Consider the following 57,671-nt stretch of genomic DNA (forward strand, 5'->3'; position numbering starts at 1 on the left):
GTCGCTAGATTCTTACCTTGATTAATTTACTTGAAATTATTCAAGTGCTGTTGCTTCCAAACTTTCAAAGATCTTTAAATATCGTATGTTATTTTTCCTTTACCTCTATTCCCTCTCACTCATTCGTTATTATCTGCTTCGTATTTTGCTCTCGCATCCTCGCTTTCTTTCTTCCTCTTTTCGCTCTCTTTCTTTCTTCGCTTCCCTTTCTTTTCGATCGGGGTGCAAAGGTAAGTGTTTCTATCATTTCACCAAATCTTTTCTCACTTTTTTCTTTCTTTTTTTCTCTCTCACTTTTCCTTTCTAAGAGCTGATTTTCAGTGACTCATCTCGCTTCGCTTTCTCCTTTTTCACTGCCCCGTTTTCGTTGGGGGTGCAAAGGTAAGCGTTTCTCTCATTCCACCAAATCTTTTCTCACTTTTCTTTTTCTTTCTTCCTTTCTGTTAAGAGCTAATTGCAGTGTATTCTTTCATCCCTTACCTACTCCTCTTTTTCACTGCCCCGTTTTCGTTGGGGGTGCAAATGTAGGGGTATTTTCAATGCAACAAAATCTTTTTTGCATCTATTTTAAATTTGACCTAACAAGGACCTCAACGACCAGGCAGAGACCTCAATGGATCATACTGCGTTGCCCAGGAGGTGGCCATCCCAACGCCTGGTGTAATTCGAGTATAGTATATGTAAATGCCCTTACCTATTCGTTTCTCATCCCAACCATACCCCATCAAAATCTCATCACAATGCCATAGTCTATGGCATTCTTATGGCCTTTCTATGTAATTCTTATGGCATTATTACTGAGGAAGTGGTATGTATGGAGTAAGTAAGACCAGAATAAAACTAGGCCATAGAGTGGATAAGACTGTAATGAACATAAGGAAAATATGGATGCATTAAAACAAGCATTATCCAAACGACTCAGAACCCGGAATTAAAAACCAAGAACCGTCTTCTATTTAAACGACATTCCCTTACCCACAAAAAAATAGCCTCCCGGAGGGGAGGCTGCACTAATCAAATACCATTAACCATTAAACCTTATCCTATGAAAATTCAAATATAGTATGAATATCTCAAAGCATAAGTCGTATCGTGATGAAATTTTATAGGCGACGAATATAATTGACTCAAATCAACGCTAAAATAAATCGATTTATTTTCCTGTTAAAGTGCAATATTACTCTTTGCAATCGGTTACAACAACATATTATTTGTTTATATGTTTTATGCTTTGATTTTCCTACTCACGCCCATCCATACTGCTTTTTCTGAATGTAACACGCCTCTCCCCTACCACTGCGATTTAAAACTCTTTTGATATTCATCAAACGGCACCTTCCCATACTTGCCTTCCCCGAAATATTTAGCGATCAGCTCAAACTCATTAGGCGCCAGGTAACCCGGTATGGCTTGTGGTTCGCCATCAACCGGAATGATCACCGTTGTAGGATAGGATAAATTTCCATTGGTGAGATAAATAGCAAAATCGTGGGTTTTATTCCTTGCATTGAAATTAAAGGTCCTGCCATACCAGGTAATGCTCTTGCGTCCTTCAGCATCGAACTTAACGGGATAAAATTTCTCCTGCACATAAGCCGTTACATCCTTATTATGATACGTTTTTTTATCCATCACCTTACACCAGCCACACCAGTTGGTATACAGATCGATAAGCACGGGGCGTTTTTCTTTCTTCAATCCGGCTGCAGCATCTTCAAGGGTCATCCAATTGAGCTTCTCCGCGGCAGTTTTCTTCCAGTTCTTTTTATCAGCATTCAGGGCAGGCTTTTCAGCACATGAAAAAACAGCTAACCAGCAAAACAAAACCGACAATTTCATTGTTTGCATGTGTATTTTTGTTTAACACATAAATTTAAGTCATTCCATGCACAAAATAGTATTGGCCATTACTGGCGCCAGTGGAAGTATTTACGCCCGCTTACTGATTGAAAAACTGTTGACCATTAAACAACAATGGCAGGATGTTGGTGTAGTAATGACCGATAACGCCAAACAGGTTTGGGAAACCGAACTGGGTAACAACGACTATACCCAATACCCTGTTCGCTTTTATTCGAAGAACGATTTCAACGCACCTTTTGCTTCGGGTTCGGGCCGGTATAATACCATGATCATAGCCCCCTGCTCTATGGGCACCTTAGGCCGTATTGCTTCCGGCGTTTCCAGTGATTTGATTTCCCGCGCAGCCGATGTTGTGTTGAAAGAACGCCGTAAATTGATCTGCCTGGTTCGTGATACGCCTTATAACCTCATTCACATTCGCAATATGGAGACCGTTACGCTGGCCGGTGGTATTATTTGTCCCGCCACCCCATCGTTTTACAGCCGCCCTGCTACCATCGAAGAAGCGGTTGCCACGGTTACCGATCGTGTACTTGACCTGGCAGGATTGGACATTAGTACCTATCGCTGGGGAAATGAAGAGAAATAAAAAAAGGGATTGTGTATCACAATCCCTCTTAATATTTTATTCTGGTTTCTTTTTATCGTAAGTCAACCACTTCTACTCCGGGATATTTGCTTTTATCAAACACAAACAGGTTATCGGGGAGGTTGGCACTTCCATTCAGGCTATTTACAGTATATACCATTACGTTACCTGATTTATCCAGGATCCGGGTGCTGTAAATGGTTTTGGCGTTCTTATCAACCAGCACATATACTTTGTGGAAGGGCTTATTTTTATCAGTGGGGGTCATTTCAATTTCCTGCACCACCTTTTTATTTACCGTTTTATCGCCATTCAGCTTATACAGGAAATCTTTATCGTAAAAGCTGGTAAACAACTTCTGCATGCTGATGCTGCTGGCAGATGGATCGGGTTTGGTGATGGTTACTTCATTGGCCGATTTATCGTATGTCCAAACGTTGGTGCCATCACAGAATATTTCCTGACCGGTTCCGGCAATACTAACGCGATAGCGGGTGCCTTTCAGCGAAGCAGATCCCTTCTTGGTTCCCAGTAAAGTGCCCTTACTATCTTCCTGTCGCAGCGTAAATGCGGCCTGTACAGCTTTAAACGATTTGAACTTGGCAGTAACACCATCCAGCACTTTTTTGGCGGCAGGGTCGTTTTGCTGGCTAAAACTTATGGTGGCTATAAAAAAAGTAGAAAATAATACAATTAGGCTTTTCATTATATGAGTACTTTGTGTAAAGGCCGCAAAGATAATTGGTTAAACTTATTGCGGCAATAATAAGACGTGATTTGTTGCACGGGGTTGTAAATCACGGCCACATTAACAAATTTCTAACCTATGTCGTTCAGCAGCATTTCCAGGTCTGCTTCGGTTTTTACCAGTACGTCGCGGGCCTTACTTCCCTGGCTGGGGCCTACAATCCCCGCTGCTTCCAGCTGGTCCATCAGGCGGCCGGCCCGGTTATAACCCAGCTTCATTCTACGTTGCAATAAGCTGGTAGAACCCATCTGGCTGGTTACGATCATGCGGGCAGCGCTTTCAAACAGGGTGTCCCGGTCTTCGAGGTCCAGTTCCTTCCCTTCAAACTGCTTTTCGTCCACATATTCCGGCAAAAAGAATGCCTGGGGATATCCTTCCTGGGTGCCTATGAAATCGCAGATACTGTCTACTTCAGGGGTATCAACAAAAGCACATTGCAAACGCGTAATTTCCCCATTATAGGATATAAGCATGTCCCCTTTACCGATCAGCTGCTCCGCTCCGCCTGCATCCAGAATGGTACGGGAGTCGATTTTTGAGGATACCTTAAAGGCAATCCGCACGGGGAAATTCGCCTTGATAGTACCGGTAATGATATTAACTGACGGACGCTGGGTGGCAATGATCAGGTGAATACCTACCGCACGGGCCAGCTGCGCCAACCGGGCAATGGGCATTTCCACTTCTTTACCGGCCGTCATGATAAGATCGGCAAACTCATCCACTACCAGCACAATAAATGGCAGGAACTGGTGGCCCTTTTGCGGGTTCAGTTTCCGTTTTATAAACTTCTCGTTGTATTCGCGAATGTTTCGGGCGCCGGCTTCTTTCAACAGATCGTACCGGTTATCCATTTCAATACACAGCGCATTCAGTGTATGGATCACCTTTTTGGTATCGGTGATGATGGCTTCATCCTCACCCGGTAATTTGGCCAGAAAATGCGTTTCAATATGGCGGTACAGGCTCAACTCCACTTTCTTGGGGTCAACCAGTACCAGCTTTATCTGTGATGGATGTTTTTTGTACAACAATGACACCAGAATGGCGTTCAACCCAACCGATTTACCCTGACCGGTAGCACCCGCCATCAACAAGTGCGGCATGGTGGTAAGGTCAACAATAAAATTCTCGTTATCGATCTTCTTCCCAATGGCAATGGGCAGACTGAAACTGTTGTTCTGGAATTTCTCCGACGACAGCATGCTGCGCATACTCACTACCGTCTTTTTTACATTGGGCACTTCAATACCCACGGTACCTTTACCAGGTATGGGTGCAATAATACGGATACCAAGGGCCGCCAGACTAAGCGCAATATCATCTTCCAGGTTCTTGATACGTGAAATACGCACCCCGGCCGCCGGCACAATCTCATACAGGGTTACGGTAGGCCCTACGGTGGCGCTGATCTTCTGTATTTCGATGTCGTAGTTCTTCAGCGTATTGATGATCTGGTTCTTGTTGGTCTCCAGCTCCTGGGGGTCCTGAATGATGCGTTCGCTGCCATGCAGTTCCAGCAATTCCAGACTGGGGAATTTATAATCGCGCAATTCGAGCGACGGGTCGTACGGTTCCTGCGAAATTACCGGCTCCACTTTTGATTCTTCAACCGGTATGGGTGGCTGGTCTACTTCGGGATACGATTTTATTTCCAATTCCAGCTGGGCGGGATCGGGCTTTTTGCGGCCATTTTTCCCGGTTACCAGCGGCGCTTCAACGGGCACTTCTTCCTCCTCTTCCTCCTCTTCTACTTCTTCCATTTCCTCATCCCAGGGTTCTTCCTCTTCTTCGCCGTCTTTTTCTACCAGTTGCAGGTCCATTGGCTCTTCTTCGGGATCTGCGATGGGTGTTTTTTTCAGCACCCCTAATCCATCTTTCAGTTTATTGCCAACCGGTTTTACTACCGGGGTTTCTTTTTCTTCTTTTATTACTACTGCAGGAACAACCTCTTTAACCGGCTCTGGTGTTTTCTTAGCTAATGTCGGAGCTTTGAATACGGGGTTGAACCGCCAGATCACGTAGGCCAGTCCGCCCAGCAACAATAAAGCGGCTGTACCAACGCTGCCAATCATTCGTACCAGCCAGTCGCTGCCCATATTACCAACGGCCCCGCCCCAGGCAAATGCCCCGCCGCGGAACACAAAGGCGAACACTACACTAAAAAACAACAGGCTTACTATTACATAGCGCACATTGCGCCAGAGGTTAAATATTTTCGCTCCCAGTAATGCATTTACACCCATTACAAAAAACAGGCTGCAAAACATGAAGGAGGCGGCGCCAAAGCCTTTATAAAAAAACAGGTGTGACATGTACGCGCCCAGATTGCCGAGCAGATTGGTAGTTTTTACATCTTCTGCGGGCAATAAAATAGCGGCACCCCTGAATACCTTGTCCTGGTCTTCCTTCCAGGTAAACAGGTATGAGGCGAAGGCGATAAATAAGAAAAGGCTGATCAATATTGAGAAAGCACCAGCAATTTTATGGGTACGTTCGTCTTTTACTAATTGCTTAACCGTAACCTGAGCTTCTTTTTCAGGCTTGAAACTATCCGATTTTGCTGGCTTTTTCTTTTCTGCTTTGTCTGCTTTTAAGCGGTTGGCCATGGGGTCAAAGATAAGTAGTTTATAGGATAGGGCGTATAGTTGATAAGTGGGCGGCTGCTATGGAAATTGTTAAGTTTTATGGTGGAGCAGCAAAGGGCAGAAGGCAGAAGGCAGAGGGCAGAGATGAAAGACCCTATAAGTTGTAAGCTTTATACTGTAAGAAATGGCTGCTAATGTGAAAATCCTTATTGCCGAACCCTGACAATTGTCGACATCCTCTCTGCCTTCTGCCCTTTTCCTTCTGCCTTTTTTTCGTACTTTCACCCTAGAAACTAACGCCCCCAGGGGCACTTTATGAGTACTAACAGCCAACCTCGATTTGTATCTGCTAACGCTACTCGCTGCAATCCTTTTCATAAGGCCTTCAAACATACATTTTTTTATATCCTGCTTTTTTGTTTTGCAAACAATAGTTATTCACAGTGGCCCGATTCCATGGTAGTGGAAGCCTCCGATATCCGGTTCCATAAAGTAATAGGCAAACAAACCCTGTTCACTTCAGCGCCCAGAAACCAGGTAATGGATGCCGATATTTACAAACTGCCTTTTAAACTAACTCCGGGTCACTACTTACCACATCAACTGCCGGGCCGGTTGGTTGAGCAGGATTGCTTTTTACAATTCGCAATAAAGAACAGCGCCGATACCGCCATCACCATTTGTTTTATTCCCGGCTCCTATTGCCGCTCTATCTCGCTGTTTAAAGCACAAATGAATAATATTCCGGCTACCTTAACCCGGTTGCCCGATAGCCTGATCAACGACAACCGCAATGCAGGTGTTAAAAGAATCTATTTACAACCGCATGAACAAGCGCTATTCTTTAGCCGGTTCAACTTTGTGCGCACCAATGTAAATGCCCTTATTCCCCGTCTTATTATGGACGATTACGTAAAACAATGGGGCATGTTACAGCGTGAACGCGATGGTATGCTGGATGTGTTTACCTACACCGTATCGGGCGTATTGCTGTTCATGATCTTTTATTCACTGGCCGTTTATATACAAAGCAGGAACAAGGAATTTATCTTTTATGCCATCTACACCTTTCTTACCTGCTCCTTATTATTCCTGAAATCGTACCTCGATACCAGCGCTACCTGGTTCAATTATTTTTATGAAGAGTACCTCGACTTTATGATCATGACGGCCAGTGTGTTCATGTACCAGATCTTCATGCGCAAATTCATCTACAGCAAAGAGGTATACCCCGTGCTCGATAAAATACTTCGGTATTTCAACATCCTGCTTATTTGCGCCAGCATTGTTTTCTCCATTGTTTACTTTTTTACCGACAGGTACATTATGCTGAACATTATGGAGAACGCTATTAAACAACTGTTCTTTGTAACCGGCGTGGTGTTCATTGTATACAGCGTTAAAAAGAAGAACCCGCTGTTGAACTACCTGGCGGCTGGTAATTTTTCACTGATAGTTCTGTCTGTTGTCTCCTATATCATCATCCTAACCGGCTGGAAACTGGTAAAAAACGATCCCACTTCCATTTTTAACCGCGCACTGTTCTACTATGAATTTGGTCTGGTGCTGGAGCTGGGTTTCTTTTTGTCGGGTTTGGCCTTCAAGAACCGGCGCGATATCATTGAACGGGTAAAAGAACGCGAGCGCCTGAAGCTGGAAAATGAACGGAAGGAATTCGATAAACAAATGGCGATACTGGCGGCCAAACAGGAAGAGCGGAACCGCATTTCGGCTGATATGCACGATGAACTGGGTTCTGGTGTTACCGCCATCAGGCTTATGAGCGAGATCATGAAGAGCCGGTTAAAAGGCGATGTAGTACCCGAGCTGGAAAAGATTTCCAACTCTGCCAATGAACTGCTGGGTAAGATGAACACCATCATCTGGACCATGAAAAGCAGTAACGACACCCTGGAAAGCCTTATCGCTTATATCCGGGCGCATGCCATCGAATACTTCGACAGCACCCCTATTGAATGCAGGGTGCAGCTGCCCGTACTGATACCACAGGCTGAAGTAAGCGGCGAAAAAAGAAGAAATATCTTTCTAAGTATAAAGGAGGCATTGAACAATGCCATGAAACACTCCCAGGCTTCGCAGATCCACATCATTATTTCTACTAACGATAATTTGCTGATGATAAAGATCTGCGACAATGGCATAGGCATCGATGCCAATAAATTGCGCCGTTTCGGAAATGGCCTCAGCAATATGCGCCGCCGGATGGAAAGCATCGAAGGTTCTTTTAAGATTGAATCTGAAAAAAACTGTATCCTCACTTTTGAAGCTCCTATTTAGTTTTAAGTTGAAAGTTTAAAGTTGAAAGTTTAAAGTTAGAAGTTTAAAGTTAGAAGTTTAAAGTTGAAAGTTGGAAGATAGGAGCTCTGTGTCCTAAGTTGCAGTTATTGGGTTATTACGTTGAAGTTATTGGGTTCTTAGGTTATTAAGTTTTTAGTTCCAGGTTCGCGGCCTCATCCCGGCCCTCTGCCTACTGCCTTTCATCTCTGCCTTCTGCCCTCTGCCTTCTGCCCTTCTAAGCTTTCCCTCTAAGAACTCCCAAAAACAGAAAAATCCAACCTACTATAAAGAATACCCCACCAATTGGTGTAATGGCGCCGATTCCGCGCAGGCCAACTGTATTGGTTGCCTGTAAGGCGGTTAATGCGTATAAGGAACCGGAGAACAGAATAATACCAATGATGAAGCAAACGCCTGCGTATTGCAGATTTTTGCCGGGAAAACTTCCAAACAGGATAGCTACTGCTAATAAGGCAAATACATGATAGAACTGGTAACGTACCCCCGTTTCAAAGGTGGTAACGGTTTCTGCGGGAACAATTTTCTTCAACCCATGTGCGCCAAAAGCGCCAAGGGCTACGGCCAGTGCGCCTAACATGGCGGCCGTTTGCAAAAATCCTTTATGCATGTAATACGGTTTGAATAAAGTCATTCATAGATATGGCATCTTCCTTATCGATAATTACATCGGCCTGCTCATAATACATGCGGCGTTCGTTCAGTTTACGAATGATGTAATGTTTCAGGTCTTCATCGTCTAAATCTTTCAGTAATGGCCGTTGTACGCGTTCTTTTAAAAGGCGGTGCAGTAATACATCCACCGATGTATTGAGCCATACCACGGTGCCATACTTTTTCATGAATTCGATGTTGTTAAAGAAACAGGGGGTGCCGCCGCCACAGGATAATACCATGTTCAGGTTTTCATCTACTATTTTTTCCAGCACTTCTTTTTCCCTGCTGCGAAAGTATTCTTCGCCCGATTCACCAAAGATATCTGTGATGCTTCGCTTTTCTTCGGCTACGATTACTTCGTCCAGATCATAGAACGGTAAACTTAACTTTTGCGCTACCTGCTTTCCCCAATGTGTTTTTCCGGAACCCATAAAACCGATTAAGAATATCCTCATTACGTCGCAAGTTATTTAAAAGCGTTGAAACCAGTTACATCCATACCAGTGATCAGCAAATGTATGTCATGTGTGCCTTCGTAGGTAATAACACTTTCAATATTCATCATATGGCGCATTACGGAGTATTCACCCGTAATACCGGCACCACCCAGCACCTGCCTTGCTTCACGGGCAATACCGGCTGCAATTTCGCAGGCATTTCGTTTGGCCATACTTACCTGCTGCGGGGAAGCTTTTTCTTCATTCATTAAAATGCCCAGCCGCCAGTTCAGTAACTGAGCCTTGGTGATCTCGGTGATCATTTCGGCCAGCTTTTTCTGTTGCAGCTGGAAGGCGCCGATGGGTTTATCGAACTGCTGGCGCTCTTTTGAATAGCGCAGGGCGGTATCGTAACAATCCATAGCTGCTCCTACCGCGCCCCAGGCAATGCCATAGCGGGCCCTGGTTAAACAGCTTAAGGGTCCCTTTAATCCTTTTACGTTGGGTAGAATATTTTCCCTGGGCACTTTTACATTGTCAAAAACCAGTTCACCGGTTGCAGAAGCCCGCAAGCTCCATTTATTATGGGTGAGGGGTGCAGTAAAACCTTTCATGCCTCTTTCCACGATCAGGCCATGTACTTCCCCGTGCTCGTCCTTGGCCCATACGATGGCCACTTTTGCATAGGGCGCATTGCTGATCCACATTTTAGCGCCATTTAGAATTACGTGGTCGCCGGCATCGGTAAAATGGGTGGTCATGCTGCCGGGATCGCTGCCATGGTCGGGCTCGGTGAGGCCAAAACAACCCAGCCATTCGCCATTCGCCAGCTTGGGCAGGTATTTACGGCGCTGGTCCTCACTACCATATTCATAAATGGGGAACATAACAAGCGAGCCCTGTACAGAAGCGGTAGACCGTACGCCGCTATCGCCCCGCTCCAGTTCCTGCATCATTAACCCATAACTGATATAATCCAACCCGCCGCCACCGTATTCAACGGGGATGGTTGGACCAAAACAACCGAGTTCACCCATCTGCTGAACGATCTGTTCAGGGAACTCTGATTTCTGGGCATACTCTTCAATAATGGGGGAGATCTCTCTTTTTACGTAATTGCGAACAGATTCTCTGACAAGTTTCTGTTCGTCGGTCAATAGCTCATCCAATAAGAAGTAATCCGGGCTGGTGAACAAATCGGTTCTGGTACCCATGACTAAACTGATTTTCTATATTACGCTAAAAGTAAGAAAAAGCGTTCAAGTTTGTGGTTTGTAGTTTGTTGTTTGTGTTTTTTTGCTGGAAAACCGGTGTTCATGCAACATGCGGGCAACCCTTCTGTCTCTTATATAAACAACCTTAAACAATCATTTTGGAGCTGACTGCAAACATCATCCGGGATGAACTGGTAGAACGGTGTAAACAAGGGGATACCCAAAGTTTCCAGACGTTGTACCGGCAATATTCCAAAGCCATGTTTAACACCAGTTTACGTATCGTAAACAATACAGCCGATGCCGAGGATGTGCTGCAGGAGTCGTTCCTGGACGCCTTTCGCTCCCTGCATGACTTTCATTACCGCAGCACCTTTGGGGCCTGGCTTAAAAGGATCGTTATCAATAAATCGATCAACATTCTGCGTAAACGGCGGAATGACCTGGTTGATATGGAAAGCAACGAATTACAGGCGGTCCCCGAGGAGGAACCGGTCAATGAAGAGGAGATAAAATACCGGGTGGAGGAAGTTAAAAAAATGATCACCCGGCTGCCCGATGGCTACCGGACCGTATTGAGCCTGTACCTGCTGGAAGGGTATGACCATGAAGAAATATCACAAATATTGAATATATCACATAACACCGTGCGAACCCAGTACGTACGCGCCAAACAAAAACTGCTGACTTTAATTAAACAAGGAGTGTGAAATATGAGCAAAGGTTTAGAGCAATTTATTAAAGATAACCGCGACCAGTTTGATTCGGATGAACCCAGTGAACGGATTTGGAGAAAACTGGAACAGGAACTAACTGATGAGCATCAAACCAAACAACAACAAAAAAGCAAGGGTCAGAAAACAATTGTACTAACCATTATTCGCTGGAGCGCGGCAGCCGCCATACTAATACTGGCCGGCATAGGCATTTTCTCCCTTTTAAATAACCGTTCATCCGACGGGGGTATTGTAAAAAACCAACCCATTGTCATCGACACACCCGGTGTTAATGACCAGCTGTTGAAAGAGATCAATCCCAGCTACGCACGGGAGGTATCGCAATTCACCCAGCTTATAGAGATGAAACAAAATGAATTGAAAGAGATAGAAAAAGAAAATCCCAACCTGTATAAAAAGTTTGTTACTGGTATCGATAAACTCGACAGCTCATACAACGCGTTGAAAAAAGAACTGCCGGAAAATCCTAACCGTGAACAATTATTAGAGGCTATGATTGAGAACCTAAGGCTGCAGACTGAAATACTCAATCAGCAATTAAGCATCATCAATCAAATCAAAGCATCAAAAAGCGACAAACATGAAAGTAACTTTAAAAAGGTATAGGCTCCCTTTATTTATCTCTCTCCTACTCCTGACGACGCAGGTATTTGCCGGGGAACCCCTGGTTGAAAAAAAGAAAACCTACAACAAATCCTATAGCGTAAGCAACAGTGATAAAATTTCTTTGACCAACCAGTTTGGTGAAATGAAAATAAATACCTGGGACAAGAATGAAGTGAGTGTTTCGGTAACCATTACCGCCGAGGCCAATACCGACGAAAGAGCCCAGGCCATACTCGATGTTATCAGTATTGAAGATGGCAAAAACGCCGATGGCGTTTTCTTCAAAACAAAGATCAATAACAAAAACAACAAAGACCAACAATGGAGTAAGGGTGAAAAGCAGGGTTTTCATATCGACTACGTGGTAAACATGCCTGCCCGTAATCCTTTACAGGCAAAGAATGAATTTGGCCCCATGACCATTGGCGATTATAATGGCGAGGTCACGCTTGAAAGTAAATTCGGCAGCCTTACAACCGGCAAACTGAACAACGTAAAAAAAGTGTCTATTGAATTTGGCAAAGGCACTATTGGCAGCATCAGCAACGGCAGCCTGGTCATCAAATTCTCAAAGGCTGCTATCGACAACCTCGATGGTTCGGTGAATGCCGTTTTTGAATATTGCGATGTAGCCAAGCTGCGGGTCGATAACAGCACCAAAGCCCTTACCGTAAAGAACAGTTTCTCGAACCTCTACCTTGACCTGAACACCAATATCTCGGCCAATTTTGATATCAGCACCAACTTTGGCGACCTGCATAACAAAACCAATTTCGACATAAAGGAAGAAGGCGCCGATGATGATGACCGCCATGGCCCCCGGTTCAATAAACGCTACCAGGGCAAAGCAGGCAGTGGCAATACAGATATGAAGATAAAATCAGAATATGGTCAAATTACACTGGGCCATAACCTGACTATCGATATGAATAAGGAAAAGAATAAAGATAAAAATAAGGATAAGGATAAGAAAGGTACTGTTCGAATATAAGTAGTGAGTAGTGAGTAGTGAGTAGTGAGTGGGCTCGCGATTATTCAGATATCTGAAAAATCGGCAACTAATCTCTGCCTTCTGCCCTCTGCCTTCTGCCCTTTACCTGCCTTCCAACTTGCAGTCAGCAGAGTCTTCGACTCTCTACAACGGGCTCCCCGGTCCCGGCTTAGCCGGGAGGGTCCCGTTTTTAAATAGGAAAGTCCTCCCATTTAACCGGGAGGACTTTCTATTTTGAATGAGTTATTGCGGAGTTACCAGATCCACCACCAGGTTATCCAGGTAGTAGGATCATCTTTACTTACCATGTCGTAGGAAATGGCGCTGGACTGTACAAAGTAGTATCGGCCTGTACCACTAAATAGCTGATTTCGTGTGTCGGCTGCTGGTCCTGATGCGGGCCAGGGAAATTCACTGTACACGGAGTCTTCAGTTATCGTGGTGAGCCCGGCATTGTCTGAGATCCGTTTGGCCCATGAACCATTAATTGCAATCAATCCGGGCGGGTTGCTCGCTGTATCGAGGTATATGTTTAAAAAACCGTCGCTGCCCCGGGAGTTGGGTGAATACAGCAGGTAATAAAATAAAGCCGAATCGTTCCGGAGCGAATTAATATCAAAGGCATCTTCAACGCCATTCTTATGAAATCCATTAAACGAGATCCAGTAATTACCGGTTGACTGGGCCTGTGAACGCCACCGCACCACCGCATTTTTTACATCGGGGTTAATGGGTACAACATTTGACCCTGCTGCGCCTTTAATAGTAGATGGGGTGCCATTCACCGTTACATTCATTAACTGGTTGGCCGCCAAAACATCGTTTGTAAAACCGGTGATACTGAAGCCGGGTATGCTTACAGAACCATTGACAATGGGATCAAGGAAATATACGCCATTGGCCCAGAAATAATATTCCCGGGTAGCGGATTGAGCCTGGTTGCCAGTTCCCCAGGATACAGTTACTTTTTTAACGGAAGAGTCAAACTGCAGTTCATAATCGACGTTGCGGTAATTCAGTCTTTTCCAGTAAGAGAGGAATTTCCAGTAGTTTTTAAAATTCACCACGCCATTGCCCACCTGTTTGCTGGTCCATATGGCTCTGTCGGCCTGTGTGGCTTTTTTCATTGTAAGCCTGCTGCCATTGAACCGGCCGGTAAGGCTGATGCTGTCTGCAGAAACGGAATCGATGGCAAATTCAAAATCAGCTTTCAGCCCTACTCCATCCGGACCTCCGTTTACAGAACCATCGGGGTCGCTCAATTGGTGGAGATAAGAATAAGTATCGAAGATAAGACTGGGTTGTTGCAATGCTTTTAAGCGGTAACTGCTTTCCGCCAACAGGCTGCCGGAGGTGCTGTCGAAATCTCCGAGCATTTGTACCCTGTTGCTATCGTTGAAGCTGAAATAAAACCGGTACAGGGTACCATCTGCTGTATGCAGGTTACCATTCCAACCGTATTGCGAACTGGTCATGGCAGTCTGATAGGTCTTCAGCGTTTCGTTAAGGCGATCATCGGGCGATTTATCGAACACATGGTCCTCTTCCCGCTTACAGGAAGCCACCAGCGAGAGTGCGAGTATATAGTATAATAATTTCTTGTTCATACCTGTTTTTTGTTGGGTGAGTGCCTATTTGATCAATAGCTCGATGGAATTTCGGGTGCGTTGTTGTAAACTGGCGAAGTCGATGCCCCATACATCTTTAAAATAACTTACCACCATTGTTTCCTTCTGACGCAACTTGCTTTTACCGGTTGTGCTGGTGATGGTACTTAAAATACCTTCATAACCAGCCTTCCCTTCCGTGAGCATCATAGAGATCATTTCAACAAAATCATCATCGGGGTTCGACTGGGCATACATAGTAATAAACCCTTTTTCATGTGCCGATGAATCGGTTGTATTGTTCCAGTCTGAGGTATAATCTCCGGTTGAGATGCTTTTCCATTCCTGGGGATACAACACGGTCTGGTGCAGGATATGGCCAAACTCGTGTTCTATGGTATGGAACATCTGTTTAATATTGAATGAATCACTGGGCACATAACCCGGCATTCCCTTTATTCTGAAATCATTCAATACGTACAGGAGCACGCGACGGCCGCCTTCCGCTGTTCCCAGGGTAATGGTACCATCAATATTCCAGCTGGCGCTGCCTACCAGCACAAACCATTTGGGAATATATTTCATCATAAAAGGCTTACCCGCTTCTTTCACGTAGTTGTCTATCCATACACTTTTTATGGAACTCATCACCGGGATGATCTTTTCCTCTTTGGGTGGGGTAAGCGTTTTGTCAAACTCCAGTTCGCCCTGGTCCCATTTATATTTGGCGGATACATTAAAAGGAGTAGTAAGAGAATCCAGGATCCATTTATCAATCGGTCCTGTAGCCCAGGTATCACCTCCCAAACCAGGGATCTGGCTCACATCGCCCAGGTCATCTTCCTTTTTACACGACGCAAAGATTGCCAGCGCCAGCACAACAAGGTATATTTTATGTTTGAGCATATATCTAATTCTGTTTATTATTGATCGTTTTTATTATCTGGGATTCAATGGCAGGCCTGATAATTTTACGGTACCAGGCAATTGAAACTGCCGCATTTTAGCGCCACGGGCAAGCGTAAGTGTTTGGCCGTCGAATGTTGTATGCGTAACAGGCAGGTCATAGCGCAACAGATCGAACCAACGCATCCCTTCCTCCAGGTATTCAGCCTGTTTAAAATCCAGGATACAATTCAACGCTAAGTTCAGGCTTGAAGAGGCTCCATAATAGTCTGTCAACTTCTGCATCGTGAGCTCATGTGCTACCGGATCGTACAGTTTAGTATCCTTGTCGATTATACGGGTGCTTGCGTAGTAATTCATATCCTGCAGAAATTCGGTAAACTTGTTCAAATAGGCATACGCTTCTGCCCGGTTGAACAATGCTTCTTCTGCGGTGAATAACGGTACCATCACGTAGGGAATCCCTATATTGGCGTTTACTGAATTACGCACGAAATACTCATTGATCTTTGGGATCAAATAATCTGTATTGCTTACCGTATAAATGTGGAATTTGAATTCCCAGTCTCCGCCAGTAGCATTTGAGCCCAGCACCTGATCTCGGATATCGGTGTTGAAAGCATAACGAACAGAATAAAAATCACGTCCCCAGTCTGAAGGGGTTTCCACCAGCAACAGGTTAGCCGGTTCTGTTGCCTTCTGATAATTGGCAAAGAAGTCGGCCGGGGTCCATTTCTGATATTTAGTATTCCAGGGCCGTAACAGGGTAGTAACATTCCCGGCAGGGAATACATTACTGGCATAGGTAACTACTTTGGCATAATCCTGTTTGTACAGGTAGAACCGGGCTGCAAAAGCGTTTGCGGCTGCCCGGTTAAAGTGGTAGCTTTTTACGGCATACTTAGTTTCGTCTATCAATGGTAAACCGGCTACCAGGTCACGCTCTATCATCTGGTAATCGTAATCCACCGTTTTACGATCGTATTGTTGAAACACAATTTTCTCGGGGGTGGTTACATATGGGATACCCAAATCGGTTTTAGAGGTGCTGTTTGACCGGGCGCTGTATGGTTTTGAAAAGATGGTAACCAGCATAAAGTGTGCATAGGCACGGCAAAGCAGCGCTTCACCCTTTTGTGCTTTGTACAGGTTTGAATCGGGGGCATTCCTGATGGTTTCCAACGCCTGGTTGGCTGCGGCAATAGCGGTGTAACAGCCATCCCAATAATACTCGGGAGAATCCTGGTCCTTGTAATCTACATCCTGAAAGAAGAATGGATCGATGTTGGTCCTGTTCTGTACGCCCTTACCCTTATCGGCCACGTTGTCTGAAATGGATTCGCAAAAGGTCATGTAATTCGCCTGTGGGTAGGCGGTGCCCAGCAATTGCGATACCTGCTCGGGCGTATTCAGGGATGCCCTGTTATCAGGATTTTTATCGAGAAACTTTTTACAACCTGTGGTTGTAAAAAGCAGTGCTATGATTGTATATGATAGTATGTTTCGCATTGTAATTACCTTTTTTCGTTTCACACCTGATTATATCCCCAGTTTCAAAGAGAACGTAAACTGTTTTTGAATGGGTTGTGCAATACCACCGGTATTGAAGAATTCAGGATCCTGTCCATTTAATTTTTTATCTGAATAAATGAGCCAGGGGTTGTTCGATACGGCCTGCAGATTCAGGCTGCTTAAACCCATTCTTCTGATTATCCGTTGGGGCACCTGCCAGCCAAGGGAGATGTTCTTCAACCTTACCATATCGCCACTGGCTACGCGGGCCGTTGAATAATTGTAGTTATTATACGGAGTGGCACCTTGCAGTTGCGATTGTTCAAAAGCTCCCAGGATGGAAGGAACGGTCGTGTATTTCTCATCTCCGGGCATTGACCAGCGGTCATAAAACTCTTTAGGCATAGCATCCAGATCGGTATAGGAATTCTTGAATGCGGGGTACAACCTGATCTTGTTGCCTGCCTGGTAAGTAATGAAGACGCTCAGGGTAAAATCTTTGTAGCTGAAGCTGTTCAACAAACCACCGGTTAACCGGGGATCAACAGGGCCTTCATATACCAGGTAACTGGTATTTTGGTCCTGCAGGTACACATTGTTCGCAGTTTTACCTGTTTCATCGGTAAACTGTGGTGTACCGGTAAAAGGTTCCAGCCCTTTAAAATTAAGCGAGAACAAACTGCGTACGGGGTACCCTTCTTTATTGCCACCTTCTGCCTGTACCAGGTCAAAAATGTTTGGTTCGTTTTTAGCGTTGGTTATTTTGTTGGTATTATAACCGGCAGTAAGGTTGGTGCGCCATTTAAAGTTCTTATTGTTTACGATCACATAGCCTACCAGCAATTCAATACCCTGTGATTCCAGATCGGCATAGTTGGCTGCTTTATAAGGTTCGCCACCAACACCCGATGTTTTAACCAGGCTTATGAGGTCGAAGCTATTGCGGTGGTAAACATCCACACTGAAATTGAGGCGTCTGTTCAACAGGGTGGCATCGATACCGGCGTTGGCGGTATACAATTTCTCCCAGGTAAGTTCTGAATTTTCCAGGTTAGCCAGTTGTATCACCGACTCCCTTTCGTTTAAATAGGTTCTGTTGGTAATGAGGTTCTTCAATACAATCTGTGAATTGGTAGCAGGTCCCATGCTGGCTGTTAACCCGTAGCTGCCGCGTACGGTAACCGCATCCACCCAGGTTACGTTCTCCATGAATTTTTCCTGCTCCATATTCCATGAACCGGCCACACTCCAGGTTGGCAGCCAGCGGGCGGTTGTTGATTTACCCAGTCTGTTCGATCCGTCATAGCGCACGGTTCCGGTTAAGTTATAACGGGAGTTATACGTATAGGTGCCTGATCCGTAAAAAGCCACAAACCGGTCATAATCCTTCGACATACCATAGTATGGGAAGTTGTTTTCGATGGTTTGTTTCAGAATGCGGTAGTCAATAAAAGGAACGCCGCCGTTCTCGTACTGGTAACCGTAACCGGTACTGTTGAAGTTCTGCCTGTCGGCATACTTCACCTGCTGACCAACCAGCAGGCTCACGGAATGAATATCGTTGAACGTTTTAGTGTAGTTAAGGCTGTTGCGGAAATCGTAGTTGATCAGCTGGTCTTCTACGCGGTTATAAAATCCACCATAAGGCAACACCACCACCGGTTCTGCATTGGGATCTTCAGGATCTTTGTACAGGAACTTATTGTTTTGTTTAATGGTCGATGTTCCGGCTGCCCGGTAAGCATTGGCCATATTGGAGCTTTCGGTGATCTGGTGTTCACGGCTCGATTTTACATACCGCAGGGCGCCTACAAATTCATACCGCAAATCGGGTGTGATCTTGTAGTTCAAACTTCCCTGTAAACGCAGGTCAATCACGCGCAGGTCCATATAGTTGTTCTCCAGTTCGGTAAGAATGTTGAACGGAGCGAAGTTGCGACGGAAATATTCCCGGTTGCCATTTTGATCAAAGGCCGTTAGGGTGCGGCTGGTGTTAAGGGCATAGCTGAAGGGGTTGATGTCGAAGTCGCGATCATAACTGCCTTCAACCGGGTTGCTTTGACGGCTTAGGGCGCCGGGTGCTTTTTGTTCGCGTACGGAACCTACTGTGGTGAAATCTGCCGATACTTTATCGCTGAACTTATAGTTGTTACGGAAGTTAAGGGTGTAGCGGCTTACTTTATCGGCCGTAGTCCAGCCGTTATCGCCATAATAACTGGTAGAGAAGTAGGATTGAGACCGGTCGGTACCGCCGGAAACGCTCAATGAATGCTCCTGCATGAAGTTGTTGCGGAACAACAGATCGAACCAGTCGGTATTAGCCTGTGCGTAACGGGTTAAAAAATCTTTTTTGGCAGGCTGGGTATTTGCCAGCATAAACCCGGAGTTATCGGCATTGGGCGTGTTGATGAGGTCGTACATTTTGCCGTACACGCCATTGTCTGCCCGGTCGAGGATGTTGGGATTGAGACTTCCTTTCCGCTCCAGCTCGGCCAGTACCGACATTTGCTGGGCAGAGTTCATGATATTGAAATTACTGTAGGAAGGTTTCAGATAGGTACTGAAGTTACCGATGTAATTAATGCTGGGTTTTCCCTGACGGCCTTTTTTAGTAGTGATCACCACTACCCCGTTCATGGCGCGGGCACCATACAGGGCAGCAGCAGAGGCGTCTTTTAATATGTCGAAGCTTTCGATGTCGTTTGCGTTTAAGCCGGCTACCGCAGAACCTAACAGGGTTGTGGGGTCACCGCTCGAAAGCTGGTCATTCGAGATGTTTACGATGTCTTCGAGCACTACGCCATCTACCACCCATAATGGTTTGTTATCACCGTTGATGGAGGTGGCGCCGCGCACCCGTACTTTGGGGGCTGCACCAAAGGTGCCCGATACGTTTTGAACCGATACACCGGCTGCCCGTCCTTCGAGCATGCGGCTGATATCAGTCTGGCCGTTCAGCTTGGCGTCATCCATTTTCACGGTAGCTGCTGAACCGGCAAATTTCTTTTTTTCGATGGTCTGGAAACCGGTTACAATTACTTCCGACAGGGCTTTGCCGCCTTCGGTCATATGGATTTCTATAAACTTTTCGCCCCGGAAGGTGATGGTTTGCGGGCTTTTGCCGGCATAGGAGATGCGGATGCTATCGCCGCGGCGGGCGCCGATGGCAAACTCACCCTGGGAATTGGAAAACGTTCCCCTGCCGCTCACCAGGTTCTGTACAGATACCTGAGGCAGCACGATCCCATCCTCTGCAGAGGTTATCTTTCCTCTTAAAATGGAGGAATCCTGGAAGAACCGGGTTTTATTTATATGATAGGGAATGTCAAATGCGTGGGTAGTCACCGGCAAACAACCAGCTACCAGTACCAACAGGAACAGTCTTTTGCAGGTTGCCTGAAATGCCTTTGCCTCAAAAGCGTTTTGCATAAAACGCATAGCAATTAGTTTTTGATTACTGAAGAATAATAGATTAATACACCCGGGGCGGCCCTTATGGCTCCCCCTTTAACCAGTCAGGCCAGTGCATTGAAAAATGCACGGCCTGGCAGGTCAAATATTGTAGTGAACACTGAGTTGAGAATTCGCTTATTCTTTTACATCCCGCCAAACGGGAAAAGAATGGTTTCTGAAGGGGACAACTGTGTCTGATTCAGCTTTCTTAGTCCTTGATGTTGTATAACTTTTTCACTTCGTTATAATCGTTCCAATTTACATTCTGGCGTCCGTTGGTAGGAACAGTTCCTGTGATAATGATATAACGGTAGGGAGCGCTGAAATCAGCATCCCAGCTGGAAGACAGGTTAATGTTTCCAACTTCAAAATTTGCATTCACCCAAAAGTATCCTGTTGGTTCCAGATAAGGGATAGCCACGATATTAGGATCTGCAGCCGTACCAAAATTAGCATACACTTTTACCAGGCCTTTATCAAGCACATCTTTGGTGATCTGAGGGGCCGGAATAGTAGCTACTGCAACTGTATCGCCGGGTCTTACAAGAGCCCCGTCTGTAAACTGTACATCGATCCAGGGTGAATATATTGCATTGGCCACACCTGTATCTCCTTTTGGACCCGTATCGCCTTTTTTACAGCTTACGTTGGTCGTTGATAAAAAGAGCGTGAAAAATGCAACACAGGCAACAGAGAGAACTGAGAAGACGTGTTTCATAAAATGTAAATTTTGATTAAGTAGATGATCTATGCTCTATACGTAAAAAAGCCTTTAAACGCTGGGTATTAATGCAATTTAAGGATTTTTATACTCTATGGATTTAATATGACATTCCTCCAAAAAAAGAAGGTTAATTTTTTCCCAAAACACATTTCTCTCCGCCCCCTCCGGGCAATGCCGCAGCCCTAATAAATTTAACAAAAAAAAAACCAGCATGTATGGGCAAAAATAAGGCCCCCGGAGTATTCGATCATGCCGAATTCCGGGGGCTTTTTGTTATAGTACTTTTCCGCCATGCTACCCAGTCAGGTGGGAAAAGGCCGTTTATCTATTTAAAGGATGGCCTTATCGGGTGCCGGTGGGCGTTTGTCTGTTCTAGTTGGTGTTCTGAGCGCCGTTAATGATAGGTGTGCCATTGTTGATGGTTGTACCATTATTCAGCATCTTAAACACTACGCGTCTGTTCTTCTCGCGCGCTTCCGGAATGTCTTTTCCGTCGGGCGTAGTTTCTTTTTCTATCGGACAGCACTCACCAAATCCTACTGGTTTCAACTGCCGGCCCGATACGCCGGCGTTGATCAGGTACTCGGCGCAGGCATTGGCCCGGCCTTTCGCCAGGAACTCGTTCGATTTAACCGAACCCAAACCGTCGGTATGCACATCTATTTCCAGTACCACAGCCGGGTTGGCTTTCAAATAAGTGGCGATTAGGTCGAGATATGGATACGATTCCTTGGCGATCTCTGTTTTTAACTCAAACACGATCTGGTAGGTAACTTCGGTTTTGTTTTTGAACGGATCGGGTTTTTTAACCAGACATAACTCCTGGGCATACACCGTATCGCCTTTGGATGGGTAAGCCGTCAGCAAACCGCCCTGGTATTCTTCCAGGGTACCATTGATGGTAAGGGCAATCCCTGCATCGGTTTGAATGGTATAACGACCGCCAGCCTGGGTTTTTATCATAGCCACTTCATTACCACGGGGGTCTTTTGCGGAAACGATAGCGCCTTCGAGCGGCTTTTTGGTATCACAATCCAGCACTACCCCGGTAAATACCTGGTGGTAGTTTTTATGTATGGAGAATAATTCCAGACAGCAGAGGGAAGCCCGGTCGGTGCTGAAGATCGCATCTTCGAGCAAACCTTTGCCGCGGCTTATAAGATACATATCGTCTTTTTCAGAATTCACCGGGTAGCCCAGGTTCATAGACACCGTCCAGGAACCGGTGAAATTACCGGTAGAACTGTACAGGTCGAACCCGCCCATACCGGTTCTTCCATTTGATGAAAATACCAGGGATTGCGTAGGGCCATGGTAAAATGGCGCTTCTTCATCGCCGGTGGTATTAATTGCCGGCCCGGCATTGGTTATCTGGCCAGGCATGCCTTTGCTATCGAGGGTGGCATACCAGATGTCGAAACCGCCGATACCGTCTGTGCGGTCGCTGGAGAATATCAGGTATCTTCCATCAGGGGTTACCTGGGGCTGTCTTGAGTTGAAAGATTCTTCGGTAAGCTTTCCATCGATCAGCGCCGGTTCGCTCCAGCGGCCATTATTTTGCTCACTGGTATAAATGGCTGACAGTTTTTTACCATTCTTCACTACCCAGCCTGTAAAGAACATTCTGGAACCATCGGGTGTAAAGGCCGGGGTACCCTGTTGGATATTTTTGGGTGCCGATACGTTCATCCTTTCCACTTTGCTGAAATCACTTTCGCCCTGAAAAGCTGCGGTGTACAGGGCATTGTTATATCCCTCAGCGCGGGTGGAGGTAAATGCCAGGGTGTTGTTGTTTAACCAGCTGGCTGCATAGTTAGCCCCTTCTTTATTGATGGTGTTGTTGAGTCTTTCAATTTTTACCCCGGTAGGGCCATAGCTCAGCTGCTGCTGAATAAATACACAATTATCGATCTCCTGCTGGGCCTGTTTGTTGTATTGCTCCCCTTCGGTATTCTCTTTCACAAACTGGCTCAACTGCTGCTGCGCAATATTATAGTTACCATTGGCGCGCAAACAAATGCCATAATAGTAACGGGCCAGCGGATGGGAGGTGGAATCTTTTTGCAGCAATAATTTATACCATTGCTCGGCATGTATAAAATCGTTCAGATTGTAATAACAATCGCCCATTTTATACAGCAGGGTCGCGTCGAGACCGCCTAAATCGTTGTGATTGATCAACACAGCACCCTGCTTTTGTACCACGTAGGCATTGTAACCTGAATGGGTGGGTGTTTTTCCACTTAAGTACTTTTCATAGTAGTGTGCGGCTGAATAATAATCGCCTTTGGCATAAAACTGCTCTGCCACCCGTTTAAAGTTGCTTGCCTGCCCCTGTACCGCAGCCGCAGACAATCCCAAACCGGCAATTATTAGTAGATGCTTAATCATGTATGATCAATTTGCTATTGTTAATGTTATGATTCCCTGATACTGCTTTGTCTTTATGTGTTGATTACAATCTCGGACACACAAACGGCACAGCATCCTGTTTCACTGCTTTGCGGCCAATAAGCGTCAGGGAAATTTCAAAGTTATTGGCATTGCCGCCTACCTTACCCAGTTCAGATGTGTTTACATCGTAACTCGCACTGATCATATAATTCTTATAATAAACACCCACATACGGGGCAAAGGCATCTTTAAACCGGTAGTTGCCACCCACTAAAAAGTCGGTCACTTCATTTACCCGCATTTGGGCATAGGCGCCTACCATTTTCTCTGAACTTGCACCCTGCTTCATATACAACAGGTTGGGCGTAATGCTGAAGTCCTCATTTACATTGTATTTTAAGCCGCCATGAACCGTGAGGCGCATGGGCATTTTTTCACCATTGGTGGCAAAGAAAGGATCTGTTGGTTGTGTTAAATGGTAAGCAGACACACCGCCGAACAGGTTGGCTTTTTTACCGGGTGTTCCATCATAGTATACCGCACCAACCCCTGCATCGAATGCAATGGCCGATGTTTTACTCAACGCTTCCCCGGTACCCTGGGTAGGATCGAAACCGGTTGTATTGCGCCATTGTTCACCCGTTTGGAACTTGGTGGGATCGAAACGGCGATTAAGCACACCCAATGCCATACCCATGGAGATCTGGTGATAGCCGAAGCGAACGCCGTTGTAGGCCATGGAAGCATACCCGGTCAGGTAGCTGTACCCAATGTTACCTGCCCGCTGGTTCATTACGTTCAGGCCAAGGCTTACATTCTTATTTGTTACAATATCTGCCGAAATGCCCGGTGTTGCAAATGGGTTACTAACACCACCCCACTGGCTGCGGTACATGGCTGTAACGCGGTAGTTACCGTCAATGGCGCCCGTTAATCCGGGGTTCAGCCATAACGGATAGGCATAGTATTGCGAAAAATGAGGATCTGTTTGTGAATGTCCTGTTATTGTTGCAGCAAGCGTCAACAGTAACAAGCTGGTTTTTACAAGATATCGTCGCATTACCAACAGTTTTTAGGTTATTTTACCGGACTAGATTAAAGGTTCCTTTTTTGGTTACTTTGGTACCATTTGATAACATACCTGATACCACATATACATATACGCCTACGGGTTGGGGTTTACCTTTATAAAAGCCATCCCATGTGCCGTTTATATCATTGGATTCAAATACTTTTTCACCCCATTGGTTAAATACCATCCAGCGGACCGTTTTGGTTACAGCGCTGTACACCTGGAAAACGTCGTTGTGACCATCGCCATTTGGTGTAAAGGTGTTAGGTACAAACACTCCATCGGTGAGCGCCTTGGCTCCTTTAATAGAGGTATAATCAGGACAATCGACCCGGGTACCCAGTGCCTTTACCCATAATGTTACCGTATCTGTAGATTTTAAACCGGTAACGGTATGGCTCAGCCCTTGTGCCCCCGAGCTGGGTATAGCCCAGTTAAGGTTGTCGCGCGATACCCGGTAACCAGTAGAATTGATAACCCGGTTCCAGGCAAACTTGATAATATTGGGTTGTGCATCTTCAACAGTAACAACGGGGTTGGTGAGGGGGCTACAGATGGTAAACTCAATAGCGCCGATATCCGGTTTTGATGCGTCCCTGTTATTATTCTGCTGATCGGTGGTGATGCCTACACCAAACCCTCTGTTCTCAAACAGGAGCTTGGTAGGAGTAAGATCACCTTTTGCAATATCATTATATACAGGATCGATGTTGATTGAACTGGAATCCTTGCGGGTAAACAGCCAGCTATCAAGGGTTTTATAGATCCTGGTGCCCATGTAACCAACGGTATCGTACCCCAAAGGCGACCGCATATAATAGTTGTTATAATTAGCCACCAGGCCGCTATCGTTTTGGTCGAGGTAGATGGCATATTTCTGTCTGTCACCACCACGTTTTACAACAATGCTGTTATTCTTAAACTCTACTCCTACACTAGAGGGACCATACAACCCAAATCCACGGGTCTCATTTACTGAGAAGGCAGCCGTGTCTTCCAGGGAAACCGTATTGTGATAAAATTTCAGGTAATTGGAGCTTAAAGTATACAGGCCCTCTTGCAAGCCCAAGCCCTTATAACTATATAATAAATTATTGCTGACCACATTCGGTTGCGCAGCATCACCCGGTACAGTAATAATTGCTATTCCGGTTAACTGGTTAGTATTCGCCGGTGCTTTTTCAAACAGGTTATGGATCCTGTTCTTTGTAATAGTCAACCCAAGATTCACATTTTTTGCAATGATCGCAAAAAATGTATTCGAGAAGGAAGTCCGGGTAGGGTGACTGATGTCATTACTGTCGATCAACATGTTTCCACTACCAGCTGTATAGATCCCGTAGCCGCTGTTATCATATAATTTATTACCTCTTATTGTATTGCCTACTGAAGTAGGTCCCGCAGATACGAGGGATTTGGTAGCACAGGTTATACCATGGAAACCTCCGTTCACTGTGTTATAGGCAATAAGGTTATTATCACAATAATTCTCAGCAGCGTCATTGGTAGGATCGTTCTCCTTTGCGTTCATTATAATACCACCGTAATTGGTACTGGGTGATGTTTGGTTGAGATCTATTACACACCGTTTAATAGTGTTATTATCAGCATCGTTTGTTATCAGGATGCCGAATCCAAACCCGTTTGTAGCTCCCTGTGGCACAATATTAAGGCTGTCGATGGTAATGTAATCAGCGCCATCCAGCTTTAACACGGAGGTTTTTGTACTGTTGGTGGCAAAAGTAAGTTTTTCACCATTACCACTGAATGTAATGGTTCTGTTGGAAGCCGTGCTTACTACAGGAATGGTCACCTGCTCATTATAAGGTCCGCTGCCACTGACTACACTGAATACCACGGAGCCATTGAGACCACATTGCAAAGCAGCCACCGCATCAGTGAAGCTGTTGTAATTAATCCCACCTGTGGGCAATGCCTTATTGATGGTATAAGTACCCGGGGTAAGCGGAGTAGAAACCAGCACCTTCATGGGAGAAGAATAATACGTTGTGGCTCCGCAGGCTATTGCTACCCGGTAGTAAAAAGAGGAAGTCGGTGTTACTTTTAAATAGGGATAATCGAGCGCACCGGATATGTTTGTATAAGTACCAGATTGTGCGGTAGATGTTTGCCAGGTATAGGTTTGTCCGCCCCCTGCTGTATTACCAATTACGGCCATTTCCACTGTTGGGCCCTGACAAAAAGCCGAATCGGGGGTAATTATCGGGGCACCGCCTACAAAAGGCCCTCCACAGGGCGCCGATGTATATTCCAAACATCCGGGGTCGGGGCTTTTGGTGCTACGTGCAATAGCGTTAATATCGGAACCGATACCAACATTCAAACCCATATTATCTATAGACTGGGTATTAGGTGCTAAATTGCCTCCTGCGGCATTGGCAAAGACCGGGTTTACGGCTGTTGAAAAGAAGTCGTTCCCTGAATTGGTTTGCCAAATAGCCAGGTTATCAGCAAAGTTATTGGCCCAATTACCGAAAAAGGCCTTTCCCGGAGCTACCGCTTTAGCCACATAAATCACGTTATGATCGCTGGCAAATACCGGAGAGACATTATCTGTGTAAATACCATAATTGACACCCACTGTCTTCCTGCTTACGGAAACGACATTGTTCATGAAATTAATATTGCTAACGTTTTGCAGCGACACACCATATGTTTCCTCGCCTACCTCGGTTTGGTCATCCAGTGATATTGTGTTATGATATATATTAGCATAAGTTGCGCCAGTGGCAGTGATCCCATACTGCATTCCCTGATCGCCGGATGACCAGTTATACATCGCGTTATTAGCGATGAGGTTTTCCTGACCGGCAACACCTTGTGCATTCACGACGATGCCATAAAGCTCAGAAAAACCGAATAATGGATCAATGATCCAGTCATAAAAACGGTTGTTTATAACTGACACTTTATGAGCCTGTTTTTCCAGGTCTATACCAACCGTTCCACCAAGATTATCGCCCCCTGTAAATTTATTTCCATCTATCACGGCATTGCTGTTATTATCCAATTCAATGCCGGTGTAATAAAAGTTGCTGATGGTGTTCTTTGTCACTCGATTCCCGTCCATGAACACAGGATTTGAGACATTATAATCAGATGCGAGGAATAAGCCATAACCACAACCGTCGAAAACATTTTGTGTGATCAGATTATTATCACAATTGTTAGGACCGGGGTCTCTGGGGTTTTTATCATTTCCATTGATCACTACACCCGTTGAAGCTTCAGGCAGCGAAGTAACAACTTTACTGAGGACCTGACAGTTTTTGATGGTATTGTTGTCGGCATCGTTCAATAAATGAAAGCCACATCCATACTGATTGGTACTGGCAGCCTTCGGTTTAACCACCAGGTTATCGATGGTTACATAGTCGGTATTATTCAACTTAAAACCGGCGCGGCTGTTGGTATTGGTAGAAAGGAAGGTAAGTGTTACCCCATTACAATTGAATATAATTGGATTGGCAGCCGTACCGGCAATGTTGTTCAACACTACCTGTTCGGTATACGGTCCACTCAGCGCCACTACGTTAAAGGTCACGGGACCTACAATAGTGCCACTGGACAAATAAGCTGCTGCAGCTGAAAATGTTTGGAAGTTTGTTCCGCCACCAGGTACGTCGGTTGGGGCGGCCGAATTGATGGTAAACGTACCGGACACCTGTGCATGGGTTGCAGAAAAAGCAAAACCTAAACAAAGGGTAAAGAGAAAATTGATATTAATTACGTGCCCGCGTAAAATTTTTCGCATAGCCGATGATTGGATTTTAATTTCAATAGGATATCGGATCTCGTTTATCTTATTTATAATTAGAACTTAAAACCAATTATCAGTACATAGTCGATAATTGATTAATGGTTCCCCTGCACAACAACATACCCATGTATGAATGAATCATTCAAACAGGGGCGGGTACGGCATTAGGGTGGTTAGGGTTTTAACGTTCGTATACCTCCTTCATTCTCAGCCGGGCAACGTACAACTACAGGTAACTGCTTAGTACATTTTCGTTACCGGGTTCAAATAACCGATAACTGCCTGGGCAAAACTCAGCTGGTATCTTTACGTCGCGAACTTCATAAGAACGCGTTTTAGTGATTACAATTGTGTATAACCCCGTCCGATAATAAAAAAATAATTCACATTTATCAAATGGAAGTGTGTGAAATTAAATCCCTTATGTAAGTAAAATAGAATGGAAAAATATACATATTACAGGTAACCGGCCATTTCCTGCTGGTATTCGCTGGCAACCTGCTTTGCCTTATCAGCAAAGTCTTCCTTACCGGAAGCATAAATAACGGCCCGGCTTGCGTTTACCAGCAGCCCTACGTCTTTATTCATGGCCTTTTCAGAGATCTCTTTCAAACTACCACCCTGGGCCCCTACCCCGGGCACCAGGTAAAAATGGTTGGGGGTGATAGCGCGGATATTGGTAAACTCGGAAGCCTGGGTAGCGCCTATCACAAACATCAACTGATCAGCATTGCCCCATTGCGCGGCAGTACGCAGTACCTTTTCGTACAGCAATTCCTCCCCTGCTTTTTGTAATTCAAAGTCACGGGCACCCGTATTGGAAGTTAATCCCAATACAATGGTCCATTTGTCTTTGTACTCCAGGAACGGCAATACACTGTCGGCGCCCATATAGGGTGCAACTGTTATTGCATCGAAAGGCAATGCTTCAAAGAACGCTTTGGCATATTGGGAACTGGTGTTGCCAATATCACCGCGTTTGGCATCGGCTATTTTGAAATGGGTGGAAGGAATATAGGCGGCTGTTTTTTCCATCGCCTGCCAGCCGGCCAAACCCTGTGCTTCATAAAAAGCAGTATTGATCTTATACCCTACACAATGATCTTTGGTGGCATCGATGATCTGCCGGTTAAACTCAAATACCGGATCGGGTGCAGACAACAGGTGTCTGGGGATCCTGGTAATATCCGTATCCAGCCCTACTACGAGGTATGATCTTTTGGTGCGTATTTGTTCAACCAGTTGCTGCCTTGTCATGCGTGTTGGAGTTGTAAAATTTGTCGCAAGATATTAGTGAATTGCCATACTTCCTCAAAACTATTGTACAAAGGTACAGGTGCCAGCCTTATTACATTGGGTTCGCGCCAGTCGACTATAACACCCGCCCGGGCCAGTTCGTCAAAGACCTGTTTCCCCTGTTGTAACATCAGCATCGATACCTGGCAGCCTCTTTCCGCTTCGTTGCGGGGTGTAATAAATTCAACCACCGGTGCTTTTTGCTCGTTGTTCAACTCATCGAGCAGGAACCACAGCCATTGGTTTAATAACTGTCTTTTCTTTTGCAACTTATCGAACCCCGCTTCTGTAAAAAGATCCAGCGCCGCCCGGTGCATCGAATACAACAGCGGTGATGGCGTGCTTAATTGCCAGCCTTCGGCCGTACGCGTAGGATTAAACCCTTTCTGCATCAGGAAGCGGGTGGCTTTATCGTATCCCCACCAGCCTGCAAAACGCGGCAAAGAAGTATCATTGTGGTAACGTTCATGAATATAGGCACCGCCAATGCCACCGGGGCCTGAGTTGATGTATTTATAACTGCACCAGGCAGCAAAATCCACATTCCAGTTGTGCAATTGCAAAGGCACGTTACCGGCTGCATGCGCCAGATCGAACCCCACTTTGGCGCCCACAGCCTGTGCCGCTTTGGTAATAGCCGCCATATCAAACAGCTGACCAGTATAATAATTCAACCCGCCCCATAATACCAGGGCCAGTTCGTCTTTATGTTGTTGTATGGCATGCAGAATATCTTCGTGACGGATGGTATGTTCGCCTGCACGGGGACCTACCTCAATAAGCACCTCATCGGGGTTGAGGCCACAATACTTTACATGCGTTTCCAGCATATACTGATCGCTGGGAAATGCCTTGGCCTCACAAATGATTTTGTATCGTTTTTGATCGGGTTTATAAAATGATACCAGCAGCAAATGCAGGTTTACCGTAAGCTGGTTCATGGCCACCACTTCGTGCGGCAACGCGCCTACAATGGCTGACAATGGCCCGGTAAGATGATCATGGTATTGCAACCAGGGTTCTTCGCCCATAAAAAAACCTTCCACGCCATAATTGGCCCATTTGTTCAACACCTGTTGCAGGTATTCTTTGGTGCGTTTGGGTTGCAGGCCCAGGGAGTTGCCGAGGAAATAGATCTGTTGCCGGCCGTTTATTACCGGCATTATAAATTCATCCCGGAATGAGCGCAGTTCGTCTTGTTGGTCCAGTTCACAGGCAAATGCCCGCGTATTTTGAAATTGCATGTAGTTTTTGTTGGTTCTGGTTCTTTGGTTCCTGGGTTATTATGTTCTTAGGTTATTGGGTTCAGGTTTATAGAGAGCCGGTTTTTCCACCATCAACCGGAATGCTGACGCCATTTACATAAGAAGCGGCCGGGGAAGCCAGGAAGGCTGCTACTGCCGCAAGTTCTGCTGCTTCGCCAAAGCGCTTCATGGGTATTTCCTGTTGCATTTCGTGTTCAATCGCTTCGGTTGACACGCCCCGCTTTTTGGCATTGTTCTGTATCAGACTTTCCAGGCGTTGGGTTCTGGTTGAACCGGGTAAAATATTGTTCACGGTTATATTGAACTGCCCTACTTCATTGGCCAGTATTTTCGACCACACGGCTACTGCGCCCCGTACTGTACCCGATACGGCCAGGCCGGTGATGGGAATGCGAATAGAGGTAGATATTATATTTATGATGCGGCCATAATGGGCTGCCTTCATAGAAGGAATTACCGCCTGCACCAGCAATTGATTTACGATCAGGTGCTGATTAAATGCCTGTACAAAAACTTCTTCCGTGGCATCGAGCACCGAGCCGGGTGCCGGCCCGCCTGTATTGTTGATGAGGATATGCACGGGATGCTGTTGTACATGCTGCTGTATAGCCTGTTTTACCTCATCGGTTTTGGTGAAATCGGCTACCAGGTAATTATGTTGTTGCCGCAAGGTTACATCCAGGGTTTTCACCGCAGCTTTTAAAGACGCTTCATTTCTGGCCATGAGGGTGCAATTAGCGCCCAGCAATGCCAGTTCTTCGGCGATGGCCAGCCCAATACCCTGGCTGCTTCCGCAGATCACGGCGTTTTTCCCTTCTAATGATAATTGCATACTACTTGTTTATGGTTTATTGGTCAGGAGGTCGGGATAATCAGAAATAATTCCATCTACGCCTGCGGCTTTCATTTTATCGATCGACTCTTTATCGTTCACTGTCCAGGGAATCACTTTAATCCCCTGCTCGTGGCATTTTATCACCAGCTCCGGTGTAACAAGGCTGTAAGCCGGGCTGTAGATGGTTGGTATAAATCCTAATGCATTCAGCTGTTCGGTAAGCGTTCGCTTATCGAAATCTTCTACCAGGGCCGCCGTTTTCATATTGGGAAACCTTTTATGTATCACCTGCAACGTACGAAAATCAAACGACTGAATGATGACCCTTTCCCCTATCTTTTCTCCATGTATTACATTCATGAGCGTTTTCACAAACTCCTCAGGCGCCGGATGATAAGTACCATCAGTAGCAGGTTGTGTTTTGGTTTCAATATTGTAAAACACCTGGGGGCCGCCTTTTAATTTGTGGTATGCTTCCACGTTCTCTATCACTTCGCGTAACAATGGTTTGGTAGCTTTTAACCGGCGCTGGTTGGGAAAACGCGGATGCGGTTTCAACCCCACATCATAGGTTTGTGTTTGCGCATAGGTCATTTTGTAAATGTTCAATTTGCGCTCATCCTGCTCGGTTATGTATTTTCCGTCGGGACCGGTAGTGATCTCATGGTTGAAAAATGGTTCATGCGATAAGATCACCTGTTTGTCTTTAGTGATCACGGCATCCATTTCAAGCGTGGTAACGCCCAGTTCCAGGGCCTTCATCATGGCCGGAAGGGTGTTTTCGGGCATCAGTCCGCGGCAGCCGCGGTGCCCTTCGATATCGAAAGCGGGTAACAATGGATCGGTAATTTTTTTTGAAGCGTGACAGGCAAAGATCAATGCAACCAGTAACAGCAACTCTGTTACTTCCCTAAATTTGCTCATATTAGTTTTTTACAGTACTTGATTAGGGATATTGGACGCAGAAATGCTTAATGTTGACGGTTTTAGGCCGGAGGGTTACAGGTTACAAGTTTCAGGTTGCAGGGATCTCTTGAAACCTGCAACCTGTAACCTGAAACTTATTCAATTACTTCAGCCACTTTTGCAGCACTTACGTTGGCATTGCGCATGGCAATACTGCGGGTGGCATTGGCGGCAAATTCTTCAAAAGCTTTGCGGGAGATCATGTCATCACTCATCATAATGGGAACCCCCATATCTCCTCCTTCACGAATGCTCTGCACCAGGGGAATTTGTCCCAGGAAGGGCAGGTCATATTCTTCGGCAAGGCGTTTTCCACCTTCTTTTCCAAAGATATAATACTTATTATCAGGAAGTTCAGCAGGTGTGAAATAACTCATGTTCTCTACCAGCCCAATGATGGGCACCTTTATTTGTGCCTGGCTGAACATACCGATCGCTTTTTTAGCATCGGCCAGTGCCACATCCTGCGGTGTGGTAACAATAACCGCGCCGGTAACCGGTACCGTTTGCACCAGGGTTAAATGGATGTCGCCCGTGCCAGGTGGCATGTCGATCACCAGGTAATCAAGTTCATCCCAATACACATCGGTCACAAACTGTTTGATGGCGCTGCTGGCCATGGGACCACGCCAGATCACGGCGCTTTTTTCGTCGACCAGCAAACCGATACTCATCAGTTTTATTCCGAAACGTTCCAGGGGAACGATCATACCTTTTTGCCCTTCGCCCATGCTTTTCATCATGGGCCGTTCGCCCCGGACACCAAACATGATAGGTACACTGGGACCGTAAATATCCGCATCCATCAGTCCTACTTTTGCCCCGCTTTGTGCGAGCGCCAGTGCCAGATTGGCGGAAACCGTGCTTTTTCCTACGCCACCTTTTCCACTTATAACAGCAATAATATTTTTGACTTTTGGCAACACAGACCCCGGGTCCTGCCGGTTGGTACTGGTGTTGGAAGTAAAATTCACTTTTACAATTGCTTCTTTATTAACCTGTGATTTCACAGCATTTTCACATGCTCTGCCGATCAAATCTTTCATTGGACATGCGGGCGTGGTAAGCACTACAGTGAAACCCACCGTATTACCGCTAATCACAATATCTTTAACCATGTTAAGGGTAACAATATCCTGTCCTAAATCCGGTTCCTGAACGTTCCTCAATGCGTCTAAAACTTTCTCAGGGGTCATTCATCTAAGAGTTTTGTTAAAAAGATTTATTTGCCACAAAATTAACCATTGGCATGAGTATTTTGTTGAAGTATTTTATGCATTATGTATATATTTGACGGGCATGAAAAGACGTTTACTTTTTTTGGTTATACTGGCGATTGCCATCCCTTTTGCCTCTAATGCTCAGTTTGAAAAACTGAAAGATTCCGTAGTACAATTATACGGTGTTGTAATGACTGCCGACAGTCTCCGGGCCATTCCTTCTGTTACAGTAATGATCAAAGGTCAGAACCGGGGTACCATTACCAATGAACAGGGTGTTTTCAGTATTGTGGTGATGAAAGGCGACATCATTGAGTTTACGTCTATCGGTTACAAACCCAAACTGGCCAACATTCCCCGCGATCTGGAAGGCAATCAGTTCAGTTTGTTACAGTTGATGGTGACCGATACGGTTTATCTGCCTGCCACCATCATTAAACCACGCCCTACCAAAGAACAGTTTGAACGCGATTTTGTGAACGTCGACATCCCCGACGACGATATAGAAATAGCCCGCAAGAATACGGATGAATCAAAACGCAGGGTATTGGCCCGCACACTGCCCCGCGATGGCCGGGAAAGCTCCAATATGTTTTTGCGGAATAATGCGCAGCGCTATTATTACAACGGACAAACTCCTCCCCAAAATATCTTCAATCCTGCAGCCTGGGCTGAGTTTATCCAGGCCTGGAAGCGGGGGGATTTTAAGAATCAGAATTGAGTTGACAGGTTAACACGTTGACAAGTTAACATGGTTTATATAACTGGCCCCTGCGCGATGTAGGGGCTTTTTTGTGAGTAGTGAGTGGTGAGTAGTGAGTGGTGAGTAGTGAGTGGTGAGTGGGTTCGCGAGTTTTGAAATTAATAACTGATTTTGTACCGTCCCATTTCCTTAACCTCTGCTTCGCCCGCCGAAGCCTTAGCGTAGGAGGGCCTTCTGCCTTCTGCTTCGCCCGCCGAAGCCTTAGCGTAGGAGGGCCTTCTGCCCTCTGCCTTCTGCTTTGCCCGCCGAAGCCCTGGCGAAGGAGGGCCCATTGTTTTATTAACAGTCGTTAGTATATTGCGCCCACATCAATTCACCATATGGAGTTAAAAAATATTGCAGTTATTGGCGCCGGGACCATGGGAAATGGTATTGCGCATGTTTTTGCACAGAATGGGTTTGCCGTAAACCTGATAGATGTAAATGCCGGTCAGCTGGATAAAGCATTACAAACGATTCAAAAGAATTTCGACCGACAGATAACCAAGGGCGCCGCCACCGAAGAGCAGAAAAAGAATGCCCTGGCCAACCTCACCACCTATACCGACCTGGCCCTGGGTGTTAAAGAGGCCCAGCTGGTAGTGGAAGCCGCTACGGAGAACATCGATCTTAAACTGAATATTTTTAAACAACTCGATAGCGTGGCCCCCAGCCATGCGCTGCTGGCCACCAATACTTCTTCTATTTCCATCACCCGTATTGCTGCCGTTACCAAACGCGCCAGCCAGGTGATCGGGATGCACTTTATGAATCCCGTACCGGTAATGAAACTGGTAGAGATCATTAATGGGTACGCCACTTCCCAACCCGTTACCGACGCCATTGTTGCGCTGAGCAAACAACTGGGTAAAGTTCCCTGTGTGGTAAACGATTATCCCGGTTTTATTGCCAACCGCATTTTAATGCCCATGATCAATGAAGCGATCTACAGCTTATTCGAAGGCATTGCCGGCGTTAATGAAATCGACACCATCATGAAACTGGGTATGGCCCACCCCATGGGTCCTTTACAACTGGCCGATTTTATTGGACTGGATACCTGTCATGCCATTTTAAACGTACTGTTCGAAGGTTTCGGCAACCCGAAATACGCGCCCTGTCCATTACTCACGAATATGGTCACTGCGGGTTATTTGGGAGTGAAGAGTGGGGAAGGGTTTTATAAGTATGAAGCGGGGAGTAAGGAACTTGTTGTTAGTTCAAGGTTTATAGTTTGAAGTTGAAAGTTTGAAGTTGAAAGTTTAAAGTTGAAAGTTTAAAGTTGAAAGTTGAAAGTTTAAAGTTATTGGGTTCGTAGGTTTTTAGGTTCTTGAGTTATTAGATTCCAAAACAAACTTACGAACTCAATAACCTAATAACATAAAAACTTAATAACTGCATATCTACTACCTTCCGCTCCATCCAAAGACCCGTTGCCATTTTTCTGGCAGTGGCAGGTTAGGTATGGTATAGGCAGGAACGCGCGCGCCATCGCAATATATAAAATGCTCCAGGTGCCAGTTGCAGGTATCTTTTTCAATATATTGATTGGAAGCGTATTCCTCCTGGATCTGCAGTTTTCCGTTTTGCCAGGCATATTTTCCATAGAGGCCTTTGCAGTGTTCGCCCAGGTAAATGGACTTTTCTTCGGCCGACAATCCAAAATCGAAGAATGATCTTATTTCGGGATAATGGTCAAGCCTGTCGGCTTCGTTGTTGTACAGGTACACGTCGCGGCAGCCGGGCGCAGCACATTTACAGGTGCCAAAGGAATAGTTCCAGATGATGGATACATCTTTAAACCCATCAAAATTTACATCGCAGAACTGAATGGCGCTGTCTTTGATCTTTCCATACCCATTCACTACCTGGCGCAGCCGCCAGTAGTTGTCCTTTATAAAAAAGAAGAACAGGTTCCGGTCTTCGAAACCCACTAAGGCATGTTGCTTTTGATCGGTGCAGATATTTCCCTTGTAGAATTGTATGCGGTTGGTGTCGCCTTCAAATACGGCCCGGGTGTAAAACTGATTTTCTACTTTATGACTGTCCAGTTTTCTAATGCAATAATCCCTGAAAAAGGCGATCTCTTCGGCGCTGTCCATAACCTTTGTCCGCAGCACCTCATAAGGAACAGCGTGTACCGATAAGGTATCTGTAGACTTGTTTTTGCCCCAGGGCCCATTACCCGGTTTACAGGCGTGAATCAATACGAGGCACAGGATTATTACTGTAATAAACCGTTTCATACGCTTTCAGACCTCAATTAGAAGAAAGATACTACAAATTCTTCACCACAATTTCCACTCCGCGTATTTCTTTGAACTTATAGATGGCTTCGTCTATCCGGCCTTTGGGTATTCCGATCACCAGGTGGCAAAAAAGGTTCATGTCTTTTTCCAGTACCGTGCAGTTCAGCTGTTTTACCTGCATCATTACCTCGTTCATTTGCGTATAATCGAACTGGAGGGTATAGGCCACTTCAATAGGTTTTTGAACAATGGGCGTTACCTGCAGGGCCAGGGCGGCCGCTGATTTATACGCATTGATCAGTCCGGGCACACCCAACAGGGTACCGCCAAAATAACGCACCACCACTACCAGTACATTGGTGAGTTTTTTACTATCTATCTGTCCCAGGATGGGTTTGCCGGCTGTGCCTGAGGGTTCGCCGTCATCGCTAACGCGGTATGTATTATTATCAAGCCCTATGCGATAGGCAAAACAGTGATGGGTGGCTTTAGGGTGTTCTTTTTTGATGGCCTCCATACACTTTTTAAATTCTTCTACCGACTGAACCGGGTAGGTATAGGCAATAAATTTACTGCCCCGGTCTTTGAATTCTGCGGAGGTTGACTTTTCTATGGTATAAAAAAATTCGAGGTCGGTCATAATTGAATGTTATTGATAATTGGCGCCGCACGAACAGCCTAAAGCTGTAAGGTTAAAGCTGAAAGCAATACACTTCTGCGCGGCAACGGCTGCACTATCCGTATGCTATCAATGCAATGGCGCCCAGTGACAGGGCTATTCCCAGCCAGTTGGTGGCTGACAATTTTTCTTTAAAGATCAACCAGGCTACTAACGCCGTAAGCAGTACAATGCCCATGTTGTTGATGGGTATAATGGCCGAACTGTTGTTTGCATATCCTTTTAATGCACCCAGTAAAGTCCAGATGGAAAAGTAGTTTGGTACTCCGATCCCTATACCTGCCAGTACTGCCCGGCCACTCATTTTCTGCTGCCCCGTAGCGAACAGGTAAAACAAAATAAGCCAGCCTGTGGAGGCTGCCACAAAAAACGCGCTGATCAGGTACGCGTTCTGGTTAGCCGGATTGATGAATGCCTGTTCAACATATTTGATCATGGCATCGAGCAAGCCACTGCCTACAAACAACAACAGCGGCATGGCCCAGAGGAGCCACGAAACTTGTTTACTCTTCTTGCTTCCGCCCGCAGGCCGGGTAGTGAACCAGACTGCCAGCAAAGCCAACGCCACGCCTGCAAACTTGAGTATCGTGGCTTTTTCGTGATACAGGTACAGCGAAAACAGAAAGGGTATCACCATCGATAACTTATACGCCACCGTTGCTGCCGCCACTCCAATCTTCTGCACGGTATAAGCAGCCAGGTTGAACAGCGAAATAAAACAGGCGCCCATAACCAGTGCCCAGGCAAACCAGGGTTGATGAACCAGCGCAGCGTTTACCGGAAAACTGCCATTCACTATACTGCCGGTTATCACACACACGGTATAGTTGTACACAATAGCCTGCAGGTTATTGATGCCTAACCGGTCAATTATTTTAAAGGAAATGGTAAGCCACGCAGTTAATACGATACTGGCAATGAGAAATATTAAACTGCTCAATGTGCCAGGGTTTGCGGGTTCACAAAATATTGGAGGGTATCTGTAAACAATGTTTCCTGGTGTAACAACTGGCCGCTTTGCATCCGCGGTGCGGGCATGCCGGGTGCCACTACCTGTGTGGTATTGGTGATCACGCGTATTTCATCCCAAATGCCTTCATCAATAAAGGATTGCAGCAATTGTGCGCCACCTTCTACCAGCACACTCTGGATCTTCAACTGATATAATGCTTGTACTACGTGGTGCACAAGGTTTACATCCCGCGTAACCTGGTAATATATCAGGTTTTCTTTTTCTTCGTGCCGCAGGCTGTTGAACACAATGGTTTTTACCTGCTGGTTAAATAACTGCAAAGAAGCCGGTAACCGCAAATTCATATCCACTACCAGCCGAATGGGATCGGGCCCATTCCATAAACGGGTAGTCAATGCCGGGTCATCAACAAGTGCGGTATTGGTCCCAACCAGAATGGCCGCTTCTTCGCTTCGCCATTTATGTACCTGCCGGTTGGTAAATTCATTGCTGATCAACAGGCGTTCGCCCCCTGCTTCGGCAGCCATCATTCCATTGGCGGTTTGCGCCCATTTCAAAATGATATAGGGCCGGTGTCGGGTATTGAAAGTGATGAACCTTTTATTCAGGGTTTTACAGGCCTGTTCCAGCACACCGAGGGTAACTTTTACGCCGGCTGCTTTTAATTTTTCTACCCCTTTTCCATCTACCTGTTTAAACGGATCGCGTACGCCAATCACCACTTCGGGGATCTTTTTTTCAATGATCAGATCGGCGCAGGGCGGTGTTTTGCCAAAATGCGCGCAAGGCTCCAGCGACACATATATCACCGAATGGGGAATCAGGTGCCGGTCGGCTTCGGCAACAGAATTTATGCAATACACTTCTGCATGCGGTCCGCCGTATTTTTGATGGAACCCCTCTCCTATGATGCGGTTGTTATGCACCAGCACTGCGCCTACCATAGGGTTGGGCGCAACATATCCGGCCCCGGCTTTTGCCAGCTGGATACAACGCTGCATGTATGTTTCGTGATTAGTCAATGTCGTGAATGGTGAATCGGCAATCGACAATCCGCGTCGCGGCATCTTTGCCCCCTGCACTTTGCCTTCTGCCTCCTCAATGAGCGCGCAAATATACGCTAAAATACCCTCATCTTTGCCCCTTATGACGTTCTACGAAGCGCAACAGCTATTGCAAAAGGCTCTTACGGAGCTGTATGATGACCGCGAGGCGGCCAATATTGCCGACTGGGTAATGGAGCATGTGACCAAACTGCGAAAGATTGACCGGATCATGCATAAGCAGTCGCCCCTGACACCCGATAAGGTGAACCTGCTTCAGGAATACACCCGGGAATTGCTGACACATAAACCGGTTCAATACGTTTTACACGAGGCCTGGTTTTGTGGAATGCCGTTTTATGTAGATGAAAATGTGCTGATCCCCAGACCGGAAACCGAAGAGCTGGTGGAGTGGGTGGTTGAAAATGCGGGGCAGAAGACAGAAGGCAGAGGGCAAACAGAAGAGGGCAATAGGCAATGGGCAATGGGCAATAATTCCATACAGGCAACTTCGCTTCGAATTCTTGACATTGGTACAGGGAGTGGGTGTATACCAGTTTCCCTTAAGAAGAAATTGCCCCAGGCGGAAGTTTTTGCATGCGATGTAAGTGAAGGAGCCTTAGCGGTAGCAGCACACAATGCGACGGCTCAGCAAACACCCATTAACTTATTTCAAGTTGATTTTTTAGATACAAACAGCTGGTCAGCGCTTCCGCAGGTTGACATCATTGTCAGCAACCCACCCTACATACCGCAACGCGATAAACAAACCATGTTGCAAAACGTACTGGCCTATGAGCCGCACCTGGCTTTGTTTGTGCCCGATAACGATGCGCTGGTATTTTATGAGGCCATTGCCCGTTTTGCGGAACAAACCCTGCTCAGCCGGGGGAGTGTTTTTGTAGAAATTCATGAGGACCTGGGGAAACAAACAATGGAGCTGTTTGAATCGAAGGGTTTTCGCGCAGAGGTGAAGAAAGACTTTCAGGGGAAAGACCGGATGGTGAAAGCAGTTCTTAGTTAAAAAGAAACGGCCCCGACGATCTCGGGGGCCGGTATTTATTTATTTCGTTTTCGTATCTACCAGTAGCGTTGACCGGGCGCCCAGGTCGCGGGCTACCCGCATTACCGCCACTACATTTTCGAGCGGCACCGTTTTATCGGCATTGATCGCTATAGTAGCCTGCGATGAATCTTTCATCACATAGGGTTCTACAAAGGCTTTCATTTCTTCTATGGTGACCTGTTTACCATTGATGATGTACTCACCAGTTGGTTTTATATTCACGATAACCGTTTGTTTGGCCTTGGTATCGCTTTTGGCCTTGGGTTGTGATAACTTGATCACATTCGGATTGGCCAGGGTAGATACGATGAGGAAGAAGAACAACAGGATGAACAGGATGTCGTTCAACGCACCTGCATGCAATTCCTGGTGTCCTTTTAGTCTTCTTCTTAAATTCATTTATCAATAATTTAAAGCTAACTTATCGGGTTGGTTCCTGCAAAATATCAATGAATTCTGCACTGGCGGCTTCCATGCGGTTCACCGTTTTATCGATCTGGGCGTTCAGGAAGTTATAGGCTACATACGCCAGCAGACCAATGATCAATCCCGATGCCGAGGTGATCATCTTTGTATAAATACCACCTGCAATCTGGGCGGGTGTAAACTCACCCGATGCATTGATGTTGTAGAACAACTGCAACATGCCGAAGATGGTACCGAGGAACCCGAACATGGGCGCAATACCATACACCAATGATAAAACCGACAGGTTGCGTTCCATTTTATACACTTCGAGTTTGCCTACATTTTCCATGCTTTTTTCAATGGCTTCAATGGGCTTACCTATCCGTTGTAACCCTTTATCAATGATACGGGCAACCGGGTTGGGTGTGTTTTTAGCCAATGAACGTGCTGCAGACACATTACCACTAAAAATGTTATCCCGTATTATATACATAAAATTGGGATCAATTTTACTGGCTTTGCGAATGGCGATAAGCCTTTCAAAAAAGAAAAACACGGCCAATACAAACAACAATCCCAGCGGGATCATAATGGGACCGCCATTGCCAAGCATATCCATTACATTCATAACATGCTCGCCCTGAGGGGCACCGGCAGTGGCTGTTTTTTGTAACGTGTCGGCGGTAGCGGTGGTAGCGGGATTGGTAACTTGTAAAAAAAACCAATTCATCCAGATAGTATTTTAAATAATTTGAAAGAAAGTAAATCACTTCAACATAATCACAACATGGTGTAAATGTAGGCAAATGCATGCCTAAAACGGTTGGAACGATTTAATATTTCTTAAAAGTTTGCTAATTGAATTACCTCATACTTAAAACGTACAGCCAATGAAACGTTAATTCCGGCTTAGGTTCTGGCCGCTGTTGTCATTTGTTTTCTGCTGCATCATGGCCATGATCTGTTGCATATTGCGCTGCATGCTTTCACTGCTGCCATCGAGGAAAATGATATTGCCTTTACCCACTTCAGCAAAGTTCTTGATGGCTTCCGTCCACATACTGAACAGGATCACATTGGTATCGAGGTTGGCCTGTTTCATTTGTTCTGCTGCCTGGCTCATACCACGCGCAACTTCTTCCCGGAACAACGCTACCCCCTGACCGCGCAACTGGGCCGCAGTACGTTCAGCCTCAGCCGCAATTTTGATGGCATTCCCTTCTGCTTCGGCCGATTTTGTTTTGGTGATCAACAAGGCCTGGCCTTCATTCTCTGCTGCTGCCTTCAGGTTATTACTGGCCACTACCCGGCTCATACTATCCATAATGGCTTTATCGAACGTAATATCGTTTATCTGCAGGTCGAGCAGGTGATATCCCCATTCTTCCAGCAAATGATCTATCTGCTCTTTAACATATTCTACAATTTCCTTGCGCAACCCCAGGATCTCGGCCTGGCGTTTGGTGGCTACAAAGGAGCGGATGGTTCCCTCAATGGTGCGGGTGAGCGCCTGCATCAGGTCACGCTCGCTCAGGAATTTAAAGGCTACTTTTTTAATGGTCTCTTCTTCGGCATTTTGTACGGCATACAACAGCATGCTTTTAAAGTACACATTCGCCTGATCGGCAGTTACGGCCTGAAATTCCATTTCAACCGAACGGTTCTGGATACTCACCTTGCGGTAGATCTGCTCCAGAAAAGGTATTAAAAAATTCAGACCAGGCTTTAATACCCGGCGATAGCTACCAAACATGGTAACCACCCCAATAAAACCCTGGTTAATGGTTTTTAACCCGGCAAATACAATGAGGACGATAATAATGAGCCACCAATAGGACGCTAGCAAATCCATAAGATTAAATTTGAATGAAAGTACGGTCAAATGTGCAAATGTGCAAATAGAAGGCGGGAAGGGCAGAAGGCAAAGGGCAGAGATGAAAGGCAAAGGGCAGAAGGCAGAGGGCAAAGAGAAGACAGGGTTAAAGGTTAAAGGCTAAAGAAAATACAGGCTTTCTGCTTAAGACTTTTGCCTCCCAGGTTGCCCCGACGGCTTGCAGCTTCGCTTATGGCTGTTTTCTTTGCCTTCTGCCTTCTGCCTTCTGCCCATTGCCTTTTCCTTAACTTTGAAGCAATGAGCTCAACCAATCAATTCGACATCATAATCGTAGGCGGCGGCCCCATTGGGCTGGCCTGTGCCCTGGAAGCAAAAAAAGCCGGTTTGCACTATTGTATCCTGGAAAAGGGCTGTCTTACCAATTCATTATATAACTACCCCATTAATATGACCTTTTTTTCTACCTCAGAAAAACTGGAAATTGGCGGTATTCCCTTTGTAAGTAATAATATTAAACCTACCCGGCCCGAAGCACTGGAATATTATCGCCGGGTAGCTACCAGCAATAAGGTCACCATTCACCTGCAGGAAGAAGTAAAATTCATTTCTCCGCTCGATGGCAAATACCAGATCATTACCACCAAACAAACGTACGTTGCCCGGTTTATAGTGATCGCTACCGGTTTTTATGATATTCCCAATAAAATGAATATTCCCGGTGAAGACCTGCCCAAGGTGGTTCACTACTATAAAGACCCGCATTTTTATGCCATGCAAAAGGTGGTGGTGGTGGGCGCCAATAATTCGGCAGTGGATGCCGCCCTGGAAACCTGGCGCAAAGGCGCCACAGTAAGTATGGTGATCAGGGAAGAAGGCATTGGCAAACGGGTAAAATACTGGGTAAAACCCGACATGGAGAACCGCATTAAAGAAGGCAGCATCACTGCCTATACCCATTCCACGTTAATGGCCATCCGCGATAAAGAAGTAGACATTCGTACCCCCGATGGCATTGTTACCATCGAGAACGATTATGTGATTGCCATGACGGGCTATCAACCTGATTTCAACCTGTTACAGGCTACAGGCATACAGTTATCGAACGATGAAGTGCTGCAACCGGCTTATGACCCCGAAACCATGGAAACCAACCTGCCCAATATTTACCTGGCCGGCGTGGTTTGTGGCGGCATGAATACGCATGTGTGGTTTATAGAAAATAGTCGCGTGCATGCTGAAATGATAATGAAATCGGTGAAGAAGAAGGCAATGGGCAATAGGCAATAAGCAATGGGAAAAGGGCAGAAGGCAGAGGGCAGAAGGCAGAGATGAAAGGCAACGGGGCAGAAGGCAGAGGGCAGAAAGAAATACAACCACAAGCCACACGCAATACACTTTTTCGCAGCAAACTCCTAAGAACATTGACCCCGGAACTTAGACCCCAAGAACTAAGAACTCAAGAACCTAAGAACCCAGTAACGTAATAACCCAATAACGGGAACTCGAACCTTTAAACTTTAAACTTTCAACTTTAAACTACTCTCTCCGATAAACAAAGATCTCCACCCGCCTGTTCATCTTTCTTCCGGCCGGAGTCTTATTAGTGGCTACGGGTCGCAGATAGGCAAAACCGCGGGTAGTGGTTTTTTCCTGTAATCCCTGTACTTTATTGCTTAGATAATCCTTTACCGATATGGCGCGGTTCAGTGATAAGGCTTCATTGTAAGCCAGCTTACCAATGCTATCGGTATGTCCTTCCACCACCATGGAATCGATCGCAGGTAATGATAAGCGGCTGGTAAAACTGTCCAGCACATGAAAACTAACCGGTGATAACTGGTAGCTGGCCGTAGCAAAAAAGATATCAGGAATAATAAGCGTATCGATATGCTGCTGGTTCCTTCGTTGGGTAGTTTTGGGTAGGGGACGTACCGGCGGCGGGCTTTTGCGATTCTGGTACACCTTCCGTACCAGGTAACCATGCCGTTCGTTTTCGGTATAAATCTCCGCCTTTACGCTATCAACCTGAAAGCATAACTTCTCTTTGGGATCCACCGGTGTTAATGACACCTCGTCGAGAAAAAAATAATAATCGTTGCGGTATTCTGTAATACGGATGCCGCTGTAATCATTCCGTTTAAAGTTGCCGATAGAAATATATCCCTCAGTACCATCTGCGGTATACAGTAATTCTACTTTCTTCCATAATCCGCCGCTGCCCGTTGACTTGCCATCCCAGCTCCATAACTGCGGATCAATGAGTTTGAAAGATCTTTTCTCGATCAAAAAATCCTGTTCGGAAAAATAGACACCAATGCTGTCCAGAATATTTTCCGGGGCGAACAACCACATCACCAATTTATACTGATGACCGGCCTGCAAACCACACAACAAGCGGGCGCGAACAAAATTCCGTTCCCCCTTCTTGACCAGATTACCGGCAGTAAGACCCACGTAATGGGTCCCTTCATGTGCTTTTACCGCCCGTTCCCGGCTGGCATCGAAATAATAATTGGCATACAGAGAGGTTGCAATCCAGGCTTCGGGGGCGCAATTCTCTTTATATTCGGTACAAATATTCTCCTCTTCAAAGCCCCCATTCGCCAACAGGTTTTGCGCATAGCTATTTTGGTAAGCAACAAACAGCAACCAATATAATAGAATAGGTTTCATAAAAACTAAGCGCTCTTCTCTTCCCAAATGCAAACTAAGTGAACGATCGTTTCTACGCTCTTCTGCATATCCTGTACGCTTACATATTCATGTTTGCCATGAAAGGCCATTTCACCGGTAAAGATGTTCGGACAGGGCAATCCCATAAACGATAACCGTGATCCGTCTGTACCACCGCGGGCGCTCATGGCCAGCAACGGTACACCAGCCCGTGCAATGGCTTCTTTTGCATAAGCCGACACCTGCGGGTATTTGTCCAACACCTCTTTCATATTGCGGTATTGTTCGCGCACTTCAAAATCGGCTTTGGCGCCGGGGAAACGCTGCAGGGTATCCGCCAGCTTTTCTTTCAACAGGTTTTCGTACTCAGCCAGCTTTGCGGTTATAAAGTCGCGGATAATAAATTCCAGGGTTACTTTTTCAGCAATTCCGTTTATACGAACCGGGTGTACAAAACCCTGGCGTTTTTCTGTTGTTTCGGGCGACAGGGTTTCTTTTGGCAATGACTCCAAAAAGTCGCCGGCCACCTTCATCGCATTCACCAGTTTATCTTTTGCATAACCGGGATGCGCACTGATACCATGAAAAGTAATGGTAACACCATCGGCAGAAAATGTTTCATCTTCATACGCACCGAGTTCGCCTGCATCGAGCGTATAGGCAAAATCGGCAGCCAGCTTTTTCAGATCGGCTTTATCTACTCCGCGGCCAATTTCTTCGTCGGGTGTGAACAGTATTTTGATGTCACCATGTTTCACCTGAGGGTTTGTCATAAAGTAATGGGCCATATCCATGATCACGGCCACACCGGCTTTATCATCGGCGCCCAACAGCGTTGTGCCGGAAGCGGTGATAATATCCTCCCCTTTCTTTTTAAGTAAATACGGATGATCTGCCGGCGAGATCACCTGTGTGGGATCGTCGGGCAACACAATGTTACCGCCATCGTAATTGGTATGCACAATGGGCTTTACATCCTTTCCGGTACAATCGGGAGCAGTATCAACATGCGAACAAAAACAGATCACCGGCACCTGCCTGTTGGTATTGGCAGGGATGGTGGCATACACATAACCATTGTCGTCGAGCTGTGCATCGGTAATGCCCATAGCCAGTAACTCCTGTACCAGTAAACGGCTCAGGTCTTTTTGTTTTTCTGTACTGGGACAGGTAGTGGATTGCGGATCGCTTTGCGTATCTATTTGCACATACCTCAAAAACCTGTCCTTTGTGGTAAAACTATAGTTAGTAAACATGTAAGCTGTATTTTTGGCAATATAACTCAAATATCGATCTAACACATTTCCCCATGATGCCTGCCACTACTCCCCCGCTTATTAAACAAGGCTGGATGCGTGCTGTATTGCTCTTCCTGGCTTTTATCAGTGTGGGGGCGCTGGCAGGTATGGCAAGCGGGTTGTTTAGTTTCACCTCTGCCAGCAGTCAGTCGCTGCTGAACAGCGTTACCCTGGGTCTATTTATTTTTGAATTAATAGGACTGGCCCTAACCATCGTTTTTCGCAGGTACATCGATCGCCGGCCGGTAACAAGCCTGGGGTTTCAGTGGCAATCTTTTCAACCCGATGCCCTCACCGGTTTTTGTTTGGGACTGGCCTTATTAGGCGCCGGCTCCCTGGTACTGCTGTCCACTAACAACCTTGAATGGACCGATGTTCATTTTAGCGCCACAGACTTGTTTTCAGGACTGGTGTTAATGATCCTGATCGCGTTTTCTGAAGAAATGGTATTCAGGGGTTACATTCTTAATAACCTGATGGAGTCGATGAACAAATGGGCAGCCCTGGGTGTATCGGCCGTGCTGTTCACAATGGCCCATGGCAGTAACCCCGGTATCTCCTCCATTGCCGTTATTAACCTGGTTTTAGCCGGACTGCTGCTGGGCATCAACTTCATCTATACCCGCAATATCTGGTTCGGCATATGCTTTCATTTTAGCTGGAACTTTTTACAGGGACCGGTATTAGGTTACCAGGTAAGCGGACTGCCTTTACAAGGCGTATTACAGCCTTCCCTGCAGGGCCCCTGGTGGTTAACCGGCGGATCGTTTGGGATAGAAGGTTCGTTTGTGATTACCGGTCTTTTATTGTTAGCCCTGCTGCTGTTGTATGCAGCGTATGAAAAGTCTGAACCGGGAAAGGTGGGATGAATGGGATGGAGGGGATAGTTGAGTTTTAAGTAGTACAACTATTGCTTGACATAATAAAAAGGCTGAAGCGATTTTTAACGCTTCAGCCTTTTTGTATTTAATCCTTTATCTCAGTCATCCCAATAATCCCTCCTCTCCCGGTTCAGATGATTACTTTGTTTTTTTAACTACCGGCTTCTTTTTTGCGGCGGCGGCTTTGGCGGCTTGTTCGGCCTGAGCTGCTTCCTGGGTGGCTACTTCGTCTACATATACTACTTTGCCCTCAGGTATTTCCAGTTTGCTGAAAACAGAAGGCATAATGTAGATAACGTTTACCAGGGAATTGTGACTGGCGTCAATGAACTTCCAGGTTAGGCCGTTGTCGGTTGATTCGCCTACCAGGTAGGTAGTGGTTTTCACCTTTCCGCGGCCTTCATCCCAGGATTCCCGCACTTTTTCTATAACGCATTGCCAGGTCTCAATGTCGTTTAGCATAGTAAGCATTTGCAGCTTTTCGGGTTTTTCCTCCGTTTTGGGTTCATTGCGGTAGTGGATGCTTATTACATGTTCTTTAAACCCATCCTTGCCGCCATAATACTTAATAGCGCTGGGTGCACTTAAATTCATGTAGGTGTCCCATTCGGCGTAAAAATTGGCTCTTGTTAAACTATCGGCAAATTGCAGGGCATTACGGGTAGCAATGGCCGTATCCGATTCGGGCAATGAGGGGTCGGTAGTTGAAGGGGTTGTGGTTTGGTCCTGCGCGTTAGCGATACCAGATAAACAGATTAATAGTGCACACGTAACGATGCGCATCGTAGTTTTTATCATAGGGTATAAATTAAAGGGGCAAATTAGAAAAAAAATCCGGGCAGGTCAATATCGGAAAACTACTAGACGGGCAGACGGCAGGAAATAATAATAGCGAAACAGGCAACTCACTCTTTGCAATACCTGCAAAAAGTAAGTTGCCTGTTTAAATTATGTATTGGTCAGGCTCCGGGGCCTGGTTATGCGCTTTATTAGGGCATAATGATGCGGGAAGGAGCGGCGCCAATTTCAACCAGCTCAATATCAAAAACCAGGTCTTCACCGGCTAAAGGATGGTTGGCATCGAGCATTACATTTTCTTCACCTATTTCGGTAACCACTACCGGGATCACATGTCCTTCAGAGTTGGTCATATTCAACCGCATGCCTACTTCCAGGTCCATATCTTCTGGGAATTCACTCACGGGGAAGGCAACGATCATCTCGGGGTTTTTGGGACCATAAGCTTCGGCAACCGGGATATTAATGGTTCTTTTATCACCTACAACCATTCCCATAACACCATTGTCGAAACCAGGAATAACCATTCCGCTTCCTACTTCGAATTGCAGCGGTTCACGGCCTGCAGAGGAATCGAAGGTTGTTCCATCGGTTAAACGGCCATGATAATGAACCTTTACAGTATCGCCGCTTTTTACTTGTTGCATACAAACTTTATTAGTGTTAAAAATTGTCAGGAAAATCAACTCTCCTGTCCCACATCGCCGTATCCGCTTGAATTTGGTGAATAAAAGCGAGCAGATAAAAAAGCCTAATTCCCTTTGGTACAAAGTAAAAGGAATATTTTGGGGCAGCCAATAAAAGTTTTTTATTGACATTTGTCTTTTGTAGACCTTTAACTGTGAACTGAAAATCAGGAATAAAGAACCAAAATGCAAGCAACAAATCAACCATCAAATATCATACCTCGCATTATATTCATGGGCACGCCCGAATTTGCCGTAGCCTCGCTCGATGCGCTGGTACAAGCCGGGTGTAATGTTATAGCAGTGATCACCGCACCCGATAAACCTGCCGGCCGGGGCATGAAATTAACCGAGAGTGCCGTAAAGAAATATGCCGTAGAAAAACAACTGCCCGTTCTGCAACCGGTAAAGTTGAAAGATGCAGAATTTTTGGCCGAATTAAAGAACCTGCAAGCCGATCTGCAGATCGTGGTGGCGTTTCGTATGTTGCCCGAGGTGGTTTGGAATATGCCGCCGATGGGCACCGTCAATCTGCATGGCTCGCTGCTGCCACAATACCGCGGCGCAGCCCCTATTAACTGGGCGGTGATCAATGGGGAAAAAGAAACAGGTGTAACGACTTTTAAACTACAACATGAAATCGATACCGGCAATATTCTGTTACAGGATAGCTTTCCGATTGGAGAAGATGAAACCGCCGGCGAAGTGCATGACAGAATGAAGGAAATAGGCGCCCAACTGCTGGTAAAAACGGTAGCGGGTTTGGCAGCAGGTACCCTGACTGAGTTGCCTCAGGAGGCAGAAGACAGAGGGCCCTCCTACGCTAAAGCTTCGGCGGGCGATGCAGAAGAAAATAAACCACTCAGGCATGCGCCCAAGATCTTTACTGAAACGTGTAAGATAGACTGGAACCATTCCGTAATTGCTATCTATAACCTCATACGGGGCTTATCACCCTACCCCGCTGCTTTTACTTATCTGAATGATAAAATGCTGAAAATATATAAGGCCAAAAAGGAACTGCACGATAATCTTAAAGACCCTGGCTCTTTTGAAACGGATAATAAGACCTACCTCAAATTCGCCGGCTCCGATGGCTATATCTATATTACCGAACTGCAATTAGAAGGAAAGAAACGAATGACTATAGATGAGTTTTTGAGAGGGTATCGATTCAGTTAACCAGTTGATGGGTTAACAGGTTATCCAATATAAAGGCCCATACCGGTAACCGGAATGGGCCTTTGTTATAAATTAGTTATTGAGTTCGACCTTCAGGGCCTTTCATCTTTGCCTTCTGCCCTCTGCCTTCTGCCCTTTTTAATAGGCTACATCCACATAAAACTTGCCCATCTCGGCACCCAGTTCGGCAGCAGCGGCATCGCTGAGGCGAAGGGTTAATCCAACACTTTCGCGCATATCGGGCATTTGGCCCAGCACTTTGGCAAAAACTGATTTATTGGTAGAACTATATGTGATCTTAACTATGGTACCCACCGGCACGTTGTTGATAAGGGCATAGTATTTACCATCTTTCCAACCACTGGTGCTTCTGAAAATACCGGCATTGCCTGCCATTGATTTTCCACTACTGCTGTAGGTAGCCTTGAAATAACCACCTTTATACCCGGTATAATTGCCATCCGTAGTACCAGCTGTAACCGGAGTTGTTGGCGGTGGTGCGCCTATGTCTTTTTTGGGTTCTTCTTTCTCTTCTTTCAGTTCTTCTTTTTTGGGTTCAACCGGTTTATGGTCTGCAGCTTTGGGATCGGCTGGTTTTGTTTCGGCTGGCTTTTCTGTTTTAACCACCGTTGTTTCGGTAGCCGGTTTGGTAGCAGTGCCACCGGTTGCAGCAGGAACTATCAGCTTTTTGAGTCCATTCGCAGCCAGGGGTGAAGAAGCTGTTTTTACCTTCAGGTATCCTACGATCAGCTTCATACCAGCCTGCAACTGGTCATTGGTAACGCTGTTCCATTTTTCCAGCGACTCGATGGGTATCCTGTTAGCATTCTGGCTAATGCGGTACATCCATTCTTTCTCCTGCACAATATGATAAACCGGTACAAACACCTCATCGGCGTCCTTTTTACCATCCTGTGAAAAGTTATGCACGGAAAGCGGCACTTTTAATTCCTGCCCAATAGAAAGCTTGTCCATGGTTACACCGCTGAAAGCGGCTATATCCTTGGGTGTTGCATTATATATACGCCCAATAGCAAACCAGGTTTCTTTGGGTTGAACCGTATGCATCAGGTAAAGATCAGGAGAAGTGCCCTGCACTGTCATGTCTGATTGCGACCAGGCAAATTGGGTATACGACAACAACGCAATAACTAAAACTCCTTTAAACTTCAACATAGGCTATGCATTTCGTATTCGTTTGCAAAGATGTAGAATTAATTTTAATTAGCCGTTTTCGTTTGCACTATCAACGGCCCTTTTCAATATACGCCAGTTTTGTGGATAGTAATTATTGATCCGGTTCGGCAATACCTTTATCCACCCTACATTATACTGTTCATATTGTACCAAAGTCCACCCTTTATGGCCTAACGATAAGCTAACCTCCTCCCGTCGCAAATATTGCAGTGCCTCTTCCTTTTTTAACGATACTGCAACAATTGCCGGGTTAATGAGGGTGCTTAACGCCAGGGCATGATCGGGAACCAGGTCATTGCCGGCTATCTTACCAATTGCTATGCCAGCTCTTCGCACATACACATTATCTACTATAGTTAGCAGTTCTTTTTCCAATTGTTGCGGAAAGGCCAGTATTTCTTCCTGCTGTTTCCACAGTTGTACAGGCGATCCCTGCTTCAGCCAGGGCTGTATAATGCCTGTTTCGTTTTTAGAAGCCTTTTGCAGTAAGGATTTTTTGGGAGGCTTTATGACGCTGCTGCCGCCATCCTGTTTACGAAAACAGCTTATAAAAAAGCCTTCACCCTTTATTTTATATGGGAAGAACCGGTATCCGTAGGCCCGGTGTTTGTCTGATTGCGTTTCAACAATACCCCACGCTGCGTCTATGGTCAACGGCAAACTGTCGACGCTGAAGGTATCCATCAGCCAGTCGGCAATGTGCTCATCTTCTTCTTTTGAATAGGAACAGGTAGAATAGATCAGCACGCCGCCCTCTTTCAGGGCCGGCAAAGCTGCTGCCAGAATGCGTTGCTGGCGTTGATAACACAGATCTACATTCTGTTCGCTCCATTCACCAATGGCGTCCCGCTCACGCCTGAACAACCCGGAGCCCGAACAGGGCGCATCGATCACAATTACATCAAAAAAATTCTGCAGGCGTTCAAAGGTCGTAGGATCGGCATTGGTAACAATCACATTGGCGCCACCCCATTTAATACAATTCTCTTCAAGAATGGCCGCCCTTGATTTGATCACCTCATTGCTTACCAGTAAACTATCAACGCTGATAAGCGATTGCAGCAGGGTTGATTTACCACCCGGTGCCGCGCAAAGGTCCAGCACACGCAATGGCTGGGTTACGTCCGTTGTTTGGGTAAGCGCCTGCTCCACAAACATGCTCGAGGCTTCCTGTACATAGTACGCGCCGGCATGGATCAAAGGATCGAAAATAAAGACCGGCCGCTCTGGCAAATAATAGCCATTGGACGACCAGGGGATCTTTGACGATCCCGCGGATAAAAATTGATCTATTGCGGCCTGCCGGTTATCGATTGCCGCCTTTGCTGCATTCACCCTTACCGAGGTAACCTGCCCGCCGCTTTCATGCACCTGAATAAACGCCTCTTTATCGAAGCCTGGGATTCCGGTTAATGAATCAAGAAGTTGTTGAGGAAGTTGCACCCCGCGAAATTAGGAAATAATGGCCAAGTCAACGTTCTATGTCAAAGAGCTGCTTTTCAGTGACTGATAATACAAATGTAAGCCTGCCTGCAACCTGAATTTCAAATATGGGACGGGGTTCGGACGAACCTGGGACGGGGAACTCCGAATTGCGGGACGGCTGGTAATTCCCCCCCTGAAAAGCCGTTTCAACATGGGACGAAGGAGCTGAAAAGGTGGGATGAATGGCCTAAAAAGCGGTATATTATGTGTGAACCATGTGTGATCCATGTGTCAACCATGTGTCAGCGCTTATGTTTCACTAATGGATCACACATGGTTCACACATGGTTGACATATAGTAAAAGGAAATTTCATACGCCAAAATGTGTATAAAATGCGAATACCGTTTCCGCAGAAAGCGAAAACGGTATTCGGCATTATAATAGTTCGGTTCTTGATTATTTAACCACCTTATCGGCCTTGAACTTTCTTGAAGTTATCAACTGGCCGCGCACATCAAAAAACTTGAAGGTGCCTTCGCGTTTATCGTTTAAGTAACTTCCGGTCTCTTTCACCGTACCATTAGGGTTATACTCGGTGGTAACGCCATTTCTTTTACCGTTTTTGTAATGTATGATAATTCTGCGGCCACCACCTTCAAAATTGGCAGCATACCAATCAACGGAACTGCTATCATCGCGGTGCTCCATTTCTTTTGGTTTACCGTTGGCGTAATAGGTAGTAGTAGTACCAACCAGCTTATTAAAGTTAACAATGGTATCAGTTTTTATCAAATTGCCTTTCGAATCGTATGATTTGGCAGCCTGAAATTTGCCTTTTTCTTTAAAATGGATCTCTGTCTTCAGCTTTCCGAACAGGAACGATTTTTCAACACCTTCGGAGTGGTCATCATTCATGTACTGGTACTCGTAGGTAAGTTGGCTTTTGGGTTTCGCCACAGCAGAATCATCTACTTTCTGGAATGAATTGTCCTGGGCTTTGCTGATTTGACAGGTAACAAATAAAACAACAGCAGCCAGGAAGGCACTTTTTGTGATCATATAGTACGATTAACAATTATTTGCGGCTAAGATAATGGAGATTTTTCGTGTATACAACGCACATAACTCATTCTTTTACAAATGCCTGAACGACATTTATGCGTGTAAAAACGACAATTTCGCCATTGGGCAGCCCTTATAACGGTGTACCCGGGCTGTTTAGTGTTACAAATTCTTTATTTCCCCAATGAGGTCCTGCAATACTTTTTTCGCATCGCCAAAAAGCATGGAGGTTTTGGGTTGAAAGAAAAGATCGTTCTCAATACCGGCATAACCGGGTTTCATACTGCGTTTGTTTACGATCACATTCTTAGCCAGCTCTACATCCAGAATAGGCATTCCATATATGGGGGAAGAAGGATCCGTTTTGGCAGCGGGGTTCACCACATCGTTCGCACCCAGGATCAACACTACATCTGTGGTAGGGAACTCGTCGTTGGCCTGTTCCATTTCCATCAGCTTGTCATAGCTAACGTCGGCTTCGGCCAGCAATACGTTCATATGGCCCGGCATGCGGCCTGCAACGGGGTGAATGGCATACTTCACTTCAACACCCTTGCTTTCGAGTAGTTTCTCCAGCTCATGACAGGCATGCTGGGCTTGCGCAACGGCCAGTCCATATCCCGGAACGATCAACACTTTATTGGCATAACTCATCACCACCGCCGTATCACTTAAGGTAATTTCTTTATAAGATCCCTGGTCTTTTTTAACACCCGCCGCACCGGCAGCCGAACTACCGCCAAAGGAGCCTATCAATACGTTCTTCAGGGAGCGGTTCATGGCTTTACACATCAAAATGGTAAGCAGGGTACCGGCAGCGCCTACCAGTATACCGCCTGTTAACATTACTTTGTTGTTGTATAAAAAGCCGCCACAGGCTGCTGCCACACCGGTAAAAGAGTTCAACAAAGAAATAACCACCGGCATGTCGGCGCCGCCAATGGGCATTACAAACAATATCCCATACACCAGCGCCAAACCAACGGTGATATAAAATGGGATATTGGCAGATTGTACGTTGGATTGATAAGTGAACGCCGCCGTCGCCAGCACCAGCAATAACACCAGCAGGTTTACTATATGCTGGCCCCTGAACGACATATCTTTTATTTTACCACTCAGCTTGCCCCAGGCAATCATACTACCGGCAAAGGACACGCTGCCGATAATGGCACCTGCAATAATGGTTAAATAATGACCTCCTGCTACAAAATCAAACAACCATGCAGACTCTGCTCCCCTATGGGTTTGAAACAAATGATCGAATTCAACTGCGGAGATAAGGGCCGCACAGGCGCCGCCCATACCATTGAACATACTCACCATTTCGGGCATGGCCGTCATCTTTACCTTTTTGGCGCTGAGGGTACCAATGATGCCCCCAATGAGGATACCGCCAAAGATCCAGGGATAGTTGCCCAGTTTTTTACCGTCTTCTTCATACAAAAAGATGGTACCAATGATGGCGATCCCCATCCCTGCTGCTGCCAGCAGGTTGCCATTACGGGCCGAGGCCGGGTTCGACAACATTTTTAATCCTATAATGAACGTAACCGAACCTACGAGATAGCACAGGGTTAGTATACTTACTTCCATAATTCGTTATTACTTGCTGCTTGTGTTTTGTTTCTTTCCTTTTCCTTTGAACATTTCCAGCATGCGGTCGGTCACTACAAACCCGCCTACCACGTTCAACGTACCTACTACCACCGCCAGAAATCCCAGGATGAGCGCTACATAATTATGCGGATCTGCCTTCCCCATTACAATAATGGCCCCGATGATTACCACCCCGTGAATGGCATTGGCGCCACTCATCAATGGAGTATGCAATACACTGGGCACATGACCAATAACCTCGATGCCTACGAAGATCATCAATATAACTATGTAGATCATCTGCTGATTGTCAGCTATCCAACCTAAAATTGATTCCATATAAAGAATTTGTGAATTTTAAGAATTCGCGAAATGAGCTCACTCACAACTCACCATTCACAACTCACTTTCTCAGCTACTTTACCCGTTCGTGCACCACGGCCCCGTTGTTGGTAATACAACAACCTTTTACCAGGTCATCGTCAAAGTTCAGATTGAGCTTACCCTCTTTGTCGATGATGAGTTGTAAAAAATTAAGCAGGTTCTTCCCGTATAATTTACTGGCATCGGAAGGCATGCTGGCCGCCAGGTTACTGTTGCCTATAATATGCACGCCCTTATACAGTACGGTTTGATCGTTTTTAGTAACCGGCGTATTACCTCCTGTTGCAGCTGCCAGGTCAATGATCACCGAACCAACCCGCATGGTTTGTAACATTTCTTCGGTTATCAGGATCGGGGCTTTTTTGCCGGGTATTTGTGCCGTGGTAATTACAATATCGGCTTTGGCAATACTTTCTCCAATGCGTTTTTGCTGACGTTGCTGGTAATCGTTTGATTGTTCTACCGCATACCCACCGGCTTTGGAGGCATCGGCTGCGCCTTCCACCTCAATGAATTTGGCACCCAAACTCATCACCTCTTCTTTTACTGCCGGCCGGGTATCAAATACTTCCACTACCGCACCCAGTCGGCGGGCAGTGGCAATAGCCTGCAAACCGGCCACACCGGCGCCCAGGATCAATAGCTTTGCGGGTGCAATGCTGCCTGCGGCTGTCATAAACATCGGAAAGTAGCGGCCGTAGGTATTGGCAGCCAGCAACACGGCTTTATAACCGGCAATATTGGCTTGGGAGCTCAGTACATCCATACTTTGCGCCCGGGTTGTACGGGGCAACATATCCAGACTAAACGTCACCAATCCCTGTTTTGCCCATTGCTGCATCACCGGCACATTAAACAACGGTTGATAAACGCCGATAACGATCTTTGCTGTAAGACCGGCCGCTTCCGGAAACGGATGAATGGCTACCAGTATGTCGGATGATTGAACTATTTCTGTTCTGCTTTTGATAGCTGCACCGGCTTTAACGTATTCCTCGTCGTTATGAAAGGCTTTTTCACCGGCGCCCGGCTCAACAATTACGGTAACTCCTTTTTTGGTAAGGGCTGTTACTGTCTCGGGCAAGAATGATACGCGGGATTCTTCAGATGGTTCTTTTAAAACTCCAATCGTCATAATCAGGTAGTAGTTATATCATTCAAGGTAAGCAAATTTTAAGTCATGTGCACGACTACGCCTGAAATGACTTTTTATTGTGAGCGCATTGAAATATTGGGCAACCACGCCACAATGACTATGCCAGCGCTTACTGCGCTTGTGTTATGGAATAATTAAAAGCGGATGGTGAAATGCTGCTTTATTTTAAACTGATCATTAAAAAAGACCAGTCCAACAAAAAACAGGTCGACAGAAAGCTGCACAGCGGAATGTTCTTTGATAGCGGCCCAGGCCTGTTCCATTTCCGGGCTCCAGTGAATATCATCAAAAATTACCACGCCGGTTGTGTTCAAATGTGGAAGGATCTGATTGAAATACCGCAGGGTTGGTTCATGCCGGTGATTGCCATCGATGAAAACAAGATCGAGCGGAGACATCGTATTGAGAATATCAGGCAGCGTATCATCGAAATTGCCCACCACCTGTTGTATGGAAGATAATTGCAGGGATTGAAAATTTCTTTGCGCCTGGGCGGCCACAGCCGCGCTTCCTTCTGCCGTAACAACCCGGGCCTTTGGATTGGCCAACGACATATA

48 protein-coding genes (1 of these 48 running past the window's edge) are annotated in these 57,671 nt (G+C 46.0%); 11 read left to right on the forward strand and 37 right to left on the reverse strand.

Translation table 11 applies throughout. The features are described from left to right. Positions 1-1,290: 1,290 nt before the first annotated feature. The gene (locus BMX95_RS30400) at positions 1,291-1,848 is read right to left on the reverse strand and encodes a thioredoxin family protein (RefSeq protein ID WP_081198461.1); all 558 of its coding nucleotides are present in this window, start codon (positions 1,846-1,848) and stop codon (positions 1,291-1,293) included. A 37-nt stretch (positions 1,849-1,885) separates the two neighbouring features. Between BMX95_RS30400 and BMX95_RS30405 the strand changes: the two genes are divergently transcribed. Beyond that, the gene (locus tag BMX95_RS30405) at positions 1,886-2,452 is read left to right on the forward strand and encodes a UbiX family flavin prenyltransferase (RefSeq protein ID WP_081198460.1); all 567 of its coding nucleotides are present in this window, start codon (positions 1,886-1,888) and stop codon (positions 2,450-2,452) included. 52 nt (positions 2,453-2,504) lie between these two features. On the opposite strand, the gene lolA1 is transcribed toward BMX95_RS30405, so the two are convergent. Beyond that, positions 2,505-3,158, reverse strand: coding sequence for an outer membrane lipoprotein periplasmic chaperone LolA1 (gene lolA1 / locus BMX95_RS30410; protein WP_081198459.1), 654 nt, complete (start codon positions 3,156-3,158; stop codon positions 2,505-2,507). A 113-nt stretch (positions 3,159-3,271) separates the two neighbouring features. Next, complete coding sequence (locus BMX95_RS30415) at positions 3,272-5,809, reverse strand: FtsK/SpoIIIE family DNA translocase (RefSeq protein WP_081198458.1); 2,538 nt, start codon at positions 5,807-5,809, stop codon at positions 3,272-3,274. Between the two features lie 435 nt (positions 5,810-6,244). Between BMX95_RS30415 and BMX95_RS30420 the strand changes: the two genes are divergently transcribed. Beyond that, a complete protein-coding gene (locus BMX95_RS30420) occupies positions 6,245-8,086 on the forward strand; it encodes a sensor histidine kinase (RefSeq protein ID WP_177193734.1) in 1,842 nt (613 codons plus the stop codon). A 235-nt stretch (positions 8,087-8,321) separates the two neighbouring features. Here the strand turns inward: BMX95_RS30420 and BMX95_RS30425 are convergent, their stop codons facing one another. The 3 genes from BMX95_RS30425 to BMX95_RS30435 are packed head-to-tail and all read right to left on the reverse strand — an operon-like array spanning position 8,322 to position 10,412. Continuing rightward, on the reverse strand, positions 8,322-8,714 hold the full coding sequence (locus BMX95_RS30425) for a DUF423 domain-containing protein (RefSeq protein ID WP_081198455.1): 393 nt from the start codon (positions 8,712-8,714) through the stop codon (positions 8,322-8,324). Continuing rightward, entirely contained in the window at positions 8,707-9,216 is a 510-nt protein-coding gene (locus BMX95_RS30430) for a shikimate kinase (RefSeq protein ID WP_081198454.1), read from the reverse strand. Before BMX95_RS30430 ends, BMX95_RS30425 begins: the two co-directional genes overlap by 8 nt. A gap of 11 nt (positions 9,217-9,227) precedes the next feature. Further along, positions 9,228-10,412, reverse strand: a complete 1,185-nt coding sequence (locus tag BMX95_RS30435; RefSeq protein ID WP_081198453.1) for an acyl-CoA dehydrogenase family protein — start codon at positions 10,410-10,412, stop codon at positions 9,228-9,230. A gap of 158 nt (positions 10,413-10,570) precedes the next feature. On the opposite strand from BMX95_RS30435, the gene BMX95_RS30440 reads away from it, so the two are divergent. Genes BMX95_RS30440 through BMX95_RS30450 form a run of 3 tightly spaced genes read left to right on the forward strand, consistent with a single transcriptional unit; the run spans position 10,571 to position 12,746 of the window. Then, positions 10,571-11,122, forward strand: coding sequence for an RNA polymerase sigma factor (locus BMX95_RS30440; RefSeq protein WP_081198452.1), 552 nt, complete (start codon positions 10,571-10,573; stop codon positions 11,120-11,122). Between the two features lie 3 nt (positions 11,123-11,125). Continuing rightward, on the forward strand, positions 11,126-11,755 hold the full coding sequence (locus BMX95_RS30445) for a hypothetical protein (protein WP_081198451.1): 630 nt from the start codon (positions 11,126-11,128) through the stop codon (positions 11,753-11,755). Then, complete coding sequence (locus tag BMX95_RS30450) at positions 11,730-12,746, forward strand: DUF4097 family beta strand repeat-containing protein (RefSeq protein ID WP_081198450.1); 1,017 nt, start codon at positions 11,730-11,732, stop codon at positions 12,744-12,746. Before BMX95_RS30445 ends, BMX95_RS30450 begins: the two co-directional genes overlap by 26 nt. Before the next feature lie 254 nt (positions 12,747-13,000). Here the strand turns inward: BMX95_RS30450 and BMX95_RS30455 are convergent, their stop codons facing one another. The 13 genes from BMX95_RS30455 to BMX95_RS30515 form a co-directional block, all read right to left on the reverse strand. Continuing rightward, on the reverse strand, positions 13,001-14,353 hold the full coding sequence (locus BMX95_RS30455; protein ID WP_081198449.1) for a DUF4302 domain-containing protein: 1,353 nt from the start codon (positions 14,351-14,353) through the stop codon (positions 13,001-13,003). Positions 14,354-14,377: 24 nt separating this feature from the next. Beyond that, positions 14,378-15,259, reverse strand: a complete 882-nt coding sequence (locus BMX95_RS30460) for a zinc-binding metallopeptidase (RefSeq protein ID WP_081198448.1) — start codon at positions 15,257-15,259, stop codon at positions 14,378-14,380. Between the two features lie 33 nt (positions 15,260-15,292). Further along, positions 15,293-16,768 carry a RagB/SusD family nutrient uptake outer membrane protein gene (locus BMX95_RS30465; RefSeq protein WP_081198447.1) on the reverse strand — a complete coding sequence of 492 codons (1,476 nt, stop codon included), beginning with the start codon at positions 16,766-16,768 and terminating at the stop codon, positions 15,293-15,295. A 30-nt stretch (positions 16,769-16,798) separates the two neighbouring features. Next, a complete protein-coding gene (locus BMX95_RS30470; RefSeq protein WP_081198446.1) occupies positions 16,799-20,209 on the reverse strand; it encodes a SusC/RagA family TonB-linked outer membrane protein in 3,411 nt (1,136 codons plus the stop codon). 223 nt (positions 20,210-20,432) lie between these two features. Then, the gene (locus BMX95_RS30475) at positions 20,433-20,942 is read right to left on the reverse strand and encodes a hypothetical protein (protein WP_081198445.1); all 510 of its coding nucleotides are present in this window, start codon (positions 20,940-20,942) and stop codon (positions 20,433-20,435) included. 378 nt (positions 20,943-21,320) lie between these two features. Further along, a complete protein-coding gene (locus BMX95_RS30480; protein WP_081198444.1) occupies positions 21,321-23,339 on the reverse strand; it encodes an OmpA family protein in 2,019 nt (672 codons plus the stop codon). A 64-nt stretch (positions 23,340-23,403) separates the two neighbouring features. Next, positions 23,404-24,402 carry a PorP/SprF family type IX secretion system membrane protein gene (locus tag BMX95_RS30485; RefSeq protein WP_081198443.1) on the reverse strand — a complete coding sequence of 333 codons (999 nt, stop codon included), beginning with the start codon at positions 24,400-24,402 and terminating at the stop codon, positions 23,404-23,406. Between the two features lie 22 nt (positions 24,403-24,424). Then, positions 24,425-28,189 (reverse strand): T9SS type B sorting domain-containing protein, encoded by a 3,765-nt coding sequence (locus BMX95_RS30490; RefSeq protein WP_081198442.1) that lies wholly within the window; start codon positions 28,187-28,189, stop codon positions 24,425-24,427. A 462-nt stretch (positions 28,190-28,651) separates the two neighbouring features. Further along, positions 28,652-29,452, reverse strand: coding sequence for an orotidine-5'-phosphate decarboxylase (gene pyrF / locus BMX95_RS30495; protein WP_081198441.1), 801 nt, complete (start codon positions 29,450-29,452; stop codon positions 28,652-28,654). Then, positions 29,449-30,735 (reverse strand): kynureninase, encoded by a 1,287-nt coding sequence (kynU, locus tag BMX95_RS30500; RefSeq protein ID WP_081198440.1) that lies wholly within the window; start codon positions 30,733-30,735, stop codon positions 29,449-29,451. The genes pyrF and kynU overlap by 4 nt, the downstream gene beginning before the upstream one ends. A gap of 67 nt (positions 30,736-30,802) precedes the next feature. Next, positions 30,803-31,588 carry an SDR family oxidoreductase gene (locus BMX95_RS30505; protein WP_081198439.1) on the reverse strand — a complete coding sequence of 262 codons (786 nt, stop codon included), beginning with the start codon at positions 31,586-31,588 and terminating at the stop codon, positions 30,803-30,805. 9 nt (positions 31,589-31,597) lie between these two features. Next, complete coding sequence (locus tag BMX95_RS30510) at positions 31,598-32,515, reverse strand: glycerophosphodiester phosphodiesterase (protein ID WP_081198438.1); 918 nt, start codon at positions 32,513-32,515, stop codon at positions 31,598-31,600. 137 nt (positions 32,516-32,652) lie between these two features. Continuing rightward, positions 32,653-33,753: an Mrp/NBP35 family ATP-binding protein gene (locus BMX95_RS30515; RefSeq protein ID WP_081198437.1), complete on the reverse strand. Its 1,101-nt coding sequence runs from the start codon at positions 33,751-33,753 to the stop codon at positions 32,653-32,655. 103 nt (positions 33,754-33,856) lie between these two features. Here BMX95_RS30515 and BMX95_RS30520 point away from each other — a divergent pair, with 103 nt between their 5' ends. Next, positions 33,857-34,498 carry a carboxypeptidase-like regulatory domain-containing protein gene (locus BMX95_RS30520; protein ID WP_165758844.1) on the forward strand — a complete coding sequence of 214 codons (642 nt, stop codon included), beginning with the start codon at positions 33,857-33,859 and terminating at the stop codon, positions 34,496-34,498. Positions 34,499-34,860: 362 nt separating this feature from the next. After that, positions 34,861-35,757 carry a 3-hydroxyacyl-CoA dehydrogenase family protein gene (locus BMX95_RS30525; protein WP_081198436.1) on the forward strand — a complete coding sequence of 299 codons (897 nt, stop codon included), beginning with the start codon at positions 34,861-34,863 and terminating at the stop codon, positions 35,755-35,757. Positions 35,758-35,925: 168 nt separating this feature from the next. On the opposite strand, the gene BMX95_RS30530 is transcribed toward BMX95_RS30525, so the two are convergent. The 4 genes from BMX95_RS30530 to ribD form a co-directional block, all read right to left on the reverse strand. Further along, positions 35,926-36,765, reverse strand: a complete 840-nt coding sequence (locus tag BMX95_RS30530; protein ID WP_081198435.1) for an XAC2610-related protein — start codon at positions 36,763-36,765, stop codon at positions 35,926-35,928. A gap of 31 nt (positions 36,766-36,796) precedes the next feature. After that, entirely contained in the window at positions 36,797-37,408 is a 612-nt protein-coding gene (locus BMX95_RS30535) for a YigZ family protein (protein WP_081198434.1), read from the reverse strand. Between the two features lie 94 nt (positions 37,409-37,502). Further along, positions 37,503-38,387, reverse strand: coding sequence for a DMT family transporter (locus BMX95_RS30540; RefSeq protein WP_081198433.1), 885 nt, complete (start codon positions 38,385-38,387; stop codon positions 37,503-37,505). After that, positions 38,384-39,487 (reverse strand): bifunctional diaminohydroxyphosphoribosylaminopyrimidine deaminase/5-amino-6-(5-phosphoribosylamino)uracil reductase RibD, encoded by a 1,104-nt coding sequence (gene ribD / locus BMX95_RS30545; protein ID WP_262493557.1) that lies wholly within the window; start codon positions 39,485-39,487, stop codon positions 38,384-38,386. The genes BMX95_RS30540 and ribD overlap by 4 nt, the downstream gene beginning before the upstream one ends. A 79-nt stretch (positions 39,488-39,566) precedes the next feature. Here ribD and prmC point away from each other — a divergent pair, with 79 nt between their 5' ends. Next, complete coding sequence (gene prmC / locus BMX95_RS30550) at positions 39,567-40,487, forward strand: peptide chain release factor N(5)-glutamine methyltransferase (RefSeq protein ID WP_081198431.1); 921 nt, start codon at positions 39,567-39,569, stop codon at positions 40,485-40,487. Between the two features lie 39 nt (positions 40,488-40,526). Here the strand turns inward: prmC and BMX95_RS30555 are convergent, their stop codons facing one another. The 3 genes from BMX95_RS30555 to BMX95_RS30565 form a co-directional block, all read right to left on the reverse strand. Then, positions 40,527-40,928 carry an ExbD/TolR family protein gene (locus BMX95_RS30555; RefSeq protein ID WP_081198430.1) on the reverse strand — a complete coding sequence of 134 codons (402 nt, stop codon included), beginning with the start codon at positions 40,926-40,928 and terminating at the stop codon, positions 40,527-40,529. 22 nt (positions 40,929-40,950) lie between these two features. Continuing rightward, entirely contained in the window at positions 40,951-41,667 is a 717-nt protein-coding gene (locus tag BMX95_RS30560; protein WP_081198429.1) for a MotA/TolQ/ExbB proton channel family protein, read from the reverse strand. A 168-nt stretch (positions 41,668-41,835) separates the two neighbouring features. Beyond that, positions 41,836-42,789 carry an SPFH domain-containing protein gene (locus BMX95_RS30565; protein WP_081198428.1) on the reverse strand — a complete coding sequence of 318 codons (954 nt, stop codon included), beginning with the start codon at positions 42,787-42,789 and terminating at the stop codon, positions 41,836-41,838. 279 nt (positions 42,790-43,068) lie between these two features. Between BMX95_RS30565 and BMX95_RS30570 the strand changes: the two genes are divergently transcribed. Next, entirely contained in the window at positions 43,069-44,058 is a 990-nt protein-coding gene (locus BMX95_RS30570) for a YpdA family putative bacillithiol disulfide reductase (RefSeq protein ID WP_081198427.1), read from the forward strand. Between the two features lie 249 nt (positions 44,059-44,307). On the opposite strand, the gene BMX95_RS30575 is transcribed toward BMX95_RS30570, so the two are convergent. Both BMX95_RS30575 and pepT read right to left on the reverse strand, forming a co-directional pair. Next, on the reverse strand, positions 44,308-45,444 hold the full coding sequence (locus BMX95_RS30575; protein WP_081198426.1) for an OmpA family protein: 1,137 nt from the start codon (positions 45,442-45,444) through the stop codon (positions 44,308-44,310). 5 nt (positions 45,445-45,449) lie between these two features. After that, a complete protein-coding gene (gene pepT / locus BMX95_RS30580; protein ID WP_081198425.1) occupies positions 45,450-46,700 on the reverse strand; it encodes a peptidase T in 1,251 nt (416 codons plus the stop codon). Between the two features lie 53 nt (positions 46,701-46,753). Between pepT and BMX95_RS30585 the strand changes: the two genes are divergently transcribed. Next, on the forward strand, positions 46,754-47,611 hold the full coding sequence (locus tag BMX95_RS30585; protein WP_081198424.1) for a CPBP family intramembrane glutamic endopeptidase: 858 nt from the start codon (positions 46,754-46,756) through the stop codon (positions 47,609-47,611). Between the two features lie 150 nt (positions 47,612-47,761). Here the strand turns inward: BMX95_RS30585 and BMX95_RS30590 are convergent, their stop codons facing one another. Both BMX95_RS30590 and BMX95_RS30595 read right to left on the reverse strand, forming a co-directional pair. Beyond that, a complete protein-coding gene (locus BMX95_RS30590) occupies positions 47,762-48,421 on the reverse strand; it encodes a hypothetical protein (protein WP_133053874.1) in 660 nt (219 codons plus the stop codon). A gap of 191 nt (positions 48,422-48,612) precedes the next feature. Next, positions 48,613-49,068 (reverse strand): FKBP-type peptidyl-prolyl cis-trans isomerase, encoded by a 456-nt coding sequence (locus BMX95_RS30595; RefSeq protein WP_081198422.1) that lies wholly within the window; start codon positions 49,066-49,068, stop codon positions 48,613-48,615. 225 nt (positions 49,069-49,293) lie between these two features. Here BMX95_RS30595 and BMX95_RS30605 point away from each other — a divergent pair, with 225 nt between their 5' ends. Continuing rightward, the gene (locus BMX95_RS30605; protein WP_081198420.1) at positions 49,294-50,289 is read left to right on the forward strand and encodes a methionyl-tRNA formyltransferase; all 996 of its coding nucleotides are present in this window, start codon (positions 49,294-49,296) and stop codon (positions 50,287-50,289) included. 138 nt (positions 50,290-50,427) lie between these two features. Here the strand turns inward: BMX95_RS30605 and BMX95_RS30610 are convergent, their stop codons facing one another. The 7 genes from BMX95_RS30610 to BMX95_RS30640 form a co-directional block, all read right to left on the reverse strand. Then, entirely contained in the window at positions 50,428-51,465 is a 1,038-nt protein-coding gene (locus BMX95_RS30610) for a lytic transglycosylase (RefSeq protein ID WP_081198419.1), read from the reverse strand. A 48-nt stretch (positions 51,466-51,513) separates the two neighbouring features. Continuing rightward, entirely contained in the window at positions 51,514-52,929 is a 1,416-nt protein-coding gene (locus BMX95_RS30615) for a methyltransferase RsmF C-terminal domain-like protein (RefSeq protein WP_081198418.1), read from the reverse strand. Positions 52,930-53,369: 440 nt separating this feature from the next. Next, positions 53,370-53,972, reverse strand: coding sequence for a toxin-antitoxin system YwqK family antitoxin (locus BMX95_RS30620; protein ID WP_081198417.1), 603 nt, complete (start codon positions 53,970-53,972; stop codon positions 53,370-53,372). 165 nt (positions 53,973-54,137) lie between these two features. Further along, entirely contained in the window at positions 54,138-55,571 is a 1,434-nt protein-coding gene (locus BMX95_RS30625) for an NAD(P)(+) transhydrogenase (Re/Si-specific) subunit beta (protein WP_081198416.1), read from the reverse strand. A 9-nt stretch (positions 55,572-55,580) separates the two neighbouring features. Then, complete coding sequence (locus BMX95_RS30630; RefSeq protein ID WP_081198415.1) at positions 55,581-55,913, reverse strand: NAD(P) transhydrogenase subunit alpha part 2; 333 nt, start codon at positions 55,911-55,913, stop codon at positions 55,581-55,583. Positions 55,914-55,989: 76 nt separating this feature from the next. Next, entirely contained in the window at positions 55,990-57,093 is a 1,104-nt protein-coding gene (locus tag BMX95_RS30635; RefSeq protein ID WP_081198414.1) for a Re/Si-specific NAD(P)(+) transhydrogenase subunit alpha, read from the reverse strand. A gap of 155 nt (positions 57,094-57,248) precedes the next feature. Continuing rightward, on the reverse strand, positions 57,249-57,671 hold the 3' portion of the coding sequence (locus BMX95_RS30640; RefSeq protein WP_081198413.1) for an O-methyltransferase. It continues 375 nt past the right edge of the window; only the last 423 of its 798 coding nucleotides appear in the window; its start codon lies beyond the right edge, outside the window — the gene reads right to left on this strand; it ends in the stop codon at positions 57,249-57,251.

It is taken from the genome of Niastella yeongjuensis, assembly GCF_900110245.1.
Taxonomy (GTDB): domain Bacteria; phylum Bacteroidota; class Bacteroidia; order Chitinophagales; family Chitinophagaceae; genus Niastella; species Niastella yeongjuensis.

What these genes read in the sequence shown, in the direction of transcription:
- BMX95_RS30405 (WP_081198460.1), top strand. Translation starts at nt 1,886, where the DNA reads ATGCACAAAATAGTATTGGCCATTACTGGCGCCAGTGGAAGTATTTAC.
- BMX95_RS30485 (WP_081198443.1), bottom strand. Translation starts at nt 24,402, where the DNA reads ATGCGACGATATCTTGTAAAAACCAGCTTGTTACTGTTGACGCTTGCT.
- BMX95_RS30430 (WP_081198454.1), bottom strand. Translation starts at nt 9,216, where the DNA reads ATGAGGATATTCTTAATCGGTTTTATGGGTTCCGGAAAAACACATTGG.
- BMX95_RS30525 (WP_081198436.1), top strand. Translation starts at nt 34,861, where the DNA reads ATGGAGTTAAAAAATATTGCAGTTATTGGCGCCGGGACCATGGGAAAT.
- BMX95_RS30435 (WP_081198453.1), bottom strand. Translation starts at nt 10,412, where the DNA reads ATGGGTACCAGAACCGATTTGTTCACCAGCCCGGATTACTTCTTATTG.
- BMX95_RS30520 (WP_165758844.1), top strand. Translation starts at nt 33,857, where the DNA reads ATGAAAAGACGTTTACTTTTTTTGGTTATACTGGCGATTGCCATCCCT.
- BMX95_RS30445 (WP_081198451.1), top strand. Translation starts at nt 11,126, where the DNA reads ATGAGCAAAGGTTTAGAGCAATTTATTAAAGATAACCGCGACCAGTTT.
- kynU (WP_081198440.1), bottom strand. Translation starts at nt 30,735, where the DNA reads ATGCAATTTCAAAATACGCGGGCATTTGCCTGTGAACTGGACCAACAA.
- BMX95_RS30575 (WP_081198426.1), bottom strand. Translation starts at nt 45,444, where the DNA reads ATGAAACCTATTCTATTATATTGGTTGCTGTTTGTTGCTTACCAAAAT.
- BMX95_RS30610 (WP_081198419.1), bottom strand. Translation starts at nt 51,465, where the DNA reads ATGTTGAAGTTTAAAGGAGTTTTAGTTATTGCGTTGTTGTCGTATACC.
- BMX95_RS30565 (WP_081198428.1), bottom strand. Translation starts at nt 42,789, where the DNA reads ATGGATTTGCTAGCGTCCTATTGGTGGCTCATTATTATCGTCCTCATT.
- BMX95_RS30455 (WP_081198449.1), bottom strand. Translation starts at nt 14,353, where the DNA reads ATGAACAAGAAATTATTATACTATATACTCGCACTCTCGCTGGTGGCT.
- BMX95_RS30590 (WP_133053874.1), bottom strand. Translation starts at nt 48,421, where the DNA reads ATGATAAAAACTACGATGCGCATCGTTACGTGTGCACTATTAATCTGT.
- BMX95_RS30570 (WP_081198427.1), top strand. Translation starts at nt 43,069, where the DNA reads ATGAGCTCAACCAATCAATTCGACATCATAATCGTAGGCGGCGGCCCC.
- BMX95_RS30400 (WP_081198461.1), bottom strand. Translation starts at nt 1,848, where the DNA reads ATGCAAACAATGAAATTGTCGGTTTTGTTTTGCTGGTTAGCTGTTTTT.
- pepT (WP_081198425.1), bottom strand. Translation starts at nt 46,700, where the DNA reads ATGTTTACTAACTATAGTTTTACCACAAAGGACAGGTTTTTGAGGTAT.
- pyrF (WP_081198441.1), bottom strand. Translation starts at nt 29,452, where the DNA reads ATGACAAGGCAGCAACTGGTTGAACAAATACGCACCAAAAGATCATAC.
- BMX95_RS30420 (WP_177193734.1), top strand. Translation starts at nt 6,245, where the DNA reads ATGGTAGTGGAAGCCTCCGATATCCGGTTCCATAAAGTAATAGGCAAA.
- BMX95_RS30620 (WP_081198417.1), bottom strand. Translation starts at nt 53,972, where the DNA reads ATGATCACAAAAAGTGCCTTCCTGGCTGCTGTTGTTTTATTTGTTACC.
- BMX95_RS30465 (WP_081198447.1), bottom strand. Translation starts at nt 16,768, where the DNA reads ATGCGAAACATACTATCATATACAATCATAGCACTGCTTTTTACAACC.
- BMX95_RS30625 (WP_081198416.1), bottom strand. Translation starts at nt 55,571, where the DNA reads ATGGAAGTAAGTATACTAACCCTGTGCTATCTCGTAGGTTCGGTTACG.
- BMX95_RS30475 (WP_081198445.1), bottom strand. Translation starts at nt 20,942, where the DNA reads ATGAAACACGTCTTCTCAGTTCTCTCTGTTGCCTGTGTTGCATTTTTC.
- BMX95_RS30470 (WP_081198446.1), bottom strand. Translation starts at nt 20,209, where the DNA reads ATGCGTTTTATGCAAAACGCTTTTGAGGCAAAGGCATTTCAGGCAACC.
- BMX95_RS30510 (WP_081198438.1), bottom strand. Translation starts at nt 32,515, where the DNA reads ATGAGCAAATTTAGGGAAGTAACAGAGTTGCTGTTACTGGTTGCATTG.
- BMX95_RS30605 (WP_081198420.1), top strand. Translation starts at nt 49,294, where the DNA reads ATGCAAGCAACAAATCAACCATCAAATATCATACCTCGCATTATATTC.
- BMX95_RS30480 (WP_081198444.1), bottom strand. Translation starts at nt 23,339, where the DNA reads ATGATTAAGCATCTACTAATAATTGCCGGTTTGGGATTGTCTGCGGCT.
- BMX95_RS30585 (WP_081198424.1), top strand. Translation starts at nt 46,754, where the DNA reads ATGATGCCTGCCACTACTCCCCCGCTTATTAAACAAGGCTGGATGCGT.
- BMX95_RS30460 (WP_081198448.1), bottom strand. Translation starts at nt 15,259, where the DNA reads ATGCTCAAACATAAAATATACCTTGTTGTGCTGGCGCTGGCAATCTTT.
- BMX95_RS30490 (WP_081198442.1), bottom strand. Translation starts at nt 28,189, where the DNA reads ATGCGAAAAATTTTACGCGGGCACGTAATTAATATCAATTTTCTCTTT.
- BMX95_RS30535 (WP_081198434.1), bottom strand. Translation starts at nt 37,408, where the DNA reads ATGACCGACCTCGAATTTTTTTATACCATAGAAAAGTCAACCTCCGCA.
- BMX95_RS30515 (WP_081198437.1), bottom strand. Translation starts at nt 33,753, where the DNA reads ATGACCCCTGAGAAAGTTTTAGACGCATTGAGGAACGTTCAGGAACCG.
- BMX95_RS30555 (WP_081198430.1), bottom strand. Translation starts at nt 40,928, where the DNA reads ATGAATTTAAGAAGAAGACTAAAAGGACACCAGGAATTGCATGCAGGT.
- lolA1 (WP_081198459.1), bottom strand. Translation starts at nt 3,158, where the DNA reads ATGAAAAGCCTAATTGTATTATTTTCTACTTTTTTTATAGCCACCATA.
- BMX95_RS30415 (WP_081198458.1), bottom strand. Translation starts at nt 5,809, where the DNA reads ATGGCCAACCGCTTAAAAGCAGACAAAGCAGAAAAGAAAAAGCCAGCA.
- BMX95_RS30595 (WP_081198422.1), bottom strand. Translation starts at nt 49,068, where the DNA reads ATGCAACAAGTAAAAAGCGGCGATACTGTAAAGGTTCATTATCATGGC.
- prmC (WP_081198431.1), top strand. Translation starts at nt 39,567, where the DNA reads ATGACGTTCTACGAAGCGCAACAGCTATTGCAAAAGGCTCTTACGGAG.
- BMX95_RS30635 (WP_081198414.1), bottom strand. Translation starts at nt 57,093, where the DNA reads ATGACGATTGGAGTTTTAAAAGAACCATCTGAAGAATCCCGCGTATCA.
- BMX95_RS30425 (WP_081198455.1), bottom strand. Translation starts at nt 8,714, where the DNA reads ATGCATAAAGGATTTTTGCAAACGGCCGCCATGTTAGGCGCACTGGCC.
- BMX95_RS30450 (WP_081198450.1), top strand. Translation starts at nt 11,730, where the DNA reads ATGAAAGTAACTTTAAAAAGGTATAGGCTCCCTTTATTTATCTCTCTC.
- BMX95_RS30505 (WP_081198439.1), bottom strand. Translation starts at nt 31,588, where the DNA reads ATGCAATTATCATTAGAAGGGAAAAACGCCGTGATCTGCGGAAGCAGC.
- ribD (WP_262493557.1), bottom strand. Translation starts at nt 39,487, where the DNA reads ATGCCGCGACGCGGATTGTCGATTGCCGATTCACCATTCACGACATTG.
- BMX95_RS30560 (WP_081198429.1), bottom strand. Translation starts at nt 41,667, where the DNA reads ATGAATTGGTTTTTTTTACAAGTTACCAATCCCGCTACCACCGCTACC.
- BMX95_RS30530 (WP_081198435.1), bottom strand. Translation starts at nt 36,765, where the DNA reads ATGAAACGGTTTATTACAGTAATAATCCTGTGCCTCGTATTGATTCAC.
- BMX95_RS30630 (WP_081198415.1), bottom strand. Translation starts at nt 55,913, where the DNA reads ATGGAATCAATTTTAGGTTGGATAGCTGACAATCAGCAGATGATCTAC.